Origin of the sequence: Agrobacterium radiobacter, assembly GCF_040801995.1 — a bacterium.
Lineage (GTDB): Bacteria > Pseudomonadota > Alphaproteobacteria > Rhizobiales > Rhizobiaceae > Agrobacterium > Agrobacterium radiobacter.
This window is the reverse complement of the sequence record NZ_JBEGHX010000002.1, coordinates 340,514-398,184: the sequence shown is the minus strand read 5'-3', so window position 1 is coordinate 398,184 and position 57,671 is coordinate 340,514. Positions and strand designations below refer to the sequence as shown.

At 59.8% G+C, this 57,671-nt stretch carries 48 protein-coding genes and 1 riboswitch (1 of these 49 cut by a window edge); of the genes, 20 read left to right on the top strand and 28 right to left on the bottom strand.

The features are described from left to right. Positions 1-88: the 3' portion of a GntR family transcriptional regulator gene (locus MRBLRC7O_RS15795; protein WP_003506391.1), read on the top strand. It extends 623 nt beyond the left edge of the window; only the last 88 of its 711 coding nucleotides appear in the window; its start codon lies off the left edge, out of view; it ends in the stop codon at positions 86-88. Positions 89-139: 51 nt separating this feature from the next. Here the strand turns inward: MRBLRC7O_RS15795 and MRBLRC7O_RS15790 are convergent, their stop codons facing one another. Further along, a complete protein-coding gene (locus MRBLRC7O_RS15790) occupies positions 140-1,396 on the bottom strand; it encodes a D-amino acid dehydrogenase (RefSeq protein ID WP_060726895.1) in 1,257 nt (418 codons plus the stop codon). Between the two features lie 7 nt (positions 1,397-1,403). Beyond that, complete coding sequence (gene alr / locus MRBLRC7O_RS15785; protein ID WP_035213029.1) at positions 1,404-2,570, bottom strand: alanine racemase; 1,167 nt, start codon at positions 2,568-2,570, stop codon at positions 1,404-1,406. A gap of 126 nt (positions 2,571-2,696) precedes the next feature. Between alr and MRBLRC7O_RS15780 the strand changes: the two genes are divergently transcribed. After that, positions 2,697-3,155, top strand: a complete 459-nt coding sequence (locus MRBLRC7O_RS15780) for an Lrp/AsnC family transcriptional regulator (protein WP_003500727.1) — start codon at positions 2,697-2,699, stop codon at positions 3,153-3,155. Positions 3,156-3,364: 209 nt separating this feature from the next. On the opposite strand, the gene thiD is transcribed toward MRBLRC7O_RS15780, so the two are convergent. Genes thiD through MRBLRC7O_RS15755 form a run of 5 tightly spaced genes read right to left on the bottom strand, consistent with a single transcriptional unit; the run spans position 3,365 to position 7,277 of the window. Continuing rightward, complete coding sequence (thiD, locus tag MRBLRC7O_RS15775; RefSeq protein WP_060726894.1) at positions 3,365-4,162, bottom strand: bifunctional hydroxymethylpyrimidine kinase/phosphomethylpyrimidine kinase; 798 nt, start codon at positions 4,160-4,162, stop codon at positions 3,365-3,367. Next, positions 4,159-4,821 (bottom strand): thiamine phosphate synthase, encoded by a 663-nt coding sequence (thiE, locus tag MRBLRC7O_RS15770; protein ID WP_003506409.1) that lies wholly within the window; start codon positions 4,819-4,821, stop codon positions 4,159-4,161. Before thiE ends, thiD begins: the two co-directional genes overlap by 4 nt. Beyond that, positions 4,808-5,548 (bottom strand): hydroxyethylthiazole kinase, encoded by a 741-nt coding sequence (locus tag MRBLRC7O_RS15765; protein WP_060726893.1) that lies wholly within the window; start codon positions 5,546-5,548, stop codon positions 4,808-4,810. Before MRBLRC7O_RS15765 ends, thiE begins: the two co-directional genes overlap by 14 nt. Beyond that, positions 5,545-6,495: an ABC transporter substrate-binding protein gene (locus MRBLRC7O_RS15760; RefSeq protein ID WP_060726892.1), complete on the bottom strand. Its 951-nt coding sequence runs from the start codon at positions 6,493-6,495 to the stop codon at positions 5,545-5,547. Before MRBLRC7O_RS15760 ends, MRBLRC7O_RS15765 begins: the two co-directional genes overlap by 4 nt. Beyond that, positions 6,492-7,277 (bottom strand): ABC transporter permease, encoded by a 786-nt coding sequence (locus MRBLRC7O_RS15755; RefSeq protein ID WP_077998646.1) that lies wholly within the window; start codon positions 7,275-7,277, stop codon positions 6,492-6,494. Before MRBLRC7O_RS15755 ends, MRBLRC7O_RS15760 begins: the two co-directional genes overlap by 4 nt. A 126-nt stretch (positions 7,278-7,403) precedes the next feature. Next, positions 7,404-7,506, bottom strand: a riboswitch (TPP riboswitch). Between the two features lie 195 nt (positions 7,507-7,701). Between MRBLRC7O_RS15755 and MRBLRC7O_RS15750 the strand changes: the two genes are divergently transcribed. Next, the gene (locus MRBLRC7O_RS15750; RefSeq protein ID WP_060726994.1) at positions 7,702-8,991 is read left to right on the top strand and encodes a TadE/TadG family type IV pilus assembly protein; all 1,290 of its coding nucleotides are present in this window, start codon (positions 7,702-7,704) and stop codon (positions 8,989-8,991) included. Positions 8,992-9,013: 22 nt separating this feature from the next. Here MRBLRC7O_RS15750 and MRBLRC7O_RS15745 read toward each other — a convergent pair whose 3' ends face one another. From MRBLRC7O_RS15745 to MRBLRC7O_RS15720, 6 genes are all read right to left on the bottom strand, one after another. After that, positions 9,014-11,008, bottom strand: coding sequence for an alpha-glucosidase (locus MRBLRC7O_RS15745; RefSeq protein ID WP_060726890.1), 1,995 nt, complete (start codon positions 11,006-11,008; stop codon positions 9,014-9,016). A gap of 11 nt (positions 11,009-11,019) precedes the next feature. Continuing rightward, positions 11,020-11,874, bottom strand: a complete 855-nt coding sequence (locus MRBLRC7O_RS15740) for a carbohydrate ABC transporter permease (RefSeq protein WP_060726889.1) — start codon at positions 11,872-11,874, stop codon at positions 11,020-11,022. 4 nt (positions 11,875-11,878) lie between these two features. After that, a complete protein-coding gene (locus MRBLRC7O_RS15735) occupies positions 11,879-12,790 on the bottom strand; it encodes a carbohydrate ABC transporter permease (protein WP_003506425.1) in 912 nt (303 codons plus the stop codon). Positions 12,791-12,964: 174 nt separating this feature from the next. Continuing rightward, entirely contained in the window at positions 12,965-14,215 is a 1,251-nt protein-coding gene (locus MRBLRC7O_RS15730) for an ABC transporter substrate-binding protein (RefSeq protein ID WP_111793268.1), read from the bottom strand. Positions 14,216-14,265: 50 nt separating this feature from the next. After that, positions 14,266-15,342: an ABC transporter ATP-binding protein gene (locus MRBLRC7O_RS15725; RefSeq protein ID WP_060726888.1), complete on the bottom strand. Its 1,077-nt coding sequence runs from the start codon at positions 15,340-15,342 to the stop codon at positions 14,266-14,268. Between the two features lie 335 nt (positions 15,343-15,677). After that, positions 15,678-16,382 carry a GntR family transcriptional regulator gene (locus MRBLRC7O_RS15720; RefSeq protein ID WP_003506435.1) on the bottom strand — a complete coding sequence of 235 codons (705 nt, stop codon included), beginning with the start codon at positions 16,380-16,382 and terminating at the stop codon, positions 15,678-15,680. 100 nt (positions 16,383-16,482) lie between these two features. Between MRBLRC7O_RS15720 and MRBLRC7O_RS15715 the strand changes: the two genes are divergently transcribed. The 5 genes from MRBLRC7O_RS15715 (at position 16,483) to MRBLRC7O_RS15695 (ending at position 23,986) form a co-directional block, all read left to right on the top strand. Continuing rightward, complete coding sequence (locus MRBLRC7O_RS15715; RefSeq protein WP_060726886.1) at positions 16,483-17,640, top strand: LLM class flavin-dependent oxidoreductase; 1,158 nt, start codon at positions 16,483-16,485, stop codon at positions 17,638-17,640. Next, positions 17,640-18,533 (top strand): aldo/keto reductase, encoded by an 894-nt coding sequence (locus tag MRBLRC7O_RS15710; RefSeq protein ID WP_003506437.1) that lies wholly within the window; start codon positions 17,640-17,642, stop codon positions 18,531-18,533. Before MRBLRC7O_RS15715 ends, MRBLRC7O_RS15710 begins: the two co-directional genes overlap by 1 nt. Next, positions 18,533-19,057 (top strand): NADH-dependent FMN reductase SmoA, encoded by a 525-nt coding sequence (gene smoA, locus MRBLRC7O_RS15705; protein ID WP_003506438.1) that lies wholly within the window; start codon positions 18,533-18,535, stop codon positions 19,055-19,057. Before MRBLRC7O_RS15710 ends, smoA begins: the two co-directional genes overlap by 1 nt. Before the next feature lie 223 nt (positions 19,058-19,280). Then, positions 19,281-23,405, top strand: a complete 4,125-nt coding sequence (locus MRBLRC7O_RS15700) for an autotransporter domain-containing protein (protein ID WP_060726885.1) — start codon at positions 19,281-19,283, stop codon at positions 23,403-23,405. Then, positions 23,405-23,986, top strand: a complete 582-nt coding sequence (locus MRBLRC7O_RS15695) for an invasion associated locus B family protein (RefSeq protein ID WP_060726884.1) — start codon at positions 23,405-23,407, stop codon at positions 23,984-23,986. The genes MRBLRC7O_RS15700 and MRBLRC7O_RS15695 overlap by 1 nt, the downstream gene beginning before the upstream one ends. Here the strand turns inward: MRBLRC7O_RS15695 and MRBLRC7O_RS15690 are convergent. The 4 genes from MRBLRC7O_RS15690 to MRBLRC7O_RS15675 form a co-directional block, all read right to left on the bottom strand. Next, positions 23,983-27,123, bottom strand: a complete 3,141-nt coding sequence (locus MRBLRC7O_RS15690; protein WP_060726883.1) for an efflux RND transporter permease subunit — start codon at positions 27,121-27,123, stop codon at positions 23,983-23,985. The genes MRBLRC7O_RS15695 and MRBLRC7O_RS15690 overlap by 4 nt on opposite strands. Beyond that, positions 27,120-28,397, bottom strand: a complete 1,278-nt coding sequence (locus MRBLRC7O_RS15685) for an efflux RND transporter periplasmic adaptor subunit (protein WP_060726882.1) — start codon at positions 28,395-28,397, stop codon at positions 27,120-27,122. Before MRBLRC7O_RS15685 ends, MRBLRC7O_RS15690 begins: the two co-directional genes overlap by 4 nt. Positions 28,398-28,687: 290 nt before the next feature. Next, complete coding sequence (locus MRBLRC7O_RS15680; protein WP_020011828.1) at positions 28,688-29,884, bottom strand: polysaccharide biosynthesis/export family protein; 1,197 nt, start codon at positions 29,882-29,884, stop codon at positions 28,688-28,690. A gap of 415 nt (positions 29,885-30,299) precedes the next feature. Next, positions 30,300-31,424 carry a glycosyltransferase family 4 protein gene (locus tag MRBLRC7O_RS15675; RefSeq protein ID WP_003506450.1) on the bottom strand — a complete coding sequence of 375 codons (1,125 nt, stop codon included), beginning with the start codon at positions 31,422-31,424 and terminating at the stop codon, positions 30,300-30,302. Positions 31,425-31,926: 502 nt separating this feature from the next. On the opposite strand from MRBLRC7O_RS15675, the gene MRBLRC7O_RS15670 reads away from it, so the two are divergent. The 5 genes from MRBLRC7O_RS15670 (at position 31,927) to MRBLRC7O_RS15650 (ending at position 37,405) form a co-directional block, all read left to right on the top strand. After that, positions 31,927-33,453 carry an ABC transporter substrate-binding protein gene (locus MRBLRC7O_RS15670; protein WP_003506452.1) on the top strand — a complete coding sequence of 509 codons (1,527 nt, stop codon included), beginning with the start codon at positions 31,927-31,929 and terminating at the stop codon, positions 33,451-33,453. A 331-nt stretch (positions 33,454-33,784) separates the two neighbouring features. Then, positions 33,785-34,726 carry an ABC transporter permease gene (locus tag MRBLRC7O_RS15665; protein WP_020808495.1) on the top strand — a complete coding sequence of 314 codons (942 nt, stop codon included), beginning with the start codon at positions 33,785-33,787 and terminating at the stop codon, positions 34,724-34,726. After that, a complete protein-coding gene (locus MRBLRC7O_RS15660) occupies positions 34,726-35,601 on the top strand; it encodes an ABC transporter permease (protein WP_020808496.1) in 876 nt (291 codons plus the stop codon). Before MRBLRC7O_RS15665 ends, MRBLRC7O_RS15660 begins: the two co-directional genes overlap by 1 nt. Position 35,602: 1 nt before the next feature. Beyond that, the gene (locus tag MRBLRC7O_RS15655; protein ID WP_020808497.1) at positions 35,603-36,826 is read left to right on the top strand and encodes an amidohydrolase/deacetylase family metallohydrolase; all 1,224 of its coding nucleotides are present in this window, start codon (positions 35,603-35,605) and stop codon (positions 36,824-36,826) included. An 84-nt stretch (positions 36,827-36,910) separates the two neighbouring features. Next, positions 36,911-37,405, top strand: a complete 495-nt coding sequence (locus MRBLRC7O_RS15650) for a RidA family protein (RefSeq protein WP_020808498.1) — start codon at positions 36,911-36,913, stop codon at positions 37,403-37,405. A 6-nt stretch (positions 37,406-37,411) separates the two neighbouring features. Here the strand turns inward: MRBLRC7O_RS15650 and MRBLRC7O_RS15645 are convergent, their stop codons facing one another. Beyond that, the gene (locus MRBLRC7O_RS15645) at positions 37,412-38,248 is read right to left on the bottom strand and encodes an IclR family transcriptional regulator (protein WP_020808499.1); all 837 of its coding nucleotides are present in this window, start codon (positions 38,246-38,248) and stop codon (positions 37,412-37,414) included. 89 nt (positions 38,249-38,337) lie between these two features. Here MRBLRC7O_RS15645 and MRBLRC7O_RS15640 point away from each other — a divergent pair, with 89 nt between their 5' ends. Beyond that, a complete protein-coding gene (locus tag MRBLRC7O_RS15640) occupies positions 38,338-39,534 on the top strand; it encodes an aminotransferase class V-fold PLP-dependent enzyme (protein WP_111797176.1) in 1,197 nt (398 codons plus the stop codon). 203 nt (positions 39,535-39,737) lie between these two features. Beyond that, positions 39,738-41,573: an ABC transporter ATP-binding protein gene (locus tag MRBLRC7O_RS15635; RefSeq protein WP_020808501.1), complete on the top strand. Its 1,836-nt coding sequence runs from the start codon at positions 39,738-39,740 to the stop codon at positions 41,571-41,573. A gap of 6 nt (positions 41,574-41,579) precedes the next feature. Here the strand turns inward: MRBLRC7O_RS15635 and MRBLRC7O_RS15630 are convergent, their stop codons facing one another. Together MRBLRC7O_RS15630 and MRBLRC7O_RS15625 are read right to left on the bottom strand one after the other, a co-directional pair. Beyond that, on the bottom strand, positions 41,580-42,209 hold the full coding sequence (locus MRBLRC7O_RS15630; protein WP_003506467.1) for a glutathione S-transferase family protein: 630 nt from the start codon (positions 42,207-42,209) through the stop codon (positions 41,580-41,582). A 1-nt stretch (position 42,210) separates the two neighbouring features. Further along, positions 42,211-42,576, bottom strand: a complete 366-nt coding sequence (locus MRBLRC7O_RS15625) for an ArsR/SmtB family transcription factor (protein WP_003500789.1) — start codon at positions 42,574-42,576, stop codon at positions 42,211-42,213. Positions 42,577-42,787: 211 nt separating this feature from the next. Between MRBLRC7O_RS15625 and MRBLRC7O_RS15620 the strand changes: the two genes are divergently transcribed. Genes MRBLRC7O_RS15620 through MRBLRC7O_RS15605 form a run of 4 tightly spaced genes read left to right on the top strand, consistent with a single transcriptional unit; the run spans position 42,788 to position 47,640 of the window. After that, positions 42,788-43,639, top strand: a complete 852-nt coding sequence (locus tag MRBLRC7O_RS15620; RefSeq protein WP_020808503.1) for an ABC transporter substrate-binding protein — start codon at positions 42,788-42,790, stop codon at positions 43,637-43,639. After that, a complete protein-coding gene (locus MRBLRC7O_RS15615) occupies positions 43,636-44,763 on the top strand; it encodes an LLM class flavin-dependent oxidoreductase (protein ID WP_020808504.1) in 1,128 nt (375 codons plus the stop codon). Before MRBLRC7O_RS15620 ends, MRBLRC7O_RS15615 begins: the two co-directional genes overlap by 4 nt. A 29-nt stretch (positions 44,764-44,792) precedes the next feature. Continuing rightward, complete coding sequence (locus tag MRBLRC7O_RS15610) at positions 44,793-46,625, top strand: TRAP transporter large permease (RefSeq protein WP_020808505.1); 1,833 nt, start codon at positions 44,793-44,795, stop codon at positions 46,623-46,625. A 16-nt stretch (positions 46,626-46,641) separates the two neighbouring features. Next, a complete protein-coding gene (locus MRBLRC7O_RS15605; RefSeq protein WP_003506474.1) occupies positions 46,642-47,640 on the top strand; it encodes a TRAP transporter substrate-binding protein in 999 nt (332 codons plus the stop codon). Between the two features lie 69 nt (positions 47,641-47,709). Here the strand turns inward: MRBLRC7O_RS15605 and aztD are convergent, their stop codons facing one another. Continuing rightward, positions 47,710-48,960 (bottom strand): zinc metallochaperone AztD, encoded by a 1,251-nt coding sequence (aztD, locus tag MRBLRC7O_RS15600; protein ID WP_020808506.1) that lies wholly within the window; start codon positions 48,958-48,960, stop codon positions 47,710-47,712. 295 nt (positions 48,961-49,255) lie between these two features. Further along, positions 49,256-50,767 carry an aldehyde dehydrogenase (NADP(+)) gene (locus MRBLRC7O_RS15595; RefSeq protein WP_060726881.1) on the bottom strand — a complete coding sequence of 504 codons (1,512 nt, stop codon included), beginning with the start codon at positions 50,765-50,767 and terminating at the stop codon, positions 49,256-49,258. Positions 50,768-51,011: 244 nt separating this feature from the next. On the opposite strand from MRBLRC7O_RS15595, the gene MRBLRC7O_RS15590 reads away from it, so the two are divergent. After that, a complete protein-coding gene (locus MRBLRC7O_RS15590) occupies positions 51,012-51,365 on the top strand; it encodes a hypothetical protein (protein ID WP_060726880.1) in 354 nt (117 codons plus the stop codon). A 28-nt stretch (positions 51,366-51,393) separates the two neighbouring features. Here MRBLRC7O_RS15590 and uxuA read toward each other — a convergent pair whose 3' ends face one another. The 6 genes from uxuA to MRBLRC7O_RS15560 form a co-directional block, all read right to left on the bottom strand. Continuing rightward, on the bottom strand, positions 51,394-52,602 hold the full coding sequence (gene uxuA, locus MRBLRC7O_RS15585) for a mannonate dehydratase (protein WP_367727484.1): 1,209 nt from the start codon (positions 52,600-52,602) through the stop codon (positions 51,394-51,396). Between the two features lie 16 nt (positions 52,603-52,618). Next, positions 52,619-53,665 carry an L-idonate 5-dehydrogenase gene (locus MRBLRC7O_RS15580; RefSeq protein WP_060726878.1) on the bottom strand — a complete coding sequence of 349 codons (1,047 nt, stop codon included), beginning with the start codon at positions 53,663-53,665 and terminating at the stop codon, positions 52,619-52,621. A 69-nt stretch (positions 53,666-53,734) separates the two neighbouring features. Further along, positions 53,735-55,141 carry a TRAP transporter large permease gene (locus tag MRBLRC7O_RS15575; protein WP_003506486.1) on the bottom strand — a complete coding sequence of 469 codons (1,407 nt, stop codon included), beginning with the start codon at positions 55,139-55,141 and terminating at the stop codon, positions 53,735-53,737. 4 nt (positions 55,142-55,145) lie between these two features. Then, on the bottom strand, positions 55,146-55,718 hold the full coding sequence (locus MRBLRC7O_RS15570; RefSeq protein ID WP_060724725.1) for a TRAP transporter small permease: 573 nt from the start codon (positions 55,716-55,718) through the stop codon (positions 55,146-55,148). A 61-nt stretch (positions 55,719-55,779) separates the two neighbouring features. Beyond that, positions 55,780-56,754, bottom strand: coding sequence for a sialic acid TRAP transporter substrate-binding protein SiaP (locus tag MRBLRC7O_RS15565; RefSeq protein ID WP_060724724.1), 975 nt, complete (start codon positions 56,752-56,754; stop codon positions 55,780-55,782). A gap of 63 nt (positions 56,755-56,817) precedes the next feature. After that, entirely contained in the window at positions 56,818-57,534 is a 717-nt protein-coding gene (locus tag MRBLRC7O_RS15560; RefSeq protein ID WP_060726877.1) for a FadR/GntR family transcriptional regulator, read from the bottom strand. Between the last annotated feature and the right edge of the window lie 137 nt (positions 57,535-57,671).

Below are 57,671 nucleotides of genomic sequence, written 5' to 3'. Positions count from 1 at the left end.
GATGTTGCAACATCTTGACCACATCGAGGCCGACCTTGACCTGCGCATGATGGAAGGTCTGGCGCTGAAGGATGCGCTGGCGCTCTGATTGACTGCCCATCCCGTCTCGCGGGACGGGGATGGGCGGACTAATCTCGTATCAGGCGGCGTAACGGCTGATCGCCAGATCGTGCGTATCTATCTCGGGCTTGTTCCCGCTGATGAGATCGGCAAGCACCCGCGCGGAGCCGCAGGACATTGTCCAGCCGAGCGTACCGTGGCCGGTATTGAGATAAAGATTGCTGTAGCGGGTGGCGCCGATGACAGGCGTACCGTCTGGCGTCATCGGGCGCAGGCCGCACCAGAACTTCGCCTGGGTCTGATCGCCAGCGCCGCCGAACAGGTCTTCCACCGAATGAGCCAGTGTTTCCTGCCGCGCTGCCGGCAAATCCTTGCTAAAGCCGGCGATTTCAGCCATGCCGCCGGCGCGGATGCGTGAGCCAAGCCGGGTGATAGCCACCTTGAAGGTCTCGTCCATGACCGTGGAGACGGGTGCGCGCTCCTCCTTCACGATCGGAACCGTGATTGAATACCCCTTCACCGGGTAAACCGGCAGAGTAAGGCCAAGCTGGCGCAGGAATTGCGGCGAATAGCTGCCGAGCGCGGCGACGAAAATATCGGCCTCCACCAGCCCCCGGGTGGTTTCCACCGCCTTGACGCGTCCTGCTTCAACGATGGGGCGCATGATGCCGGTATCGTAAAGGAAGGTAACGCCGGCTTCTTCGGCCATGCGGGCAAGTTCGGTGGTAAACATGAAGCAATCGCCGGTCTCGTCGCCCGGCAGGCGCAGGCCGCCCACGATCTTCTCCTTCGCCGGCGCGAGGCCGGGTTCGATGGCGGCGCAGCCGTCGCGGTCGAGAATTTCAAAGGGCACGCCGCCCGCCGTCAGCACGTCGACATCCTTGCCGATGGCGTCGAACTGCTTCTGGGTGCGGAATACTTCGAGCGTGCCCTGCATGCGCTGGTCATATTCGATGCCGGTCTCTTCGCGAAGCGCCATCAGGCAATCACGGCTATATTCGGCAACGCGCACCATGCGGCTCTTGTTGATGGCATAACGTGCCGAGGTGCAGTTGCGCAGCATCTGGCTCATCCAGCGCCAGGCGGCGGGATCGGCCGTCGGGCGGATGATCAGCGGCGCGTGTTTCATGAACAGCCATTTCATCGCCTTGACCGGAATGCCGGGGGCAGCCCAGGGCGAGGAATAGCCGGGGGAAACCTCTCCCGCATTGGCGAAGCTGGTTTCCAGCGCCGCGGCCGGTTGGCGGTCGATCACCGTCACCTTGTGTCCGGCTTTGGCCAGATACCAGGCGGATGTCACGCCGACGACGCCGGCTCCGAGGATAGTGACGTTCATGATCGTCTCACTTGTGATTGACTGATGTTGAAGCAATGGCCGGGGTTTCACCCGGCTGAATGTAACTGCGGCGATAACGGCGTCCGAGGCCTGTCAGGATCTCATAGGCGATCGTGCCCGCATCGTCGGCGATGTCTTCCAGCGTCTGGTCTGGCCCGATCATCTGCACGAGACTGCCTTGCGTCAATGCGTCTTCGGGCAGGGCGGATATGTCGAGAATAATGCTGTCCATCGAAACGCGGCCCGCAATCGGCAGGCGCACGCCGTTATACCACGCCGCGCCGCGATTGCTGAGCGAACGCGGCAGGCCATCAGCGTAACCGGCCGCGATTGTCGCAAGCCGCGTCGGACCGGCTGCCTCGAAAGATCCGCCGTAACCGACCAGCGAACCGGCTGGAACAGTGCGGGTCTGGATGACGGCGAGGTCAAGACGAACGACCGGCTTCATCGGGTTGGGGCGGGCAACAGAGGGCGCGCCTCCATAAAGCGCGATGCCGGGGCGCAGGAGATGATTGTGGTAATCATTGCCCAGAAAAATGCCGCCGGAGTTGGAAAAACAGACCGGTACATCAGGGAAAGCAATGGCAGCTTTGCGCATCACCGAAAGCTGAGCGGCATTGGAGGCATGGTTCGGTTCGTCGGCGCAGGCGAGGTGGCTCATGACGAAGGCGATGTCGATACCATCAAGCAATTGCGGCTGTGAGGCGAGGACTTCAAGCTCTTCGGGGGAAAGGCCCAGACGGCACATGCCGGTATCGATCTGCACGGCGGCGGCAAGTCTTTTGCCAAGCTTCTTGGCGTGAGCCGACCATTGAGCGATCTGCTCCAGTGAGTTCAGAACCGGGGTAATGGCCATGGCCGCGCAGGAGGTCTCATTGCCAGGCTGAAGACCATTGAGGACGAAAATCCGCACTTCTGCCGAAAGTCGGAGCCTGAGCGCCAGCGCTTCATCGATATGGGCGACGAAGAAATTGCGGCAACCGGCCTCGAACAGGGTCTGCGAGACGATATCCGCACCCAGGCCATAGGCATCGGCCTTGATGACGGCCGCCGTCTGCGATGCTGGCGCCATCGCCGCGAGGGTCAGATAATTGTCGCGCAATGCGCCGAGGTCGATGGTCAGATGACCGCTTGCACCACCGGCTGCCTGCTGGCGGCTGATCTGCATATCCATGTCGCTCACCCTCATTTTTATCCCATGAGGGTATTGCAACGATTATCGAATTTCTTGGCGATTGTTCGAAGGAAATGCGATAGAATTCGCAATCACGCAATTTTCTTTTGCTAATTGGAATCTTCTATGTCGTCACTCGATGCGACCGACCGCCATATCATCCGCCTGCTTCGGCTCAATGCCCGCATCAGTAATGCCAAGCTTGCCGCAGAGGTCGGACTTTCGGCATCCGCCTGCCTTCGCCGGGTCGATATTCTCGAGCGGGAAGGGATTATTCGCGGGTACACGGCACTGACCAGCGGTCTTGCCGGCGGCGAGGTGATTTCGGTCATCGTGCAGATCACGCTGGATCGGCAAACAGAGGATTTTCTCAACCGTTTCGAAAACGCGGTGCGGCGATATCCGGAAATCCGCGAATGTTATCTGATGACGGGCGGCTCGGATTATTTTCTGCGCTGCGAGGCGGAAAGCGCGGGGGATTTCGAGCGCATTCACAAGGAAATTCTGTCGAAACTGCCGGGGGTTTCGCGTATTCATTCGAGTTTTGCGATCCGGAATGTGCTGGCGACGCCGAAGGCGAGGTAGCGTGGAGTGTAGGGCTTACCCCCCTCTGTCCTGCCGGACATCTCCCCCTCAAGGGGGGAGATCGGATGGAGCCACCGCTTGTTCCCTCGCAATCGTCTACTATCAATAAAGTGGCGTCACTGAATGTCGTGGGTCAGCCACTTGTCGATCTCCCCCCTTGAGGGGGAGATGTCCGGCAGGACAGAGGGGGATAAGCCCCGCACTCTGCACTAACTCCACCACCGATAAAAATGATGCACCGGCCCCCGCCCATGTCCAACGGCAAGCCCCCGCCCGGCATCGAGCGCCCCGCTCAGATACTCCTTCGCAAGCCCCACCGCTTCCCGCAACTCACAACCCCTGGCAAGATAAGCCGTGATCGCCGCCGCCAGCGTGCACCCCGTCCCGTGGTCATTCTTCGTCTCCACCCGTGCCACGGAAAGCGCCTGCATGGCGCCGTCCGCAAACAGATAATCCGTACTCTGCGGCCCCTCACCATGGCCGCCCTTGATGAGCACGGCTTTTGCACCCGCTTTCAGGATCGCCTCAGCCTGACGGGTAATCTCCTTCTCCGTGGTGGCCATCGGCGTGCCGGTCAGCAACGCCGCTTCCGGCAGGTTCGGCGTGACGATGGCGGCGAGCGGCAAAAGCTCGCGCCGCAATGTCTCGATGGCATCTTCATGCAGCAAACGGTCGCCTGACGTCGCCACCATGACCGGATCCAGCACCACAGGCTGTGATTGCTGCCGAAGCCGTTCGGCGATGGCGGCGATGGTTTCGATCCGCGATACCATGCCGATTTTCACCGCATTGACGGCAAGATCGGAGAATACCGCCTCCATCTGTGCGACGATGGTGGCGACGGAAATATCCTCCACCGCGGTCACGCCTCTGGTGTTCTGGGCGGTGATGGCGGTGATGACGCTGGCCGCATAGGCGCCAAGCGCTGAAAAGGTCTTGATATCAGCCTGGATGCCCGCGCCGCCGCCGCTGTCGGAGCCGGCAATGGTCAATGCAATTGATGTCATGGTTGTCTCGCTTTCAGCGTGGCGTCAATTGCGGAGCGGAAGTCCTTGGCCGCACTGGCAATATCGGCCGCACGAAAAATGGCGGAAATGACCGCGACACCATCCGCACCCGCCTTGATGACGGACGGTACACGCGCAAGATCGATGCCGGCGATGGCGCCCACCGGCATATCAGGTCGCCATTCCCTCAAAAGGGCGCGTAGCGTCGCAAAACCGTCGATGCCAACGGGCTTGTCCGGATTGACCTTGGAAACGGTTTCGAACACGCCGCCAATGCAGGCATAGTCGACGGGCATGGAAGCTGCCCGTTCGGCATCGGCACGGTTCTTGACGGTAAGGCCGATGATCGCCTTTTCACCGAGAATGCGCCTTGCGGTCTTTGCATCCATGTCGTCGGCGCCGAGATGCACCCCGTCCGCGCCAGAAGCGAGCGCCACATCCACACGGTCGTTGATGACAAGCGGCACGCCGGTGCCGGCGATGGCCTCATGAATGGCGCGGGCGTTTTCGATCATTTCCCGCGTAGAGCCGTGCTTGTCGCGATATTGCAGAATGGTCGCGCCGTTGAGTGCGGCGGCGAGAGCAAGCTCCGGCAGCGGTGCGACATCGCTAAGGCTTGCGTCGACCAGCGCGTTGAGGCGGTAATCAACCTTGTTCATGCTCGATCCTCGCGTGATTGATGATGTCCTCACCGGAAATTTCGGAAAGCGCATCCAGAAACGCCGGTTCAAATGTGCCGGGGCCTCCGGCGCGTCTGGCGGCGAGTTCGGCGGAAACGCCTGTCACGGCAAGGGCGGAGGCCGCCGCCGTCAGCGCATCTTTTTCCACCGCCATGAAGGTGGCGATGACGCCGCCCGAGAGGCAACCCGTGCCAGTCACCTTCGCCATCCACGGATGGCCGTTGACGATCCTGACGCTGCGGGTCGTGTCGCTGAGGTGATCCACAGGCCCGGTCTCGATTCTCACCACATCAGGCACATCGCCGATCAGGCTCATTTCGGCGTGATTGCCGCGCACGATCGTCGGGGAAAGTGCGATGAGTTCGCGCGCGAACTCCAGTCGCGACGGTGAATAATCGCAATGCACGGGGTCGACGATCCACGGCTTGCCGGAGGCATTGGCGATCTCTATCGCCAGCCGGATGACCCCGCGCCGTTCGGCATCCAGTGTGCCGAGATTAACGGTCAGTGCATCCGCCTTGGCCACGAAGCTCTCGATTTCCTCGAGCGAGGTGGTCATGGAAGGAATTCCGCCGACGACGGTGATGCCATCTGCGGTGAATTTCTGCACCACGGTGTTCATCAGGCAATGCACGCGCGGGCGCGTCTGCCGCACGCGCTCCAGAATTTCGGCGGCCTTTGCCGCTGTTGGATAAGTCGTCGTCATGGCTGCTGCAGCTCCACGGCGATGTCGTCCGCCGCCGGCGCCTGCTTGATCAGCTGCATCTCCTGCATGAAGGCGCCAAAACGGGCATAGCGGGTGCGGTCGAGTGCGGCCGGGCGCTTGGCGAAACGCGGCAGCGTGTCGAAGAAGGCCTGCTTATTCAGCGCGTCGTCAAGGTTTGGATAGGCCTTGATGAAAAGCTGCCAGGCTTCCTGTGGGTGGTTGGTGATGAAGATCGCGGCCTGTTCCACGGCGGAGAGGAAACGCGGCAGGCGGCTGTCTTTTACGAGATCGCGATGGGTGACGAAGATCAGCTCGTCATAGGCCGGAACGCCATGTTCCTCGGGAAAGAAGGAGCGGCCCTCATGTCCCTCGAGCTTCATCTGCGTCAGCTCGAAATTGCGGAAACCGCCAAGCGTGGCATCCACCTTGCCGGCGATCAGCGACGGCGAGAGCGAAAAATTGACGTTGATGAGTTCGACATCATCCTTCGTCAGCCCGTCCTTTTCCAGCATGCGCTTCAGCATGGCATCTTCGAAGCCGGATACGGAAAAGCCGACCTTTTTGCCCTTCAGATCCTTCATGCTCTTGATCGGCCCATCGGCGAGAACGGTGACGGTATTGAGGGGCGTTTCGACCAGCGTGCCGAAACGCACGAGTGGCAGGCCGGCGTCGTGGTCGAGATAGAGGTTCGGCTGGTAATGCACGCCGATATCGGCCTGTTTTGCCGAGACGAGACGCGGCACGGCGGAGGGGTCTGCGGGCGGAACCAGTTCCACCTCCAGCCCGGCATCGGCAAACAGGCCGCGTTCTTTTGCAATCACCATCGGCGCGTGATCCGGATTCACGAACCATTCGAGCAAAACGGTGAGCTTGTCGGCCGCCTGGGATTGCATGGGCGCAAGCACGCTTGCAGCCGCGACGACGAAGGAAAGAAGAGTTCGTTTCATGGTGCCGAAAGTCTCCGCAAATATCTGAAAGGAGTGGTGTGTTCTGTTTCTTTGGCCCAGGGGGCGAGATGTGCTGTCGAGAGATCGACGATAAGCCGCAGCAGCACCGCCATGACCGCGAGAACGGCCATGGCGGCGAACATGGTGTCGGTCTGCATCCGGGCATTGGACTGGATCATCACAAATCCGAGCCCTGCGGATGCGCCCACCCATTCGCCGATGACGGCGCCCAGCGGGGCTAGCGGCGCCGCCACTCTCAAGCCCGAGATCAGCGACGGGAGCGCCAGCGGCACACGCAACCGGGTGAGGACCTGCCAGTGGCTCGCCTTTGTCAGCGAAGCGGCGTCGAGGATGGCGCGCTCCGTGCGGTTGAGGCCGTCAGTGAAGGAGGACGCGACCGGAAAGAAGATGATGATCGCCGTCATGACTACTTTCGAGGCCATGCCGAAACCGAACCAGAGGACGAGAATGGGGGCGAGCACGAACACCGGAAAGGCCTGCAACACCAGAACCATGGGCCAGACGAGGCGGCCGAGGCGCGGAATGGCGGCAATGGTGAAGGCGACGAGAATGCCGGCGGTGATTCCCGCCGCAAGCCCGAGCGCCATTTCGCTGAGCGTCACCAGAGCCTGTCCGAACAGGAAGCCGGGCTGGCGCAGAAAAGCGCCGGCAACATCGGCGGGCGATGGCAGGATATAGCGGGGTGGCGAAAACAGCCACGTTCCCGCCTGCCAGAAAACCAGCAGAAGACCGACACCGTTCAGCGCATGGATGGCACGCATGGGCCGGACCTCAGACGCAGACGCACCATGTGCGAAGGGCGGAACGTTTCAGCATCATCATTCGTCTCCAGATGTGACAATCACGGAGATCAGGGCAAAGCGGAGAAGAGAAAGGGTAGCGCCCCTTGGGCGCGACAGTTCCGTTCCTACGCCGGCATGACCCGGATCAGGTTCAAGGGTCCGGCTCAACGCCATCTCAGCACCGTCTGGTGCTCCCCTCGGAAGAGTTTGTTTTGTAAGTCAAGTTTCATAAATGTCAACGTCCCGCCGCCGATCCGTCGTCAGGCGCGATCGCGGGTACCCGTATCCATCTGCGTATTAGTTATTGAGGAAATTAGATTTATCGAAAATTAGTTATCTCTTGAAACTGCCTTTCAATATTGTACGACTAACTTGACCCCGGGAAAGATGATTGGGGGCGAATTTGAAGAGCTTCTGGCAGGATAAATCGGGAAATTTCGGCATTCTCAGCGCCTTGTTGATGGTGCCGCTGATTGGCGCCGCCGGCGTGGCCCTTGATGTGACGCACGGCATGGCCGTCAAATCAGACCTGCAGATGGCGGCGGATGCCGCGGCCCTCGCGGTGGTTGCCGATACGTCGGCGAGCGTTCACAAGGCAAAGGAAATGTCGAGTGACGGCGTCATTACGCTTGGCGGCGATGAGGCTTCCGCATTCTTCGAAAGCAATGAGAGGGCCAATCCCGACTACAAGCTCCTGTCTCTCGACGTGTCGGTGATCAAGCGCGGTAACGCCATCGAATCGTCGGTCAGCTTCAAGGCATCCATCGGCACGACGCTTTCACGGGTCCTCGGAGAGGATCTCATCACTGTTTCGGGCAAGGCGACCGCCAAATACGAGACGGAAACATTCAGCGACTTCTATGTGCTTCTGGACAACACTCCTTCGATGGGCGTTGGCGCCACGCCGGCCGATGTCGCCACCATGGTTGCGAATACGAGCGACAAATGCGCTTTCGCCTGTCACATCGTGACAAACGGGGTGGTGGACAAGAACAGCTATTATTACAAGGCCAAAAGCCTCGGAGTGACGACGCGCATCAATGTGGTCGCAAAGGCCACGGCGAGCCTTATGGACACGGCGAAGTCCAACCGCAAAAGCAGCAATCAATATCGCATGGCGGTCTACACTTTCGGAGAGAAAGCCGAAGATACGAAGCTGCTCGAGGTCGTTCCCTTGACGTCGGATCTGGCGACCGCGAAGAAGAAAGCCGGTGAAGTCGACCTGATGTCGATCCCAAAGCAGGGATTTAACAACGACCAGCAGACGGATTTCGACCGGGCACTCACTCAGATCGGCGACAAGATCGGCAATTCTGGCACCGGGGCGAGTTCGGCCAGCCCCGAGAAGATTATCTTCTTCGTTTCAGACGGTGTCGGCGATAGCTACAAGCCATCCAGCTGCACCAAAAAGACGACCAGCGGCCGCTGTCAGGAGCCGATCGATATCAAATATTGCACGAAGCTGAAGGAAAAGGGCTTCCGGATCGCCGTGCTCTACACCACCTATCTGCCGCTGCCGACCAATGACTGGTACAATAGCTGGATCGCGCCCTTTCAGCCGGAAATCGGCGCACGCATGCAGCAATGTGCTTCTCCGGGACTGTTCTTCGAAGTCAGCCCGTCGCAGGGCATCAGCGACGCGATGACCGCCCTCTTTAAAAAGGCCATCACATCACCCCGCCTGACGGGGTGATGGAGAACGAACCCGCTATCGTTCAGCCGATGGTGCGAAGTTTTTCAAACAGCTGCCGCTGGCTGCTATCGGCACGGTAGAATATCGCCGGCTCGCCGAGCGGCGCTTCGACGGTAATGTCTCGCCCGCCGCGATAATGCATGTCGCTCCAAAGATGCACCCATTCGCCGTCGCCCGGAAGATAGAGCGAACGTTGCGTTTCTCCGGCTTTCCAGACCGGTGCGACAAGCATGTCCGCCCCGTAGAGGTAGCAGTCCTGAATGGCGTAGGTCTGCCGGTCATCCTCATAATGCAGGAAGAGGGGGCGTTGCACCGGCAGGCCCGACTCTGCAGCCTCGGCGGAGAGCGACTTCAGATAGGGGGCGAGCGCGACATAGATGGATGTCATACGGGCGAAATGGGCAAGAACCGTTTCATCCTGATCGATCTGCAGATTGTCGCGCGGCCTGTTGCCCTCATGGGTGCGCATGACCGGCGTGAAGGCGGCCATTTCCGTCCAGCGCATGATGAGTTCAGCGGTCCTGACATTGCCGAACAGGCTGGTATAACCGCCGATGTCGGAGTGGTGATAGGCATTGCCCATGAGGCCGGAGGAAAGCGCGCCGCAGATGACGGTGACCAGGCCGTCGTGACGGGAGAAGTCGACAGACTGGTCGCCGCCCCAGATCAGCGGGCAATGGGCTTGCACGCCCGTGAAGCCGGCCCGCATGAAGAACAGCGCTTCGCCGGTCTTTCCCCGGTTCTCGACGGCTTTCGCATTGACCTCGGCCCAGAGTGTTGGCCAGGCATTGTGCATCAGCTTGGCATCGACACTATTGGAAAGCGTGATATCGATCGGCAGGTATTCGCCGAAATCGGCCATCCAGCCGGAAAGGCCGAAATCCAGCATATTCTTGCCGATGATCTCCTCGGCGAACCATTCGGCGGCGGCCGGATTGGTGAAATCGACCACACCGCAATCGAACTCGCCGAAATCCACCAGCGCCGTTTTTCCCTCGGCGTTGGTGGCGAAATAACCAGCCTTTTCGGCGACCGGGAAAAGCGGGCCGTCGACGCAGAGATAGGGGTTCACGTAACCCAGGAAGCGGATGCCCTGATCGGCAAGCTCGGCGATCTTCTGGCGCAGATGCGGATAGCGCGTATCATTCGCCTGCCAGTCCCAGAACAGGCGGGCGCCAAAGGATGTCTGGCGAAGACCCACCCAGTCCTCGCACCAGAGGCCGGACACCTTCGTTCCGGCTGCGCGGATTTTCTCCAGCCGGGCAAAGGAGTTGGCGCCGTCCTTTAACCCGATGATCGCACCATTATAGACCCATTCCGGCAATTCCGGCTGACGTCCGAACCGCAGTGAAAGCGCGGAAACGATATCGGTGAAACTGTCGCCGGCGAAAAACTCGATCCTTTCAGGGATGGCCCAGATTTCGATTTCGTGGAAATCGTCATTGCGGAAATCGAAGACCGAATAGGCGCTCGTTTCCACATGCAGCGCATATTTGCGCGACGAGAGCCAGGTCGGCTGCGGATAGTTGGTGTTGTAATAATCACCGCCCGCCTTGCCGCTGACGTCAGACTTGAAGGTGATTTCGGTTGTCTTGTCGCGGCCGACCCCCGGCTCGGAGGTCCAGAGCGGGAAACGACGGCGGCGCATGTCGAAATAGGACATCTGCTCGCCGCCACCCCAGACATGCTCGTCCGTTTCCGCAACGATGCGCAGCCAGAGGCGGTTGACGGTTTCATCCAGCGCCGTCAGCAGGACGGCGTTACCGTCGAGCGTCAGGCGAAGGCGCGGTGCCTGTCCCGGTGAGGATGAGAGCGTGACGCTGTCGCCGTTGACCTCCGCATGGCGTAGGGCGGTTCGCTCGATGACATAGTCTTCGATATCGAAATTGCCGCGATACATATCCATCCGCTCCTTGCCGAAACCGGCGAAGAAGGCCGGACTATCAGACGAATGGGAAAGGATGGTGCGGTTGCCGATCGCGAGTGTGAAGCCGTCTTTGGTCGTTTCGAAATGCATGACTTAACCTTTTAGCCCTTAAGGCCACCGGCGGTGAGGCCCGAGACAACCCGTTCTTGGAAAATGACGATCAGGATCGCGACCGGCACGATGCCGACCACCAGCGCCGCCGAAATGACCGGCCAAGGGAAGGCGAACTCGCCCTGATACAGCTGGATGCCGACGGGAAGCGTGCGGAGCGCCGGATTGGAATTGAAGGACAGCGCCAGCAGGAACTCATCCCAGGCATTGACGAAGGCGAGGATACCGGCGGTGAAAACGCCCGGTGCGCAGAGCGGCACGACGACCTTGAAGAGTGCGCCGATGCGGGTGCAGCCGTCGATCATGGCGGCGTTTTCGAGATCGCGCGGAATGCTTTCGAAGAAAGAGACGAGCATCAGCGTGCAGACCGGAAGAGAAAGGACCGTGTAAGGCAGAATCAGTGCCGTCCAGCTGTTGAGCAGGTTCAGCGCGCGCATGATTTCGAACAGCGGCACCAAGAGCGTCACCAGCGGGAAGGTGGAAACGGCGATGATGAGTGAGAGGATCAGCGCCCGGTATTTGAGGTTCAGCCGCGCCAGCGCATAAGCCGCCAGCACCGAAATCAGAATGGTGAGCGCCGTGGAGAGTAGGGCCACCATGAAGCTGTTGAACAGGAAGAGGTGCAGCGGCTGGTCGGAAAAGGCCTGCATGTAGTTAGCAAGCGTCGGGGTATGCGGAAACCACGTGATCGGCTTGACCGTCAGTTCCGCTTCGGTCTTCAGCGAGGTGAAGAGGATCCAGATTGCCGGGAAGAGGCCGTTGACCAGCAGGATGGAGGCCGCGATGAAGCGCAGCGGCTTGCCGGAAAAGACGGAGGACAGACCGGAATTTGCAACGGTGCTCATGGGATCAGTCCTTCGTCCTAATGATGCGGAGATAAACGGCGGTAACGCACATGGAGAGCGCAAACATCATGACCGCCAGCGCCGAACCGTAACCGAGATCAAGGAAGGAAACGGTGTTCTGGTGGATATACATGGCAAGCGTTGTGGTGGACGTGCCGGGGCCGCCGCCGGTCATCATGTAAGGAATATCAAAGGTCTGCAGCGCCGTGATCGTACGGAAGATGAGGGCGACGACGATCGAGGGCTTGAGAAGCGGCAGGGTGATTTCGAAGAACTGGCGGACCTTGCCGGCGCCATCCACATCAGCCGCTTCATAGAGCGAGCGTGGAATGGTCTGAAGGCCGGCGAGGATCATCAGCGCCATGAACGACGAAGTTTTCCAGATGATCGTCAGGCAGATGGCCGCAAAGGCCCAGTTCGGCGAGTTGAACCAGATGATGCCTTCAAAGCCCAGCCGGTTCAGAACGTCATTGACCACGCCATATTCGTAATGGAAGAACCATGCGAAGATGAGGCCGGCAAAAGAGAGCGGCAGCGCCCAGGGAATGAGCAGCGACAGGCGCATCGGCCACTGCATGGAGAAGGGGAGGTTGGCGAGCAGCGCCAGCCCTAGGCCCATGAACAGCGCGCCAGGCACGGTGATCAGCGTTATCAGAACCGTATTCCAGGTCGTTTCCCAGAAGATCGGATCGTCAAACATCGCCGTGTAGTTTTCAAAGCCGATGAATTCCGCCGGCAGGCCTGATGTCAGCGACAGGCTGAAAAACGAGGTGTAGACGAGCCGCGCCACCGGATAAACGATGATAAGCGAAAGCAGGATCGCTGCCGGCGCCAGCAGAAGCACGGCCAGCGACCGGTCGCCGAGATCGAGCCACCGCGTCCAGCGCGGCTGCGGTTTCTCGTCCACCCGAACCATGGTTCTATCAGGCATTGTCACGTCTGCCACTCCCGCAACTGGATTCACGTCATCGTCTCCCGATCGGACCGGTTTATATCCGGCCCGTTTATCGCGCCGTTCAGGCGGCTTTATTCCTGTCAGTCGAAACGGCCGGAAAGGGCATGGTTTGCATGCCGCCTTCCGGCCCAAAGCTTAGCGCAGAACGCGCCGCAGACGGCTTTCCATCTGCTTTGCGCCGTCTTCCGGTGTCATCACGCCGGCAAGCACGCCATTGACCGTGGTGCGGATTGTCTCGCTGACCTCGTTGTAACGCGGTGTCACGGGGCGGGCCTTCGCGGTCTCAACGACTGGCAGGGCGTCCGCGAACCAGGGGATCGTCTTGGTCACGTCCGCATCCTTGTAGAGTGCGGCATAGGTGGGCAGAAGGGCGGCGTTGATGGCCATGAACTTCGACACATCCTGACCCGAGAGATACTCCACCAGCTTCTTGGCTTCGTCCTGCTGCTTGGAATAGGCGGAAACGCCGAATTCCCAGCCGCCGAGGCAGGTCGTCTGCTCGCCGTCTTTGACGGCGGGCAGGCGGGCGACGCCGACCTTGTCGTTCACCTGCGATTCCTTGCCCTGGAAATGGGTCCAGGCGTAGGACCAGTTGACGGCGAAGAGAACCTTGCCGGCCTGGAATTCCTTGCGGGTATCGTCGGTTGCCACTTCCGAAATGTTCTTCTTGGAAATGCCTTCGTCGACGAAGCTCTTCCACAGCTTCAGCGAATCCACGGCGGCCTTGTTGTCGAAATTCAGTTTGCCGTTTTCAACCAGGGACTTGCCCTCGCTCCAGTAGGGCAGGAGGAAGGTGCAGACCGCGCCTTCGATCGCCTTACCCTGGAAGGACAGGCCCTGAAGTTCGGGGTTCTTTTCGCCTTCCATCACCTTCTTGGAAGCTTCCTTCAGCTCGTCCCAGGTGGTCGGCGGCTTGATGCCGTATTTGTCGAGCAGGTCTTTGCGGTAATAAAGGAACATGGAATCGGCGAAGGCGGGCAGCGCCACGATCTTGCCATCCACGGTGTTGGCTTCCGCATAGGTCGGCAGGTAGGCGGACAGGGCCTTGCCGGCAAAATCGCTGGTCCAACCGGCCGTGGCGAACTGTGCCGGGCGGATGACGTCGAGCATTAGCACGTCGAGGCTTGAATCCTTGGCCGACATGACGGTGTTGAGATATTGCGCCTGCATTTCCGAGGTGTTGCCGCCGGTCTCGATGACCACCTTCACACCCGGCGTCTTGGCCTCATATTGATCAAGCGCCTTGCGCCACACATCCGGCTGATGCTGGCTGGAAACGAAGATTTTCAGTTCGGCGTCGGCAAAGGCCTGTCCCGAAAAGGCGAGCATGGTCGCGCAGAGCGCTGCACCCATAAGGGCTTTGCCCCGGATAGCTTTGAATGTCATGTGTTCCTCCCGTTATTAAACCCTTGGCCGCGGCATTTTTCGCCGGGCGATCAGTGGATAGAGCGTTCCGTTGCCGCGTCGAAAAGATGGACCTTGGATGGATCGACGCCGATCCGCAGTTCCTCGTTCGGCGTCGGCCGAAGCTGCGGTGGCATGCGTGCGGTCAGCGCCGCATCGCCAAGGCTGAAATGGACGAGCGTGTCCGAACCCAGCGGTTCCACAACCTGCACCTTGACCGCAAGCTGCGTGTCGAAGCCCTCGACGGGGCCGAAATGTTCCGGGCGAATGCCGACGATGACTTCACGCCCGTCGAGGCCCGTTTCGCGGGATGGCCGGATGGCGGCCATCGGCAGGGAATTGCCGTCGGAGAATGCCAACCGGTCGCCGCTCACCCTTGCGCGGGCGAAGTTCATCGCCGGAGCGCCAACGAAACCGCCGACGAAGACGCTTTTAGGCCGGTTATACACCTCGTCAGGTGTACCGACCTGCTCGATATCGCCGCCGCGCAGGATGACGATGCGGTCCGCCAGCGTCATGGCCTCCACCTGGTCGTGGGTAACGTAGATGATAGTCGTGCCAAGCTGCTGGTGCAGACGCTTGATTTCCGTGCGCACCTGTCCGCGCAGTTTGGCGTCGAGGTTGGAAAGCGGCTCATCGAACAGGAAGACCTGCGGACGGCGCACGATGGCGCGGCCCATGGCCACACGCTGACGCTGGCCGCCGGAGAGCTGGCCGGGCCGCCGGTCGAGAAGGTGCTCGATGCCGAGCATCCTCGCCGCCTCGTCGACGCTGGCATTGGCCTGCGATGCGCTGACACCGCGCACCTTCAGGCTGAAACCCATGTTTTCGCGCACCGTCTTGTGCGGATAAAGCGCATAGTCCTGAAACACCATGGCGATGTCGCGCTCACGCGGCGGTAGCCGGTTGACGACACGGTCGCCGATCCTCACCTCGCCGTCGGTAATGCTTTCCAGCCCCGCAACCATGCGCAGCGTCGTGGATTTGCCGCAGCCGGAAGGGCCGACGAACACGACGAATTCGCCATCGTTGATTTCAAGGTCGATGCCCTTGACGATGCGAAGCGCACCGTAACTCTTGTCCAGCTTGCGCAGGCTGACCGAAGCCATATTTTCCTCCTCACGACCGGCGCGTCCAGAATTTGAATGGACGCAATAGCCGGTATCAACCTTCAAATTCCACGCATCGCATCTTCGAAAATCGATCCCGATTATTTGGCGATATCGTGGGATGGCGAAACGCCTGTCTCCCTGAGGTCGTGATATTACCTTTCATAAAAAGGAAATCAATAGTGTATCAATTTTATTTCTGACAGAAATCAAAAACTATTAACCCATTGATTAAAAGAAATATAACTGCAAAATCAGCCCAACGGCAGGCTGCTGCTTGCTTGCCTCCCGTCAAATTCTTTCATCCATGTGGATCACGCGAAATTTGCGCAATCTCAACGTATGCGTGAAACGTATCGTGCGACGGTATGGTCGAACCAGGTCCATGACACTTCGGCCACGGCGCCATCCTGCGCCTGGCTGAGGCGCAGAACCCTCGGCACCGAAACGCCGGCTTTCTGGCCGAAAACCTCGGGCGCCCATTCGGGCACGTCGCCGAGATCGATGCGATCCTCCGCCTTCGATATCCAGAGGTTGAGGCGGGTGCGGTAATAGAGGTAGAGGGATTCCGACATGTTCTCGATGGCGATTGCGTCGACGTAAGAACCATCAAGCCAGATCTCCTCGATGGCTGCGGGTTTGCCGGCGATGCGCCGCAGGCGGCGGATCCTGTGCCCTTCCGCCGATGTGCCGAAAGCGGGCAGGTCAGCGGGCTTGGCAAGGCGCGCCACATCCAGAACCTCCGCCGTCGGCAGGCCGCCGCCTTCGATCAGTTCGAGCCGGAAGAAGGCGTAGACGCTTTGCGGATCGCTGACGGCGCGGATGTAATTGCCGGAACCCTGCACGCGCTCCAGAAGGCCGCGTTCCTGCAACTCGGCAAGCGCCTTACGCAGTGTGCCGACGGCGATGCCGAGATCGGCCGCCATATCGCGCTCCGGCGCCAGCTTCTCGCCATCGATCAACCGGCCCGCCGCCACTTCGCGCACCAGCATTTCGGCGATCTGCATATACATGGGCAGGCTGCCGCCAGTGTGTTTCATATGCCGTTTCCTCCCCCGAAACAAAAATTGATACATCATTGATTTACATATTTCTTGATGTTATGCAAGAAAAACGAGAGCGGCCTTGAGGAGGAATTGCATGACCGTCGTACCCGTTACATCCGCTGATCTCGATGCTGCCGAGGTCTCCTGGTTTTCCGCTTTGTGTTCCGATGACTACGCCTATCTCGGCGTGCCTGACGGCAGCCTGCGCTCCAGCTTCGAGCATTGCTCCGATATCGTCAAAAAAGCCGAAGAACTCGGCTTTCGCAACATTCTCTGCCCTTCGTCCTATCAGGTCGGGCAGGATACGCTGAGCTTCGTCGCCGGCTGTGCGCCGATCAGCGACCGCATCAATTTCCTTGCGGCGATCCGCTGCGGCGAGATGCAGCCGATCATGCTGGCGCGCACGGTTGCCACGCTCGATCACATGCTGAAGGGCCGCCTGACGCTCAACGTCATCAGCTCCGATTTCCCCGGCGAAGTGGCCGACAGCGCCTTCCGTTACAAGCGCAGCCACGAGGTCGTTGAGATTCTGCGTCAGGCCTGGACCCGCGACACCATCGATCATAACGGCGAGATCTACCAGTTCAAGGGTGTGTCGACCGAACCGGCAAGACCCTACCAGCAAAATGGCGGCCCGCTTCTCTATTTCGGTGGTTACTCTCCCGATGCGCTGGAACTCTGCGGCGCACAATGTGACGTCTATCTGATGTGGCCCGAGACGAAGGATCAACTGGCAGACCGCATGCGCGCCGCCAATGAGCGCGCCGCCGCCCATGGGCGCACGCTGGATTATGGCCTGCGTGTCCATATGGTCGTGCGCGATACCGAGCAGGAAGCCCGCGAATATGCCGAACATCTGGTCTCGAAGCTGGATGATGAGTATGGCCAGCTGATCCGCAACCGCGCTCATGACAGCGGTTCGCTCGGCGTGTCGCATCAGGCACGAGCCCGCGAACTCGCCGACAAGTTCGGTTATGTCGAACCCAATCTGTGGACCGGCATCGGCCGGGCGCGCTCCGGCTGCGGCGCGGCGCTGGTCGGTTCGACGGATCAGGTTCTTTCGGCGCTGGAGGACTACCAGAAGATGGGTATCCGTGCCTTCATCCTTTCCGGTTATCCGCATCTTGACGAGGCGGAACATTTCGGCACCAAGGTTCTGCCGCAGATGAAAACCTGCTCCCTGCCGCATGCCTACGGCCGGGTGCCTTCTGAAACGCCGACCACGCCGCTCGGCAACGGGGAACGCCACTGATGGAACGCATTGCTCTTTCCGACAAACTCGAACTCAGCCGCATCGTCTATGGCATGTGGCGCATCGGTGACGACGCCGATACATCGCCCGCCCATGTGCAGGCGAAGATCGAGGCCTGCCTCGCGCAGGGCATCACCACCATGGATCAGGCCGATATTTACGGCGGATACACGGCGGAAGCCATTCTCGGCGCCGGCCTGAAGGCTGCACCGGGTCTGCGTGACAAGATCGAAATCGTTACCAAATGCGGCATTGTTGCGCCGGCCGGCCGCCACTCCGCCGCCCGCGTCAAGCACTACGATACGACGGCTGGCCACATCAATGCTTCGGTTGAGGCATCTCTTCGCGACATGGGAACAGATCACGTCGATCTGCTGCTCATTCACCGTCCGGACCCGCTGATCGACGCGGAAGAAACCGGCAAGGCGCTCGATGCGCTGGTGGCGTCCGGCAAGGTGAAGGCCGTCGGCGTCTCCAACTTCCGCCCGTGGGACTTTTCCCTGCTGCAATCGGCCATGAGCAACCGGCTGGTGACCAACCAGATCGAGATGAGCCTTCTCGCCACGGATTGCTTTACCAATGGCGATCTCGCTTTCCTGCAGGAAAAGCGCGTTTCTCCGATGGCATGGTCGCCGCTTGGCGGCGGTTCGCTGTTTTCGGGTGCTCATGGTGGCACCATGGCTGCCCTGCAGCGCATCGGCAAGGAACAGGGCGTTGATGCGACGGCTGTCGCGATCGCCTGGCTGCTGCGTCATCCGGCGAAGATCGTGCCGGTGCTCGGCACCAATAATATCGAGCGTATCAGAACCGCGGCCGATGCGCTCCGCGTGACGATGGACCGCCAGACCTGGTTCGAACTCTACACCCTTGCGATTGGAAAAGAGGTGCCGTGATGACAGTGGCAGAGGCGATCAAGATGCCCAATGAGCATGTATTCGTTCCCGGCGGCGAAAACAGCCGCAGCTTTCGCAATGCGCTCGGCGCTTTCACGACAGGCGTGACTGTCGTGACCGCCACCACGCCGGAAGGCCCGATCGGCATGACAGTCAACAGCTTTGCGTCCGTGTCGCTTGATCCGCCGCTGGTGCTCTGGTCACCGGCCAAAAGCTCATCCCGTTATCAGGCCTTCAGCGGTGCGACCCATTTTGCCATCCACGTTCTGAGCGCGGATCAGGACGTGCTGAGCGCCCGCTTTACCCGCAACGGCCGTGCCTTCGACGATCTGGATTGGGAATTGAACGACGAAGGCGTGCCGGTCATCCCTGGAACGCTTGCCCGTTTCGAGTGCCGGCAGGCGGCGGCCCATGATGCGGGCGACCACACCATCATCGTCGGTGAGGTGCTGCGCGCCGCGCATCGTGATGGCGATCCGCTGTGTTTTTCGGGCGGCACCTTCGGTCGCTTCGCCCGGCAATAACGGAACCTTCGGTCATTCCGGAAACTTCGGTATCAGTGATGCCGTTATTATGGAAACACTCCACTTTTCTAAGGAGCGCGCTGGTCGCGCTCCTTTTTTGCGAAGTAAAATAGCATTCTTCGCTTTTTATACTGACGCTGATCTCTTAAACCGGGTTAAGTGGCTGCAAGAGATGATTCGCCCGACCTAACAGGCGAAATGATGCGCCGATGAGGAAAAATTGATGACCGGTGGTTTCTGGCGGGAAGAGGCGTCGAAGGCCGGTTCAGGTTTTAGGCCCGTCCGGCAGTTCTTCTTGCGGGCATCAACGAGCCTCCTTGCGCTGGCGTTGTCCTCTGCCATCGCGCCTGCTGCATTTGCAGAATCCATCGCCTGGGTTGGCTCTTCCTCGGATGACTGGTTCTCGCCAAGTAGCTGGTTTGGGTACACGCGTGTGCCGGGAGCGAACGACCTCGCCGCCATCGACGCTCAAGGCCCGACAATAGCCGCCGGGCGTGTCGCAGAAATCGATGAACTCGTCATTGGCATTACTCTGGATGGGTCGCTGTCAGTGGAGGGCGGCCTTAAGACTTCCAATACAAAACTCGGCAACAAGGATTTGGTCGCGGGCACGTTAAATTTTTCCGGCGGCGATTGGTCGAACAAACATGACATATTTATTGGCGGCGTAGGCATTGGGGAAGTCTCCCTCACCGGCAGCAGGGCGGTCTCCGGTGGGAATGTCTACCTGGGTGGCGGTTCGGGCCATGGTTGGCTCACTCTCGACAATCTATCGAGTTTCGATAATACCGGCACCACTTTTGTCGGTGTCGCGGCGGATGATGGCTTTGATCAGTTGCAGATTCTTGGCGCAAGCACGTTCAGGACCGGCGGATTTGTGATCGCAGATGGTATGGATTCTGTAGGCACCGTCTCCGTCGAGGGGAGCGGAAGCAGCCTTACCGTGTCGCAGGATATGGTGATTGGCCATGGCGGCAACGGGCTTCTGACGATCTCCAGCGGTGGTGTTGTCAAAAGTCTTGCGACCACCATCATCGGCAATCTCGCGACATCGAGCGGAGGTTCGCTGACCGTCAACGGCCGTGGTTCCATTCTGGAAACCTCCGGCCCCTTGATTGTTGGCAATGAAAGCTCGGCAAGTATGTTTGTCGGGACGGCGGCAGAGGTTATCAGTGGCGCTGTCGTGATCGGCCGGCATTCGGTCGGTCGGGCCACCGTCACGGGCAGCGATTCCCGGTGGATCACGGGCAATCTGAGTATTGGCGGTGATGAGAACGATCCTGGCGGTGCCATCGGTGATGGTGCAGTTGATGTAATGGCGGGCGCTGCGATCAACAGTGCTTCGGTTCAACTTGGCGCTGTCTCGGGTGCCAGGGGGTCTGCCACTGTTGAAGGCGCGGATTCTGCCTGGACGATCGGAGACGATGGTCTTTCTGTCGGCCTTTCAGGCTCTGGTTCCCTGAGCGTCAAAGCCGGCGGTCATGTCGATTCCGCCAACACGGTTGTCGGGGCAAAAGAGGGGAGTGATGGCTCTATCACGGTTTCCGGGTCTGGAAGCACCTTCAACAACGCCGGTGATCTCGATGTGGGTTGGGAAGGCGACGCTTCGCTGCATGTCGATACCGGCGGCACGGTAACAAGCGACAGCGCAATTGTCGGCACAAAATCGATGATTGCCGCGGTGAACATCAGTGGCGGCGGCTCGACCCTGACGCTCGCAAAGACGCTGATCGTCGGATATGAGAACGCTACCACGGGAGAGGTTTCCGTCACGACCGGCGGCGAAATCCGGGCGAAGGAGCTTTCGATCGGCGAGCTTGGCGGCTCTTCCGGCAAGCTGAGCGTTATCGGAGCGGGTTCGATCGTTACCGTCTCCGTTGACAGCAATCTCGTCAATTCCGGTTCAACCTATGTCGGGTGGCGCGGCGGTGGGAATTTAACGGTGACCGATGCCGGTTCTCTCGGCACAAATCGCCTGTTTGTTGGCACGCAGGCTGGATCAAACGGCTTCCTGCATGTTGGTGGTATTGGCTCGCAGGTTGAGGTCCACGATGCTCTCGTGATCGGTGGAGGCGGCAACGGTTCAGTCGAGGTGACTGGCGGCGGCGCTCTTGCGGCCCACACGATTGTCATCGCGGCAGCGGCAGGTTCCACTGGCGTTTTGAACATAGGCGCCCGCGCGGGATTGACGGCGCGAGTGGCAGGTGAGGTTGACGCTGCGGGAATCGTTTTCGGCGCTGGCGACGGCAGTATCGTTTTCAACCATTCGGAAGCTGATTATGACCTCTCCGCGAATATTTCTGGGACCGGACGTGTTGTCGCGGAGAATGGCGTCACCACGCTCGCAGGCCATAACAGCTACTCTGGCGGCACCACCATATCTGCCGGTACTTTGAAAGGCACGGCGACGAGTTTTGGTTCTGGCCAGATCGCCAACAATGGGCAACTCGTCGTGGATGGGGCCGGCACGCTTTCAAATAGTCTCACCGGTTCCGGTACTGTCGAAAAGACGGGTAGCGGAAATCTCGTTCTTGCCGGCAACAACAGCTATTCCGGTATAACAACGATTTCGGCCGGCACGCTGACTGGAGCGGCAAAAAGCTTCGGCTCGGGCGAGATCGTCAACGATGCGCAGCTCGTGGTGGATGGGGCTGGTACGTTTTCAAATGTCGTCAGCGGCACCGGCACCTTTGAAAAGACTGGCGACGGCAATCTGGTTGTGACCGGCAACAGCACATATTCAGGCGCAACCGAGGTTTCATCGGGCAAGCTCAGCGTCAACGGCTCGCTGGCGAGCGCCGTTTCCGTCCGCAGCGGCGCGACGCTTGGTGGTTCCGGCACCATCGGCGGGCTGACTGTCGCTTCCGGGGGCACGCTGTCGCCCGGCAATTCGATCGGCACCCTGACCTCGACCGGCGATGTGCGATTCTTCAGTGGCTCGACCTATACGGTTGAAATCGACGCGTCCGGCAATTCCGACAGGATTGCCGTCGCCGGTGCTGTCACTATCGATAACAACGTCAAACTCGTTGTCACGCCGCTTGCAAGTCATTCAGCCTATAGTCTCGGCACGCAATATCCGATCCTGACGGCAATGGGCGGTATTGCCGGCACCTTTTCCGGCGTGGACGAGAAATTCGCTTATTTGGTTGTGAGCGTCACAAAGAGCACGGATAACGGCACTGCATATCTCTCCTTTAACCGTGCATCGCCGGATTCCGGGCTGCTTGCCTCTGAGACATCCTCGGAGAATGCCCAAAACGCCGCGAATGCCGTTGAGGCGGCACGGGAAGACCCGGCGCTTTATCAGGCGGCATTGTTTCTGGGGCAAAATGAACCCCAATCCGCCTTTTCACAGCTTGCCGGCGAGCTGCATCCGTCACTGGCCATGGCATTGATAAATCGCAGCCAGCTGACGCGGGCTGTCATTCTCGAGAGGTTGCGCAGCGCCTTCGACGGCGTGGATGCGCGTGCGATCACGCCCGCCGGCAATGCGACGGGCGGGAGCGGAATGCAGCGTGTGGACGAGGGTTCTCTTACGTTCTGGTCCAATGGATTCGGATCGCGCGGCCGTATCGACGGCGATAGAAATGGCGCAACGGTTGATATCAAAGGTAAGGGCGTCCTTATCGGTCTGGATGGAGATTTGGATGACGGCGTGCGGGCTGGTGTGGCCGCGGGTTACGGTCACGACAGCATAAGCCAGAAGTCGGCATCGGCGGATGTGGATAGCTATTATGTGGCAGCTTATGCGGGTCTGACGAACGGTCCGGTATCGCTGCGTCTTGGCGCGACCCATGCCTTTCAGGATATCGACACGCGCCGCGCGCTTTCCTTTTCAACATTGCAGGAAAATCTCACGGCCAGCTATGGTGCATCCACAACGCAGGCCTTTGCCGAGGCCGCCTGGCGTTTCGACCTCGATCGCACCGTCATCGAGCCCTATGCCAATGTCAGCTATGTGAACCTGGAGACGGAGGCCTTTGGCGAGAGGGGCGGTGTTGCCGCAGTATCGTCCGGTTCGGCCAGTCATGATCAGCTATACACGACGCTTGGTGCGCGTTTGCGTCAGGATATTTCGTTGGACGACATGTCCGGGCAGGCGACGTTCGATATCGGGTGGCGGCACGCCTATGGTGACCCATCAGTGGTGAGCACATTGTTTTATACCGGCGGCGATGGATTTTCCGTCGCAGGAACAGCGATGACGCAGGATGCTGCGCTGCTTAACCTGGGGCTCAGCTACGATCTCGCTCCTTCCGCCACTTTGACATTCCGTTATGGCGCGGTCTTTGGGGCAGGAGTGCTGGATCAATCCGCTTCGGCCGAACTGGGAGTCCGTTTCTGATGTCGTTCAGACCACACAAGTCGCGGAATGCGGCGCTTGCTGTTGCCGTCTTCGCCGGGGCCATGGCGGGTGACGCCGGTGCGCAGGAAGCCGCGAAACCGGCCGTGCCGCTGCATGAAGTTCATGGAAGCTGGCAACTTGCCTGTGCCGCACCAGTGAAAAAAGATCTCGCCGATCCGAACACCACGGAGACGGCGCCGGCCAAACCGCTCTGCGCCATCGCGCAGGTGCAGCTTGAGGAAAAAACCCGCAAACTTGTCGTCTCGGTCGAATTCCGGCTTGATGATTCCAAAACGCCGGGACAGCTCTCAGGCATCATCGTCATGCCGTTCGGCCTGGCTGTCACCAAACTCTTTTCGATAAAATCCGGCAATGTGCGGCTGCAGGAAGTGCAGGTGAGCACCTGCCTTCCGGTCGGCTGTGTCGTGTCTTTCACGCCCTTCGTCGAACTTGTCTCAGCTCTGGAAACAGGCAAGACGCTGACGATCGAAGCCCCGGACCTGCATGGAAGAACCGTCTCATTCCAGCTGCAGTCGGCTGGTTTTTCCGAGGCGTTGAAGCGCCTCGGAAGCCTGTATTAAGCCGCGACGGAATCGGGCTCTGCGGCGCCTTCCGGCTTTTGCTGTTCAGCATGTTTCTCGGCTGATTTTTTGCGGGAAAACAGCCCGGTGAGAAAGTGGCCAAACCTGTCCATTTCCACGAAGATGACGGGCGTGATGAACAGCGTCAGCAATTGCGAGACGATGAGGCCGCCGACCACGGCGATACCGAGCGGCTGGCGCAGTTCCGAACTCGCGCCCGAGCCGAGTGCAATGGGCAGTGCGCCCAGCAATGCGCAGAAAGTCGTCATCATGATCGGCCGGAACCGGCGTACGCAGGCTTCGTGAATGGCGGTAGCCGGCGGTTCGGCCTTTTCGCGCATCAGTTCCACCGCCACGTCGATCATCATGATCGCGTTTTTCTTGACGATGCCGATCAGCATCAGCAGGCCGATCAGCGCGATGATCGAGAAATCCATGCCCATCACCTTCAGCGCCACCAGCGCGCCGAAGGCCGCCGCCGGCAGGCCGGAGAGGATGGTCAACGGGTGGATGAAGCTTTCGTAGAGCACGCCGAGAACCACATAGATGGTCAGCACCGCCGCCAGAATGAGGATGCCGGTATTGCCCTGGCTCTGCTGGAAGATTGCCGCCGTGCCGCCATAGCTGGTGAAGACATCCTGCGGCAGGCCTATCATGCTCTTGATCTGATCGATCCGGCTTGTGGCATCGGAAAGCGCCACGCCGTCAGGCAGGTTGAAGGAAATCGTCGTGGAGACGAGCTGGCCCGTCTGGTTGATGGTCACAGGCGCCTGTGTGCGGGTGAGGGTGGCGAAGTTTGAAAGCGGAACCAGAACGCCCGATTTTGCGGAGAGAATGTTGATATCGCTGAGGAAATCATCGTTCCACGGTTTGGAGCTGTCGAATTCCACGATAACGTCGTAGCTGTCGCCGGTGGACTGGATCTGCGCCGCCGTATAACCGCCAAAAGACATTTCCAGCGTCTTGCGCAGCTGGTCATTGGTGATGCCGAAGGCGGCCGCCTTTTCCGGATCGACGGAAATCGTTGCGGCGATCGCTCCATTCTGGGCATCCGAGGTAACTGACGTGAAGGTGTGATCGCGGCGCATCGCCTCCATCAGCTTGTTCGACCATTCATTGGTCGTGTCGGCATTCAGGCCCTGAACGACGAGCTGGTATTGGCTGGCGGAGCTGCGCCCGCCGAAACGCAGGCTCTGCTGCGGATTGATATAGGTGCGGATGCCCGCCACTTTCGATGTGGCCTGCCCAAGTTCCGTGAGCACCTGGCTCAGCGGCGCACGCTCTTCCTTCGGCTTCAGTTCCACGAACATCGAGCCGTTGTTCAGCGGGTTACGGGAATTGCCGCCGACAATGGAGGTGACGTGCACCACGGCCGGATTCTTGCGGATCTGATCGGCGACCTGAGCCTGCAGGTCACGCATCGCCGTGTAGGAAATATCCTCACGCGCCTGTGTCGAGACCGAAAGACGGCCAATATCTTCCTGGGGGAAGAAGCTGGAGGGCAGGGTTTCGAAGAGATAAAGCGATGCCGCGACCGAGGCGAGAAATGATGCCAGCACGATGCGGCGATGGGAAAGGCACCAGCCGACGGCGCGACCATAGGCGCGTAGCGTACGTTCGAAACCCGCATCGAACCAGCGGATGATCGCCGGTGGTCTGGAGGAATGGCCGGAGAGGCGTGAAGCGAGCATCGGCGTCACCGTCAGCGACACCAGTGCCGAGGCCATGATCGCCAGCGTGACGACCATGCCGAACTCGTTAAAGAGCCTGCCGATGACGCCGCCCATCAACAAGATGGGAATGAAGACGGCAACCAGCGAGATGGACATGGACAGAATGGTGCTGCTGACCTCTGCCGCGCCCTGAAGGGCGGCTTCCCGCATGGGCAGGCCTTTTTCATGCAGGCGCAGCATGTTTTCCAGCATGACGATGGCATCGTCCACCACCAGCCCCACGGACAGGGTTAGTCCGAGCAGTGAAATATTGTCGATGCTGTAACCCAGGACATACATCATGCCGAAGGCGGTGATGAGCGACAGAGGCACGGCAAGCCCCGGAATGATGGTTGCCGTCAGGTGTCCGGTGAAGAGATAAATAACCGCCACCACCAGCCCGATGGTGAGGAACAGCGTGAACTGCACGTCCGAGATTGCGTCCTTGATCGCGGTCGAGGCATCATTCATGACGTTGATATTGACTGAAGGCGGTAATTGCTGGTGAAGCGCCGGAAGCTTGGCCTTGATGGCGTCAACAACCTCGACTGTATTGGCATCCGGTTGACGCTGCACGGCGAGAATGATGGCCTGTTCGCCATCGAACCAGCTGCCGGCATTGGTGTTGTCGATGCTGTCGGTGACATTGGCGATATCACCGAGGTGAATCCTTGCGCCGTTGGTCGTTGAAACGACCAGCGAGCGGAACGCCTCGGCATTGGTGCGTTGCGTGTCCGCCTCGATCGTCAGGCGTTGATTTTCGTTTTGCAGGGCGCCGACAGGCACCTGATTGTTGGCTTGAGCGATGGCCGTGGTGACGGTGTCGACACCGAGGCCTCTTGCCTGAAGCTGCGTCGGATCAAGGCCGATGCGCACGGCGTAGGTCTGAGAGCCATAAATACTGACCTGCGCGACGCCCGAAATGGTGGAAAGAAGTGGCGAGATGATGTTTTCGGCGATTTCGTCCACTTTGCTGGTGGGCATTTCCTTGCTGTTGACAGCGAGCAGCAGCACCGGCGCATCGGCCGGGTTGGTTTTGCGATAGCTCGGCGTCGTCGTCATGTTGCTCGGCAACTGCCGCTGCGCGCGCGAGATTGCCGCCTGCACATCGGCGGCCGCAGCATCGATATCGCGGTTGAGATCAAACTGCAGCACGATCGAGCTGTTGCCGAGCGTGTTGGTGGCGCTGATTTCGCTGACGCCGGGAATGGTTTCGAACTGCTTCACCAGCGGTGTGGTGACGGAGGTAGCCATTGTTTGCGGCGAAGCGCCGGAAAGCGATGACGAGACATTGATCGTCGGAAAATCCACTTTCGGCAGGGCGGCAACGGGCAGCAGGCGGAAGCCGGCGAGCCCTGCCAATATCAGGCCTATGGCAAGAAGCGTGGTGGCGACGGGCCGGTTGATGCAGAAATTCGGGATCATTGGCCGCCAACCTTTTCCTGCGGAATATTGGCAGCCAGATTGCCCGCCGCGCCGCCCTTGTCGGAAAATTGCTCGACGACGAGCTGGCCATCGGCAAGTTCCGATTGGCCCTCGACGATTATATGCTCACCGCCGTTCAGGCCGCTCGCGATGGCCGTGAGATCGCCATTCGAACGGGCGACTTCCACCGGCGTCATATGGGCATGATGGTCGCTATCGACGGTATAGACGAAATTGCCCTTCGGACCGGGCCGCACGGCGACCGTCGGCACGACGATCATCTCCTCATCCGAAACAAAATGAGCCGTGACGTTGACGGACTGGCCGGGCCATAAAAGACCGCGATCATTCTTGAATTCCGCCTTGGCCAGCACGGTGCCGGAGGTCTGGTCCACCGTATTGTCGTAGAACCGCAGCACACCGCTCATCGGCTCGCCACCCGTCGCCGCCGGATCGACATCAACAGCGGTGTCTTTTCTCACGCCTTCACGCAGTTGCGGCAGATAGCGTTGCGAAAGCCGGAAACTGACCGAGATCGGATCGTATTTGGTGATTGTCACGATATTGACGCCTGCGCTGAGATAGGCGCCGGGGCTGACAGTGATGTCTCCGAGCCGTCCGTCGAAAGGCGCGCGGATTTCCATATGCTCGAGCGTCACCTGGTCGGAGGCAAGCGTTGCCTTGTCGGCATCGATCTTGGCGCTGGCGCTGTCGCGCGCCGCCCTGGCCTGATCCAGCACCTGTTGCGATTCCGCGCTTTGCTTGACCAGATTGGCGGCGCGCTGGAAGGCCGCCTCCGTCTGCTCAAGCGTTGCCTGATCGGCGGCGATATTGGCTTTATCCTTGTCGACGGCGGCGCGGGCGATGCGGTCGTCCATCTTGAGGATCAGATCACCCGCCTTGATGTGCTGGCCGTCCTTCGCCTCGATTTCGGTGACGAGGCCGGCCTGAAGCGGTGCGATATTGGTGATGTCGGCCGCAACCGCCCAGCCCGTCGCCGTTGCATCCATCGGCAGCGTCGCCTTGCCGACGGCGATGGTGCTGACGGTGGGTGGCGCGCCATTGCGTCGCCCTCCACCCTGTCTTTGTCCTTGCTGTCGGGCTGGCTGGCCGCTCTGGGCCGATTGCGCCGCCGTTTCGGTGTTCGCCTGCGGCGAAACGCTGGCGAATTGTTTAAGGTAAGGAACTTGGTCGAGCGGCAAGCGATCCCTAAAATACCAGGTACCGGCGGCTGCAATGGCAAGAACGCTGAGGGCGGTCCAGAAACGTTTCATCTGACGATTCCGCGTAATGAGAGCGATACATGTTTCCCGAACATGTGCGGTAAGCCTTGGGAGCAGCTTTCCCCCACAAGACACCCAATGCGCTGCGAAATCACCTTAAACTTTTGTAATGGCGGCGACAATGACTGTCGCTATATGCGTTGTCTTTCAGGGGGCAGACGGTTTCGGTCCGTGGCGAAAGCCCATGCTTGATCACGTTCACCTTCGCCGCCGGTCCCGGCCAAAGAAAAAGCCGCCTCGTTTCCGGGGCGGCTTTGGTACAAGTGGCGAGAAACCGACGATCAGAAGGCCCGGATGGCGTTGCGCGTGGCAAGCACGTCCTCGGCAACATTGCCCGTCGTCGCCGGAACGGAGCCGACGAGATCCAGGAACTTGTAGAGTTCGGTGGCCTGCGAATTGGTGACGTAGATGATGTCGCGATCCTGCATCGGGAACTTGGTGGCGGCGAAGAAGGTCGACGGATCGCGCAGATTGGCGCGGAAGATGACCGGAACGTCCTGTCCGGGGAACTTGGACGTGTTGATGCCGAGCTTCACGAGAAGATCGCGCTTGACGATACGATAGACATAGACCTGGGCGGGGTCGGCACGGGAATCGAGCAGCCCGCCCGCTTTGCCGAGTGCATCCGAAAGCTTGAGATCGGCATCCTCGAACTCGAAACGTCCATTCAGGCCCGAAGCGCCGAACGCGAGATAGGTGCGGCGCTCACGCTCCACCATGATCGTGTCGCCCGGAACCACATAGATGTTTTCGGACGGCGTGCTGACGAGGTGGTTGTAATTGACGCGCGCGGTCTTGCCGCGGCGGATCAGCGTGACATAGGATTCGATATTCGGGGCGCTAAGGCCCTTTGCATAGGAGATAACGTCGAGAACGCGATCTCCTGCTTCCGAAAGCTGAACCTTGGTCGGCTCCTTGACGTCACCCAGCACGGAGGCCTGCGCGGAGCGGCTGGAAATCTTGGTGATGAGAACCTGCGGCTCGATGGCGCGGTTGGCGAGCCGTTCCTCGATTTCGCTCTGGACATCCTCCACATTGCGGCCGGTGGCGCGAATCTTGCCCGCATAGGGAACGCTGATATTGCCTTCCCGGTCCACCGTCTGGTTCGGCAGGCTGATGAAGTTGCCGGGACGGCTGCCCGCGTCGTTCGGGATAAACAGGCCGCCGGCCTGGCTTTCAAAGATCGCGACCTGCACCACGTCGCCGACACCCATCGGCAGGGCCGGAACGCCGCCCTTGCCGCCGCCGAAACTGCCGAGCAGCGTCGTGGTTGTGGTATCGCCGACATAATTGAGAACGGCGCTGTTGATATCGAGCAGCGCATAGTCGACACCTGCGGTTTTCTGCTTGTCCTTGGAGGCGAATTTCACGGAAGCGTTAGATTCGATCGACGCTGCATCGGGCCCTGAGGCCGCTGTAACCGTGCACCCCGCCAGTGCTGCGGAGGCAAGCAGAATCGAAACATTCAATAAACGCATTTGGTCCTCGAAATGAATGCCGTCCGAAAAGCAGAAATAATCCGGACATCGTATAAGTTTTTAAAAATAAGCACTTCATAAATGACACCGGTAAAGAAAATCAAAACCGGTATTACATCCGTTTAGCGGAATCGCATCCCGAGATGTTTACGCCTGCCAATCAGGCATATGCCCAGTTTCAGGCGATGCTTCAAGTTGATCATCGCTCAACTGCGCCGAAAAATTTCGGGCGAGGCACGATGTTTTAATCCCCTGATGGTGTCAGTATTGTTGTGCTTCAATATTCAGTCGGCTGCCATAATCTCTTTGATTACCGCATTGCGCTAGTGCAGTTTTGTCACGCTTGCGCGGTTTCTTTTGCGGTTGATTCAATTGAGTTCTAATCAATTGTTTTATAAATGTTTTTATTAGCTCGTCATGCCCGCTCAGCCAGCGCGAAATTCACGGTATCCGCAAATTCCCGCAGGAAACGCTCACGTGAGAAGCGAGCGGCATTGTTGATGCAGGCGTTCTTGTCGAAGCGATCGGAATTGTCGACGAATTCCTGTACGGCGGCGCAGATCGCTTCCGGTGTCTGCTCACCGAAATAAAGGCCAGTCGGATGGTTGGAGGCGCCGAGAGGAACGACGGTTTCCAGAACGCCACCTTTGCCATAGGCGATGACCGGTGTGCCGAGCGCCTGGGATTCGACGGGCACGATGCCGAAATCGTCTTCTGCCGCAAAGACAAAGGCCTTGGCCTCGGCCATATATTTGTGAAGCTCCTCATTGCCGACGAAACCGAGGATTTCGACATTCGGCGCGGCGATTTCGCGGATGCGTTTCATGTCCGGTCCGTCGCCGATGACGACCAGCCGTTTGTCCGGCATCTTTGCAAAGGCTTCCACGATAAGGTGCACCTTCTTGTAAGGCACCAGCCGCGACGCCGTGACGAAATAGTCACCCTTGAGGTCGGACGGGGAAAGATGGGACGTGTCCACCGGCGGATAGATCACGGTGGAATCGCGGCCATAACACTTGCGCACCCGGTTGCGGATGAATTTGGAATTGACCGTCATCAGGTCGACGCCGTTGGCGGTGCGGATGTCCCACATGCGGATATAGTGAAGAACGGCGCGCGCGATCCATGAGGCGAAGCCGCGCGTCAATCTGGTTTCCTTGAGATATTGGTGCTGCAGGTCCCAGGCGTAGCGGATGGGGCTATGGATATAGGAGACGTGAAACTGGCCCGGCCCGGTGATGACGCCCTTGGCGACCGCGTAGCTCGAGGAAATCACCAGATCATAGCCGCTCAGATCGAACTGTTCGATGGCGAGCGGCATCAGCGGCAGATAGGAGCGGTATTTTTTTCGGGCGAAGGGCAGTTTCTGGATGAAGGAGGTGTTGACGGGACGCCCGCCGAGAAACCCCCGGTCCCGCTCGCTCATGAAATCGACGAGGCAATAGAGGTCCGCGTGAGGATAAATTTCAAGAAGGTTGTGAAGCACTTTTTCGGCGCCACCTCTGTCGGTGAGCCAGTCATGCACGATTGCCGTCTTCATAATTTCCCCAATAATTTCAACGTAATAAAAATGAATGTTCCGCCTTGGAGTAAAGTTCGGCGGTGTAGAATATCAGGTCTGTCTGCAGCCTTTAAAAATACGGCTGGCGGTGATGAATTGCGTAACGACTAATAAGAATGTGCTGGTATGTATGTGGTGATCTGATGTTGGTCTGATCTTTAATAGCACTTTGTTCGCAAATGCGAAATATCCAACCTTCTTAATTCCCTTTCTTCCTTTACAGCCGAACGCCTGCCGTCATTCCCGCCGTCCCGGCTGGAAGAGTTGGATTTTTTGGTGCGCTGTATTTGGGTAAAATCCCCATTTTTCCATCACCTTACAACCTGTTGCCGCCTCCCGCGCAAACCTGCCTCGCGTTTCGCCGATCACGGAAACTCATCGCCATGCCTCATTCTCATTGACACGGCGACGTATCAAGATATTCTGTTATAAAGATGCATATAACATAATAATGGAACACATAAGAGCTGGGAGCTTGACCATGAGACGTAAACTTGCATTTCTCGCCACTGTCGCTTTGCTGTTGGCACCTAACGTAATGATGGCCGCGGAGAAGGGCGGCGTCATCAATGTCGCGACGATCGGTGAGCCGCCGACACTTGATCCCATGGCGTCTACCGCCGATCTCGTCGGCATCGTCACGCAGCATATTTTCGAAACGCTCTATACCTTCGACAAGGGCTGGAAGGTGACGCCGCTTCTGGCGGAAAGCCTGCCCGAGATCAGTGCTGATGGTAAAACCTACACGATCAAGCTGCGGCAGGGCATCAAGTTCCATGACGGCAGCGACATGACGTCCGAAGATGTCGTCGCCTCGCTTGGCCGCTGGATGAAGATCGCCTCGCGCGGCAAGCAGGCAGCCGGCTTCATCGAAAATATCTCCGCGCCTGACGCAGGGACGGTGGCGATCACCCTCAAGCAGCCCTATGCGCCGCTGACCTCGCTGCTCGCCTTCAACAATTCGGCGGCGATCATCCTGCCCGCTGAAAAGCAGGCGGAGCCAATGGCCGAATTCATCGGCACCGGTCCCTATATGCTGAAGGAACGCAAGGCCGACCAGTATATCCAGCTCGTCCGTTTCGACGGCTATAAGTCCCGCGACGGCGAAAGCGACGGTTATGGCGGCGCACGCCATCAATATCTGGATGAAATCCGCTTCGTTCCGGTGCCCGATCCGAACACCCGCGTCGAAGCCGCTGTTTCCGGCCAGTATGACTATGTTGATTCCATTCCGGTCGAATCTTTCGACAAGGTGAAGTCCTCGTCGGCGTCGCAGCCGCTGATGCTGAAGCCTTTCGGTTTCCCGGTCTTCGTGTTCAACACCAAGGAGGGGCTTTCTTCCAAGCTTGAGGTCCGCAAGGCGGTAACCGAGGCGCTGAACATGGAAGACATGCTGGCAGCCGCTTTCGGCAGCAAGGATTTTTATGCGCTTGACGGCGCCTATTATCCCGGCAATTTCTCCTGGCACACGGAAGAGGGCGTCGAGGGCAATTACAATGTCGGCAATCCGGAAGCCGCAGCTGAAAAGCTCAAAGCGGCCGGTTATAATGGCGAGCCGCTGCGCATCCTCACCAGCCGCCAATATGAGTTCCACTACAAGATGGCGCAGGTCGCTGCGGAATATCTGAAGCTTGCCGGCTTCAAGGTGGATATGCAGGTGGTGGACTGGGCGACGCTGACGCAGCGCCGCGCCGACCCGAAGCTCTGGGACATCTACATCAGCCACAGCCCCTTCCTGCCTGAACCGGCGCTGATGGGCGCGCTTTCGACCAGTTCGCCGGGCTGGTGGGACACGCCGACGCGCAAGGCTGCGGTTGACGCCTTCACCTCCGAAGCCGATCCGGACAAACGCATCGCGCTCTGGGCCAATGTGCAGAAGACGATCTATGCCGAGCTGCCGCTCCTCAAGATCGGCGACTTCAATGCCGTGGCGGCCAAGTCCAACAAGCTGGAAGGCGTCGATCCGGCTCCGTGGCCCTATTTCTGGAATGCCTCGGTTACGAAGTAAGGCCGGGTTGGCAATCGAGTGCCGGGTACTGCATCCGGCACTCTGTCGCCACGGACCTCCTGTCCTTGCCGCGTCTCACCCCTCATTCCTGTGCTTGTCACAGGAATCCAGCCGACGCGCGTCTGCGCGGCGAGAGGAGTCCTTCCAGCCCAAGGACTTGGGCTGGCTAGATTCCTGTGACGAGCACAGGAATGAGGGTGGAGTATAAAGCGGACGTGGGAAGAGACGTTCGATTTTACGACCGTGAGTGCCGGAATTGCCGGCGCTCGTCGACAACTCTATTCAACCGTCGCCTGATAGCGGCCCATCACGCGCTTTGGAGCATACATACGTGATACGGTATATTTTCCAGAGACTTGCCGGAATGATCGTGGTGATGTTCCTCGTCGTCACCATCGTTTTCGTCATCCTGCGCGTCACGCCCGGAGATCCGGCTGCGGTGATGCTGGGGCCGGATGCCTCGGCGCAGGACATAACGGAGCTGCGCACCCGGCTCGGTCTCGATCAGTCGCTTGGCGTGCAATATGTCTATTATATCGGGCAATTGCTGAAGGGCGATCTCGGCCAGTCGATCTTTCTCAACATGCCGGTCGGCGCAGCACTTCTGGATCGGGCGGAACCGACCTTCTTCCTGACGATCTTTTCGCTGCTGATTGCCAGCGCCATCGCGCTTCCTATCGGCATCTATGCCGCTTATCGGCGTGGTTCCTTCGTGGATCAGGCCGCAACCACGGTCGCGATGCTGGCGGCGAGTATTCCAAGCTTCTGGCTCGGCCTCATCCTCATGCAGGTCTTCGCCGTCCGGCTCGATATGTTCCCGGTATCGGGTTATGGCGGTCCGGGCGCGAGCTTCCTTGAGCGCATGTATCACCTGACCCTGCCGGCAATCGCGCTCGGCCTCGTTTCATCGGCGCTCATCCTGCGCTTCACCCGTGCCTCGATGCTGGATGTTCTCGGTGACGATTACGTCCGCACTGCCAGAGCCAAGGGCGTAAAGGAACGTCGGGTGGTGATGAAACATGCGCTGAAGAACGCGCTCATCCCCATTCTCACCGTGCTCGGGCTGACGGCCGCCGTGCTGATTTCCGGCGCTGTCGTCACGGAAACCGTCTTCGGCCTGCCGGGTGTCGGCAATCTCGTCGTCTCGGCAGTGCTCCGGCGCGATTATCCGGTCATTCAGGGCGCGCTTCTCGTCATCGCCGGGCTTTACGTGCTCATCAATTTTGCAATCGACATGCTCTACCTGCTGGTCGATCCGAGGGTTCGTTACTGATGGCCGATATTGTTTCCACCGCCCCGCCGGCGCGCAACCCGAGCATCCTGTTCATTCGGCGTCTGCTGAAGCGCAAGACGGTTGCCGCCGGTCTCATCGTTTTGCTCATCTTCGTGCTGCTTGCGGTTTTCGCGCCGATGATCGCGCCCTATTCGCCGTCGAAACTGTCGATTGTGAACCGTCTGAAGCCGCCGAGCGAACTCTACTGGTTCGGCACCGATGAGTTTGGCCGTGACGTCTTCTCCCGCACCATCTACGCCGGAAGGCTGTCGCTTCTGGTGGGGGCCGCCGTGGTGGCGCTCTCGGCGCTGATTGGCATCACGCTCGGCCTGCTCGCCGGTTTCTTCCAGAAGCTCGATACGCCGATTGCGCGGCTGATCGATGCCATGATGGCGTTTCCGGATATTCTACTGGCGATCGCGCTGGTGGCCGCACTCGGGCCGTCGCTGACGACTGTCATCATCGCGCTTGCCGTCGTTTATTCGCCGCGCCTTGCCCGCATCGTGCGCGCCTCGACGCTGGTGATCCGTGAACTGCCCTATGTGGAAGCGGCCAAAGCGCTCGGCATCTCCACCTTCCACATCATGACGCGGCATGTGCTGCGCAATCTGGTCTCGCCGATCCTTGTGCAATGCACCTTCCTCTTCGCCAGCGCCATGCTGGCCGAGGCTGGTCTTTCATTCCTGGGGCTCGGTGTCAGCCCCGAAATTCCAACCTGGGGAACCATGATCTCCGCCGGCCGCCAATATATCGGCCAGGCGGACTGGATGACCTACTTCCCCGGCTTTGCCATCATTTTTTCCGTGCTCTCGCTGCAAATGGTCGGCGACGGGCTGCGGGACATGCTCGACCCAAGACTGCGAAGGGATTTGTAATATGACGTCCGGTGAACAGGCGAAAACGCCTCTTCAAGCTCCCATCCTTCTCTCCAATGTGAAACCCGTCGGCTTCGGAAAGGGCGCGCCTGAAGCCTCGACCGATATTCTGATCGGCGGCGACGGCAAGATCGCGGCGGTAGGGCCTGCCCTTCAGGCGCCTTCGGATGCGCAGCGCATCGACGCAAAGGGCGCATTCATCTCGCCCGGCTGGGTGGATTTGCACGTGCATATCTGGCATGGCGGCACCGATATCTCCATCCGTCCCTCCGAATGCGGGGCCGAGCGCGGTGTGACGACGCTGGTGGATGCCGGTTCGGCGGGGGAGGCGAATTTCCACGGTTTCCGCGAATATATCATCGAGCCCTCGAAGGAACGCATCAAGGCCTTCCTCAATCTGGGTTCCATCGGTCTCGTCGCCTGCAACCGCGTGCCGGAACTGCGCGACATCAAGGATATCGACCTTGATCGAATCCTCGAATGTTACGCCGAAAACAGCGAGCATATTGTCGGTATCAAGGTACGTGCGAGCCACGTCATCACCGGCTCCTGGGGTGTGACGCCGGTCAAGCTCGGCAAGAAGATCGCCAAGATCCTGAAAGTGCCGATGATGGTGCATGTGGGCGAACCGCCGGCACTCTACGACGAGGTGCTGGAAATTCTCGGCCCCGGCGATGTCGTGACCCATTGCTTCAACGGCAAGTCGGGCTCCAGCATCATGGAAGATGAGGACCTGTTCAACCTTGCCGAACGCTGCGCCGGTGAAGGCATCCGGCTGGATATCGGCCATGGCGGCGCATCCTTCTCCTTCAAGGTGGCGGAAGCGGCGATTGCGCGTGGCCTTTTGCCCTTCTCGATCTCCACGGATCTGCATGGTCATTCGATGAATTTCCCAGTCTGGGATCTCGCGACGACCATGTCGAAGCTGCTGTCGGTCGATATGCCCTTCGAAAAGGTGGTCGAAGCCGTCACCCGCAACCCGGCCTCCATCATTCGCCTCGATATGGAAAACCGCCTCGATGTCGGCCAGCGCGCTGATTTCACTGTCTTCGATCTTGTCGATGCCGATCTCGAAGCGACCGATTCCAATGGTGACGTGTCGCGTCTGAAGCGCCTGTTCGAGCCGCGTTATGCGGTCATCGGCGCGGAAGCGATCACCGCCAGCCGCTATATCCCGAGGGCGCGCAAGCTTGTGCGCCACAGCCATGGTTATTCCTGGCGCTGACCCCGACTGGAACGGCGGAGGGCATTGCCTTTCGCCTTCCGCAGACACGACGGGATACCCGTCCCGGCATTATGAGGAATTCGCGTGAAACAGTCTTCGCTTGATGCAGAAGAGCATCTTTCGCCCTATGACCGGCTTGCCGCGCTCGGCATCTCCCTGCCGCCGCCGCCGCCGCCGATTGCCAATTTCGTCACCCATGTGGTGGAAGGCAACATGCTGTACCTCTCGGGGCAGGGGCCGCGGGAGGAAAACGGCCATCTTTACGCCGGCAAGGTGGGCGCGGAAATTGGGCTGGAAGAGGCCTATAACCATGCGCGCCTCACCGGCATCAATCTGCTTGCCGTCATGCATGAGGCGTTGGGGGATCTGGCGCGGGTGAAGAAGGTGGTGAAGCTGCTCGGCATGGTCAATGCCGTCAGCGATTTCCGCGATCATCCGAGCGTCATCAACGGCTGCTCCGATCTCTTCATCAACGTGTTCGGCGATGCCGGGCAACATGCTCGTTCCGCCGTAGGTTTCGGCTCATTGCCGGGCAATATCACCGTCGAGATCGAAGCGATCGTCGCGCTCAAGGGTTGAGGCTATTTAATGGTTGCGCCAGCCCATCAGCTTTTCGATCCGTTCCGCCGAGACCCTGACCTGTTCGGTGTAGTGGTTCTCGTCCGCCAGCACCTTCTGTTCCGGCAGCACGATGGAGATCGTCGCGACGCATTCACCCCTGTTATCGCAGATCGGCGAGGCTATGCAGGCGACGGCGTAATCGGATTCGGCGACCTGTATCGACAGCCGGTCATGAAAGGCGGCCGCCGCCGATTGCGACAGGGTCTCCGGGTTGATCTCCGCGCGGCCAGTCGGCGAAGAACGGGCGCAGCGCCGAAAAAGTTCGAGACGTTCCGCCTCCGGCAGATGGCCGACCAGCAGGCGGCCGGACGCCGTCCAGTTCAGCGGAACACGGGTGCCGACGCGGGACGCGACCTGGAAATGGCTCGGCCCATCGGCCATGGCCAGAACAAGCATATGGTCGCCGTCGCGACCGCAAAGCTGGACGGTTTCGCCAGCGTGGCGGCAGAGATCATGCATTTCATGCGTGGCGACACCCATGAAATCCAGCGAGCGGGCATAGGCAAGGCCGTAGTGATAAAGCCGCGCGCCGAGCCAGATGTTGCCGTCGGCATTGCGGGCCAGCATGTTCTTTTCGACGAGGTCGTCGACGATCACATAGACGGTGGAAAGCGGCGCCTTGATCGCCTTGGCGATGGCGTAAGCACCGGCGGGCGATCCGGTTTCGTAAAGATAATCAATAACCTGAAGAGCGCGGTCGATACCGCTGACGCGCGAGCGTTTGGCCGTCTTCGCGTCCGGGGTTTCTTCCGTGGGAGACACGGCGGTTGAAGGCATTTCGTCCAGCTTATGGGCGTCCAATTTCCGGCTCCTCATGAATTTTGAGAAGCTATTACATTATTATGGCATATATGTCGATGCCCAACGCATCACAAAGACAGGAGAAAGACATGACCGAGGATATCAGAAGCAGGATCGGCCTTCGCCCGGTCATCAACGTCTCAGGCACCATGACCTCGCTCGGCGCGTCGATTGTCGTTCCCGAGGCCGTTCAGGCCATGGCGACCATCCTGCCGCAATTCGTCGAAATCAATGATCTGCAACGCAAGGCGAGCGCGATCATTGCAAGGCTGACGGGCGGCGAGGCCGGTTTCGTCACGGCGTCCTGCTCTTCCGGGATAAGCCTTGCGGTTGCGGGGGCCATCACCGGCAACAATCTCCTGGCCATCGAAAAGCTGCCTGATACCGCACCGGAAAAGAACGAGGTGCTGGTGCAGATGGGGCATGTGGTGAGCTACGGCGCGCCGGTGGATCAGGCAATCCGGCTCGCCGGTGGCAAGGTGGTCCTGGTCGGGCAAGCGACATCCACCCACCGGTTCCACATGGAAAACGCCATCACCGAAAAGACGGCGGCGGCGGTTTATGTCATCTCGCACCATGTTGTTGATTACGGCCTGCTGCATCTTTCCGAATTTGTCGAGATTGCCCACGCCAAGGGCGTGCCGGTTATCGTTGATGCGGCTTCCGAATATGATCTGAAGCTGTTTCTGGCAACGGGCGCGGATGTCGTGCTCTATTCCGGCCATAAGTTCCTCGGCGGCCCCACCTCCGGCATCGTGGCAGGAAGTAAGGAGTTGGTGCGCAACGCCTTCCTGCAGAATATGGGCATCGGCCGCGGCATGAAGGTCGGCAAAGAAAGCATCTACGGCGTCATGGCGGCGCTGGAAGCCTGGGAAAAGCGCGACCATGCCGGCATCCGTGAGCGTGAGACCGGCTATCTCAATCTCTGGAAGGAAACGCTGGATGGTCGTCCGGGTGTGACGGCGCTGATCGAGCCGGATCCGACCAATAACCCGCTCGACAGGCTGCGCGTTATCATCAATGCCGAGGAAGCGCATATCACCGCCTGGGACCTGACAACGGCACTAGCGAGAGGCAATCCGCCGATCATTACCCGCGACCACGAGGTGGAGCATCGCTATTTCTATCTCGACCCATGCAACCTTCATCCCGGACAGGAAACCATCGTGGCTTCGCGTCTGGCGGAGGAACTGGACAAGGCGCGCGCCTCCAACGAGGTGATTGCTACTCCGTTCGACGACCGCAGCCGCCACCGTTTCGACGGCATGCTGCGCTGGCCGGATTAAGTGAAGCGAGCGGGTGCCACTTGTTTCTTCTCCCTGAGGGGGAGAAGGTCGCGGCAGTGGGATGAGGGGGCAAGGGTCGTGAGATACGGCAACGTTGCCCCCTCATCCGACCCTTCGGGCCACCTTCTCCCCCTTGGGGAGAAGAAACTCGCGGCAACTGCCCGCCCAAGCATTGCAACCAGAATAAATAGAAGGGAACGATCATGACCATGCCGCAGGCAGCACCCTTTGGTGCCAATGAGCCGGTGCTTTCCGTCCGCAATCTCACCACGTCTTTTCACGTGGATGGCGGCTGGAAACCCGTGGTTCGTGATATTTCCTTCGATGTCGGGCCGGGCGAGACGGTCGCGATCGTCGGTGAAAGTGGCTCGGGCAAAAGCGTCACCTCGCTCTCCATCATGCGGTTACTGGATCGTGAAAGCAGCAGGGTTCAGGGCGAAATCCTGCTTGGCGGACGCAACCTGCTGTCGCTTTCCGAAGATGCCATGCGGCAGGTGCGGGGCAACGAGGTGGCGATGATCTTCCAGGAGCCGATGACCAGCCTCAATCCGCTATTCACCATCGGTGACCAGATTTCCGAAGCCTTGTTGTGCCATCAGCCGATGTCCAGGGCGGATGCGCGGACTGAGACGATCCGCCTTCTCGAAAAGGTCCGCATTCCCTCAGCCGCATCGCGTTTCGATGAATATCCGCATCGCTTTTCCGGCGGCATGCGCCAGCGCGTGATGATCGCCATGGCGCTTGCGTCCCGGCCGAAACTCCTGATCGCCGACGAGCCGACGACTGCGCTCGATGTGACCATTCAGGGCCAGATACTGGACCTCATCAAGACGCTTCAGGAAGAGGAAGGCACGTCGGTTCTGTTCATCACCCATGATATGGGTGTGGTGGCTGAGATCGCCGACCGCACCGTCGTCATGTATCGCGGCGAGCAGGTGGAAGTCGGCGCGACGGCCGATATCTTCCATCGCGGCAAACATCCCTATACCCGCGCGCTTTTGTCCGCCGTTCCGGTTCTGGGTTCCATGACGGGTGAGGAAAGACCGCTCCGGTTTCCCATCGTCAACACCACCACAGGCGAAACGCAGCAGCCGGCGCGCCCGGGCGATACCGTCGACGCTAGCGCCCAGCCAGTGCTCAAGGTGGAGGGGCTGACCAAACACTTCGATATTCACTCCGGTTTGTTAGGCCGGCTCAGCGGTCGCGTGCATGCGGTGGAAAACGTGTCCTTTGATCTGCGGGCCGGCGAAACATTGTCATTGGTCGGCGAAAGTGGTTGCGGCAAATCGACGACGGGACGAGCCATCATGCGGTTGATCGAGCCGACTGCCGGTTCGGTGGTGGTCAATGGCGAGAATATTCTCGCTCTCGACAAATCAGGCATGCGCGAGATGCGCAAGACGGTGCAGATGATCTTTCAGGACCCATATGCCTCGCTCAATCCGCGCATGACCGTGGGTGCGGCGATTGCCGAACCCTTTCTGGAACACCGCATGGGAAGCGCCCGTGAGGCGAAGGATGTGGTGGCCGATATGCTCAAAAAGGTTGGTCTCTCGCCCGATATGGCGGTGCGTTACCCCCACGAATTCTCGGGCGGTCAGCGGCAACGTATCTGCATCGCCCGCGCGCTAGCGCTCCAGCCGAAGGTGATTGTCGCCGATGAGAGCGTTTCGGCGCTTGATGTTTCGATCAAGGCGCAGGTCATCAACCTGATGCTGGATTTGCAGCAGAGCCTCGATCTTGCCTTCCTGTTCATCAGCCATGACATGGCGGTGGTGGAACGCGTCAGTCACCGTGTCGCGGTGATGTATCTCGGCGAAATCGTCGAGATCGGCCCGCGCGCGGCGGTGTTCGATAATCCGCAGCATGACTATACCCGCAAGCTGATGGCTGCCGTGCCGGTGCCGGACCCGGACCGCAGAAATACCCGGCGAAATGCCGCGAATGACGAGCTGAAAAGCCCGATCCGCGCGGTCGATTACGTGGTGAAACCGCGTGAGTATCGCGAGGTCTCGCCCGGCCACCTTGTCGCCTGCTGAAGCAGGTTAAAGACCCGGTACGTCGGAAGTCGCGAAAGGCACGCGGTAACCGCGCTGGAAGGTTTCGCGTTGTCCGAGCTGGCGATACCAGCGCTGTACCGCCGGATAGTCGTCGAGGTCGATTTTGTGACGCGCGAAACGTGAGACCCATGGCCATATGGCGATATCGGCTAGGGAGAAATCTCCGGCGATGAATTCCCGGCCTGTCAACCGGTCGTTTAATGTCCTGTATAGCCGCTTCACATCCGAGGCGAAACGCGTCTCGGCAAAGGGTGCCCGTCCGGTATTGTAGGTCAGGAAATAATGGGCATAACCGAGTGTGGGGCCAAAATTGGCGGCCTGCCACATCAGCCATTCGGTGACGGTCAGTCGCGCAGCAGTGGAGGCGGGTAGAAGCCGCCCGGCCTTTTCGGCGAGATAGATCAGGATCGCGTTCGATTCCGTCAGGATGGTGCCATTGTCGCGATCAATGATCGCCGGGATTTTCGAGCCGGGATTGATGCGGCTATAATCGGCTGAGAATTGCTCGCCTTTTTCGATGTCGATGGCGTGGCTGACATAGGGCAGGCCGAGTTCTTCCAGCGCAATCGAGATTTTCAGGCCGTTGGGAGTGATCCAGGTGTAAAGGTCGATCATACTAATCGAACATCGCCTCATCTAATGGCAAAGCCCGCCTGCCTTTCTTGCCGGTCACGTCGGATAGGTCAGTATAAAGACCGCGTAATGTCAGAACCAGCTGGACGATGCGCGGATCGGTGACGCGATAGATCACCTGTTTGCCTTCCCGCGAGCCTTCGATGACACCGGCGTCACGCAATTCGGCAAGCTGCTGGGAAAGCGTTGGCTGCTGGATGCCGAGTTCGTATTCCAGTGCGGAAACGGAGGCTTCCGTTTCCATGAGATAACAGACGATGGCCAGGCGATTGGCATTGGCGACAAGCTTCAAAAGCTCACTCGCCTCCACCACGCTGCGGCAGATGAGATTGGAAACCGGTTTCGTCACGACTACAGGCCCATTTTTCAAACTATAAAAAAGTAAATTGTATTGCGATAAATTTCAATGGCTTGATGAAGCTCACTTTGGTCAGATCAAGCATTTTTTAAAATCTACAGGATTAGTAGATTTCTCTTTCGCTTTCCGGCGGAGGATCGCCAAAACGTTCCTCGAAAACACTCTATAAAAAAGTAGATTGATTGCGAAATGAGGTGTCGACATGAAAATCGGGGTCCATCCCAACAATCTGCATTTGCGGCTCGCCCGGCTCTGGCCCGGCGCCTTTGAAGAATTCGATCCGGAATTCGTGCCTTATCGCGAAGGGCGCGATACGGCGGCGCTTCTGGAAAAGGGCGACATCCATTTCGGCGGTACGGGCTCGACGCCGCCCATCGAGGCGGATGCGCGCGGGCTCTCCGCAGCCTATATCGCTGCCTCGGCCCCGAGACCCGCAAATGGCGCGATCCTCGTGCGGCGCGACAGCCCGATCCGTTCCGCCGCCGATCTCTCGGGAAAGCGCATATCGCTGATCGATGGCTCTTTTCATACCTATCTTCTGGCGCGCAGTCTGGAAGGGGCCGGGCTTGGTCTTGCGGATGTGACGCGCATCGAAAGCGGCGACAGCGACAGCCTGCACGATCTAGTCGAAGGCCGCGTCGATGCCTGGGTGACGATGTCGCCACGGCTCGAAAAAGCTCTTGCGCATGACGGGATCAGTCTTCTGGTCCGCTGCGGCTCCACCATTCCCAACCGTTCGCTGTTCTGGACGCTTGCGCGCCACGACATAACACCGGAGACAAGGCAGGCGCTTGCGGCGGAACTCGACCGTGTCGGTCGGGCCGTGATGGCGGATATCGACGGGGCCGCGGCTCTTCTCGCCGCCGAGCCGGGCAGCGAGGGTGACGCGCAGTCATGGGCAAAGGTGCTGCGCTCGCGCGATCTTTCGGTAGTGCCCGCCGCCGAAAATATCCTTGCCGAACAGCAGGAGGAGGCCGATACGCTTTACAGGCACGGTCATTTCTCTTTACCGGTTCTGACGGGTCAATCAGCCAGCGCGGGAGGCGACAGATGAATATTTTCTGGTACATGTGCGCGCCCGATGGCGCTTATCCCTGGCAGCCGGAAGGGTCCCGCAAGGTCGATCTCGGTTATTACAAGCAGCTGGCGCTTGCTTACGACCAGCTTGGTTACACCGGCGCCCTTTTTGCCACCGGCGCGCATGACGTCTGGGTGCTGGCGGGTGCGCTGCTCTCCCATACCGAGCGGCTGAAACTGCTGGTCGCCATTCATCCGGGCCTGATCGCGCCGACGCTGCTTGGCAAGATGGCGGCGACGCTCCAGGAGTTTTCGCGCGGACGCCTGCTGATCAATGTCGTTTCGGGCGATGCGAAGATGCTCGGCGCCTATGGCATGACCATGCCGCATGACGAGCGTTACGAGATGGCGGATGAATATCTGCAGATATGGCACCGGCTTTTCGCCGGTGAGACGGTCGATTTCAAGGGCCAATATTTCCAGACGGAGGGCGCAAAGCTCGCTCTGCCAGTGGGGCAGGGCATAGAGCCGCCGCCGCTCTGGTTCGGCGGTTCGTCGGATAAGGCGATCGACGTTGCCGCCAAACATGTCGAGACCTATCTCTCATGGGGTGAAACGCCGGACCAGATTGGTGCTAAGGTCGATCTGGTCAAGGCGCGCGCGGAAAAGCTCGGCCGCGAGCTGGAATACGGCATCCGCCTTTATGTCATCGTGCGTGATACGGATGAAGAGGCCTGGGCCGCCGCCGCCGATCTCTATGGCCGTATGGATGCGAACGCGATTGCTGCAAACCAGCGTTTCGTCGGCAAGACGGATTCCGTCGGCCAGCAGCGCATGACGGCAATGCATGGCGGGCAGAAGCCTGAGAACCTGCGCGATCTTGAAATCGCGCCCAACCTCTGGGCCGGCATCGGTCTTGTTCGGCCCGGGCCGGGAACGGCGATTGTCGGTTCGCCGGATACTGTCATCCGCACGTTGGAGGCCTATAAGAAGGCGGGCGTGAATACCTTTATCCTTTCCGGCATGCCATTGCTGGAAGAAGCTTTTCGCTTCGGCGAAAAGGTCCTGCCGCGTATTGACGTGTCGCGTGAAGTCTCGTCGGCGAAACAATTCACCTGGTCGACTTTGTTCGACCGCGACCTCTCGGCAAAGGCCTCCTGAGCATGGCTTTGGGAGTGGAGAAGAAAGACATGACGGCAAGTCCGGCAACGATATCAGCACAAAGGCGCATCGGCCCGCAACGCGTGGCCGAGCGTGTGCTCGCCGTTCTGGACAAGGCGCTCGGTGCGGTCGCCGCCACCATCCTTGCCACGCTTCTCGTGGTGGTGCTGGTCAATGTCACCCTGCGTTATCTGTTTCACACCGGCTTCATCGGTGCGGAAGACCTCGGCATCTGGCTGCATGTTGCGATGATCGCGGTCGGCGCGCCGCTCAGTCTCAAAAGTGCGCTTGCCATGCGCCTCGATGTTTTCGTGCGGTTTTTGCCTGAGCGTTTTCATGCCGCAACCGAAGTTCTGGCGGATGCCTTCTCCTTCGTCGCAGCGCTCATCCTCGCTTTCGGCGGGGTTGAGATCGCGGCGATGCTGGGCGGCACCTCGCCGACACTCGGTCTGCCGGAATGGGTGCGTTTCGGCTTTCTGGGCGCAGGTGGCGCGCTGATCCTTCTCTATCTGGCGCTACAGCGTGTCAGTGAAGGCAAGGCGCTTGCCGTTCTCGCGTCGCTCGCCATCGCAGTCGTGGCCTATGTCGGCCTGCCGGAAGTTTTTGTCGATACGACCCTGCCACCAAGCCTGTTTCTGGCGCTGACGGCGGCGCTGGGGCTGGTGCTGGCGGCACCGCTCGCCCATGCTTTCCTCGCCGCGGCTTACGTGGCGATCGCCTTCGGCAGCACCTTGCCGGAGCCGGCCATCGTGTCCTCGACCGTAACAGGCATGTCGAAATTCCTGCTGCTCGCCATCCCCTTCTTCCTGCTCGCCGGAAGCCTGCTGACGGAATCGGGTGTGGCCAACCAGCTGGTTCGTTTCGCCGCTTCCATGGTCGGCCACCGGCGGGCTGGGCTGGCGCAGACGACGCTTCTGACCAGCGTGCTGTTTTCCGGCGCATCCGGTTCTTCTGTCGCCAATGCCGCCTTCGGTGCCTCCACCTTCCAGCCGGAACTGGTGAAGCACGGTTATCCGCCGGCGCAGGCCGGCGCGATCATCGCCGCCACCTCGGTGCTGGACAACGTCATTCCGCCCAGCATCGCGTTTCTTATCCTCGCAACGGCCACCAACCTTTCGGTCGGCTCGCTGCTGGTTGGCGGCTTCTTTGCCGGCGGGCTGATGGCGGTTTGCCTAGCGGTAGCGATCCATTTCAGCGTGCGCAGCGTCGATACTTTGCCGCGCGCCACGGGAACGGAGCGATGGCGCTCGGCCATCGCCGCCATACCGGCCTTCGGTCTTGGCGTCATCGTGGTGGTCGGCATCCGCATCGGCATCGTCACCACCACGGAGGCCGCAGCACTTGCGGCGCTTTACACGCTGCTTCTCGGCTTCGGTTACCGGCTGGGTGCGGGCCGCATTTTCGCGACTTTCCGCCAATCCGCCGGTGAGGCAGCGGCCATCGGTCTTCTGATCGGCACGGCCGGACCTTTCGCCTTCCTGCTCGCGGTCGATAATGTCTCCGGCCTTGTCACTGACTTCGTGACGTTACTTGGCGGCAGCAAGATCGCGGTGCTTCTGCTCTCCAATCTCATCCTGCTCGTGGTTGGTCTGGTGCTGGATATCGGCGCGGCCATTCTGCTGTTCGGTCCGATCCTGCTGCCCGCCGCCGTGGCTGCCGGCATCGATCCGATCCATTTCGGTGTCATCCTGGTGGTCAATCTCATGATCCACGGCCTGACGCCGCCACTCGGCATGCTCATCTTTGTGGTCAGTGGTGTCACCCGCATTCCGGCGACAGCACTGTTCCGGGCCGTCGTTCCCTATCTCGCCTCTCTTCTCGTTTCCCTTGCCATTCTGTGCGTCTGGGCCATTTTCTTCTAAATCCGGGGTTTTATTCATGACTATTATCGATCGCCGCAATCTCCTCAAACTCTCCGCCTTTGGCGCGGCAACGCTCGCCGCACCGGCCTTCATTCGCACCGCACATGCAAGAACCCGCAGCCTGACCGTCGCGTCGCTTTTTGCCGACGACAAGCCGGAAACGAAGATCTGGGTGAAGATCAGCGAGCTGGTGGAGGCGAAACTGCCCGGCCGTTTCCGCTTCAACATCGTCAAGAGCGGCGCGCTGGGCGGCGAAAAGGAAGTGGCGGAGAATATCCGTCTCGGATCGGTTCAGGCGAGCCTCTCCACGGTTTCCTCGCTTTCCGGCTGGGTGCCGGAACTACAGATCCTCGATCTGCCCTTCCTGTTCCGCGATGCTGACCATGTGCGTAAGGTGGTGACGGGCGAAACGGGCAACGGGCTGAAGACGAAACTCGCCGCGCAACAATTCGTCGCCGCCGATTTCATCAATTACGGCGCACGCCATCTGCTGACCAAGGAGCCGGTGACCCGGCCGGAGCAGCTGGAAGGCAAGAAGATCCGCGTCATCCAGAGCCCGCTGCACACCAAGCTCTGGAGCGCCTTTGGCACCACGCCGGTCGGCATTCCAATCACCGAAACCTATAATGCGTTGGCGACCGGCGTGGCTGACGCCATGGACCTCACCAAATCCGCCTATGCCGGCTTCAAGCTTTACGAGGTCGTGCCTTATATGACCGAGACCGGCCATATCTGGGCCTCGGGCGTCGTCTATTATGGCGCGACCTTCTGGAACCAGCTGGATGATGAGGAAAAGAAGGTACTTTCGGAAGCCTCCAGCGAAGGCGCGCAATATTTCAACCAGCTGATCGTTGAAGACGAGACGAAGTCCGTCGAGCTTGCACTCTCCAAGGGCGGCAAGGTGCTACAGCCGGAAGCGCTGGATGAATGGCGCAAGGGTGCTCAGGGCGTCTGGCAGGATTTCGCCGGCATCGTCGGCGGTATCGAGAAGATACAGGCTGTGCAGTCTGCCTGAGGATACGTCTCTTCAAAATTAGAAAACCCCGTGCGTCTGTCGGGCGCACGGGGTTTCTTTGCTTTGGTATCAATGCGAAGCGCCGGAGCCGCCGACGGCGACGATGGAATAAGGCTGGCCTTCCACTGTGACCGTGCGGGTTTCCTTCAGGCTTTCCCCATCTACCACGCGGATGAGTGAATGGCGCGGATCGGAGATCGCGACCTGCCCATCGGCAACGGCCAGACGCGGGCGCGGATCACGCCAATGGCCGTCCTTGCTGTAGGGCTCGGTGACCTTTGCCTTGCGGGTAATCGCGCCTTCCAGCACATCAAGCACATGCAGGTCACCGTCTTCCGTCAGAATATAGGCGTTGCGCGGATTGGCGGGATCGAGGATGAAATCCACGCGCCGGGTCGGCAGCTCCACCAGACGGAAGGCGTCCTTGCTATCAGGATCGATCAGGACGACCTTGTCCTCACCGTAATTGCCGAGGAAGAACTGCATGGATTTGCCGCCAAGCAGTGTGCCGGTATAGGCTTTCGGGAAATCCTCGGGATAGGTCAGCATTTCAAGCTTCGGACCATCGGCGCCGCCCGGGCGGGCAACGAGAATGCCTTCCTTGCAGCCGAAGGCGACAAGCCGTGCGGACGTCGCCTCGCCATGCAGATCGGTGCATGCCGCCTGCTCGCCAACCTGCTTGCCCTCCCTGTCGAGAACGCGCAGTCCGATGCGCGGCGGCAGTGTATCGGGTTTCGTTTCGATCTCGGTATTCGGCACGGAAACCAGAACGAAGCGCCCCAGCGTCACCGCCACGCCATGATGCGGCGCTGTCGTGTCGACGGTGCGGACCTTGGCCTTGCCATCCAGCAGGGCCGCCTCGTCGATGATGTCTGCCTTGCCGCCACGGTCATAAAAAAGGATCGCATGGTCGTCATGCGGCACGACGTGAAAAGGGCGCTTGCCTTCGAAGGTGACGGGTAAAAGCGCGGTATCCTCCACATCCAGATCGCGATGCTCTCCGTGATCGGAGAAAACGATGCCGGTCTTGATCACATGCACCATGTCGGCATCCGACTGTGTCGCAAAAACCGTCTTGCCGGAGGCGCTGGCGGTCAGCGCCGCATAGCCCTTCAGATCGTAGCGCCCGAGCTCCTTGCCGGTTTCGAAATCTATTGCGCGCACCACCGGCTGGCTGTGATCGGCAACGAATAGCCGCCATTCCTTGATGCTGTCACTGCTTTCTTCTGCCAGCGCCATGCCTGGAACGAGCGGCGTGGCAAGCGCAAGGCATGTGGCGAGTGCGTTCATACCGAAATGGTGATGAAGGGAAAATCTCATGGTGTTCCTTCCAGACGTTGTCATCCTCATACGGGTTCGAACCGATAGCGGGTCTTTGAGAATGAGTGTAATGTTATTACGTTACGATAGACGTATTAGCATTATGCGCAGGGTCCATGTCAACCGACGTGGACGTCGTACTGCTGAAAATCTGGAAAGTGTGTATCGGTGAAGCGTTGAAGCTTCCGTGTCAGGCCGCAAACGCGACGTCGTCCTCGGGCTTGACCCGAGGATGACGGAAGCGGAGGTTCCGGCGCTGAAGGCAGGCGCATTGCCGCGCCTGCCTTTTCAGTGATTAGCGAATGTCTTCCGGCAGAACATCCAAAGGAATGTTCTGATAAGAGACCGGGCGCATGAAGCGGCGGATCGACATGGTGCCGACCGAAGTTGCGCCGAAGTTCGTGGAGGCCGGGTAGGGGCCGCCGTGAACCATGGCTTCGGAGACTTCAACGCCGGTCGGGAAGCCGTTGGCGAGAACGCGGCCCGCCTTGCGTTCCAGGATCGGCAGCAGCTTGCGGCCGAGTTCGGCATCGCCGGCATCGAGATGCAGGGTTGCCGTCAGCTGGCCTTCGAAGCTCTTGGCGACTTCGATCATTTCTTCTGCGCTTTCGACCGTGACGATCAGGCCGAGCGGTCCGAAGACTTCTTCTGAGAGTGCATGGTTGGCAACCCAGTCCTTGCCGGCAACACGGTAGAGATAAGGTGTTGCATTGCGCAGGTTGCAGGAGGTGGTCAGCACGTCGCGCACGCCGTTGCCGGCAGCGATGCGGTCGCGGCCATCACGATAGGCCGAAGCGATGCCATCGGTCAGCATGACCTGCGGGCCGACTTCGGAAAGAGCAGTACGCGCGGTTTCCGCGACCGTGTCTGCCTGCGAGGCAAGAACGACGGCAATGCCCGGATTGGTGCAGAACTGGCCGGCACCCATGGTGAGCGAACCCGCCCAGCCCTTGGCAATGGCTTCACCGCGAGCAGAAACGGCTTCCGGCAGCAGGAACATCGGGTTGACCGAACCGAGTTCGCCGAAGAAGGGGATCGGCTCGGGGCGCTGGGCGCAGAGGTCGAAGAGCGCGCGGCCGCCGGCGAGCGAACCGGTGAAACCGACCGCCTTGATGCGCGGATGCTGCACGAGCGCGGAACCGACATCGCGGCGGCCGCCCTGGATCAGCGAGAAGACGCCGGGATGCAGATTATGCTTCTTGACGGCGGCGAGAACGGCTTCGGCAACGATTTCGCCGGTGCCGGGATGGGCGGAGTGACCCTTGACAACCACTGGGCAGCCGGCCGCCAGAGCCGCTGCGGTGTCACCGCCGGCCGTGGAGAAAGCGAGCGGGAAGTTGGAGGCGCCGAAGACCGCAACGGGGCCGATCGGACGCTGCATCAGACGGATATCCGGGCGCGGCAGCGGCTGGCGATCCGGCAGCGCTTCGTCATGGCGACGGTCGAGATAGTCGCCCTTGCGGATATGCGAAGCGAAGAGACGGAGCTGGCCAACGGTGCGGCCGCGTTCGCCCTGCAGGCGTCCTGCGGGCAGGCCGGTTTCGGACGAGCCGATTTCGGTGATGGCGTCGGCGCGGGCTTCGATCTCATCGGCGATGGTGTCGAGGAATGCGGCGCGCTCTTCGCGGGTGGTGTAACCGTAGCTCCAGAAGGCTTCTTCGGCAGCTTCACAGGCCGCATTCACCAGATCGACGGTGCCGACCGAAAAATCGAAAGCTTCGCCATGTGCAGGCTCGCTGCGGAATTTTGCTTCCGTTGCGACCCATTCTCCTGCAACCAGATGTTTGCCGTGCGGCTTGAAACTCATTGTGCTCTTCCCTGAAAATCTGATCCTGTGTGGAAAATCCACCCGACACCGTAACGCCAGACCGAAAAGCGACAGCGCAAACGCCATCAGCCGCGATCCTCGCCCGGTTGCCTTCTGCCTTAGCCCGTGTGGGGCTTGAGCGAAAGCCGGTTTTTCAACTATCTGACCGAAAAGTGTGATTAATTGGGCGAGGCGCGAAAAAGACCCGCTTCCGTTTACGCGCACAGCGCTTTATTGTGACGCCATGATGACAAATAGACTTCCGAAATATGTCGCCTGGTCGGTTCTTCTGCTGATCGTGATCGTTACAATCTGCCCGATCGGATTTCGGCCGCACACGCTGACAACTGTTGGTATAGACCGCGCTGCCGCCTTCGCCTTCTGCTCTGCCGCCTTCGTGCTGGCCTATCCGCGTTATTGGCTGGCAATCATTATGGCGGGCATTGTCGCGGCTTTCGGGATCGAGGCGCTGCAATTCCTGTCCCCGACACGCCATCCGCAGATGACGGACGGCGCCGTGAAAGCCGCTGGAGTGGTTGCCGGAGGACTTGCAACCTTCTCCTATCTCTTTTTCCGGGCTCGGTTGACCGCAGGCTGACGGAACCGTCCGCGGTCAATTCTCCTGTTCAGCCTTTGCCGTTCGCAAGACCGAAGCGGCTGTGCGACAGCGTGCGCTCGATGCCGCGCAGTTCCGCAAGCCCCTTTAGCCGGCCAATGGCGGGATAACCGGGTTGCGCGCCGCGCGTCAGATCGTCGAGAATTTCCTGGCCGTGATCGGGGCGCATTGGAATGGTGTGGTCTTCACGGCCCTCCGCCCGGCGGCGCGCCTCTTCGGTGACGAGTGCGGCGATGACGGCGACCATGTCGGTTCCGCCTTCCAGATGTTCGTCTTCGAAGAAGGAGCAGGGCACGGTGTCGGTGTCGCGCGTCACGTTGCGCAGATGCACGAAATGGATGCGGTCAGCAAAACGGCTGGCGATGAAGGGCAGGTCGTTATCCGCCCGCGCGCCGAGAGAGCCGGTGCAGAGCGTCACGCCATTGGCGCGGCTATCGACCTTTGAGAGCATATGGGCATAGTCGGCCTCGGTGGAGAGGATACGCGGCAGGCCGAGCAGCGGCCACGGCGGATCATCGCCATGGGCGCAGATGTTGATGCCGACTTCTTCGGCAACCGGCGTCACCTCGGAGAGAAAGTCGACCAGATTTTGCTGCAACCTTTCGCGGTTGATGCCGTGATAGGAGCGCAGCTTTTCCAGAAGCTGGGCGAGCGTATAACCATCCGCCGAGCCCGGCAGACCCGCGCCGATATTGCGCCCGAGCGCTGCGATTTTTGTATCCGGCATCTCAGTGAAGCGTTTTGTCGCTTCTTCTACCAGCCAGTCCGGATAATCGGCCTTTGCGTCGGGGCGCTTCAGGATGTGAATATCGAAGGCGGCGAAATCGGTAAGATCGAAGCGCATCGCCTTCGCGCCGTGTTTGGTTTCCCAGCGCAGGTCGGTGCGGGTCCAGTCCAGCACGGGCATGAAATTGTAGCAGACGGCGCGGATGCCGGAGGCGGAAAGGCGGCGCAGCGTCTCCTGCCAGTTGGATATATGGGTTTTCCAATCGCCGGTCTGGGTCTTGATATCCTCGGAAACCGGCACGCTTTCCACCACGTCCCAATAAAGACCGCCGGCCTTGATGGCCTCATGCCGTTTGGCGATCTCGTCGACCGGCCAGACGTCACCGGTGGCGATGTGATGCAGCGCGCTGACAATGCCTTCCGCCCCCGCCTGAGCCGCATCCTGAACCGTGACCTTGTCGACCGGGCCGAACCAGCGCCATGTATGTCTCATCTTAAGTCCTCAAACATTATTCTGCGGAAAATGTCAGTTGCACCTTGCAGGCCGCGGATCGGTCTCCGGCCTGTTCGAATGCGGCTTTCGCCTCGCCAAGGGGGAAACTGTGGGAAATGATTGGCCGCACATCGATCTTGCGGGTGGAGATGAGCCCCGCGGCGATGGCGAATTCATCGTGGAAGCGTTGCGAGCCGCGCCATAGGATTTCCTTGCCCACCAGCGCATTGAGCGGAATGGTAATATCGCCGGTCACGCCCACCTGCACGATGGTGCCGCGCGGACGCACGCAGGCGAAGGCGCTGCGGAGCGCGGGGCCAGCGGCGGAGCAATCGAAAATAACGTCGAAATAACCCTTGTTGTCCTGATAGGGTAAAAGCGCCTCGGCATCCTTCGCGACATTGATCGTGCGATCCGCACCCATGGCTGGCGCACGTTCCAGCGCCGCATCGGTCAGATCGGTCGCAACGATGATGCTTGCACCCCCATGGCGGGCCGCGGCGATGGTCAAGAGCCCGATCGGCCCGGCCCCCGTCACCAGCACCTTCGCGCCAGCGAGATCGCCGGCCTGCGCTGCGGCATGCAGGCAGACGGCGAGCGGTTCGGTGCAGGCAGCTTCGGCGGGCGAGGTGGCGTCTGAAAATGTTGTACATTGTTTTGCCGGAACCACGAGCCGGTCGCGGAACATGCCGTGTTCGTGCGGCAGGCGCATGGCGCTGCCCATGAAGCGCATCTCAAGGCAGTGGATCGGCTGGCCCTTCTGGCAGAAATGGCAATGGCCGCAGGGTTGCGAGGGATTGACGGCGACGAGCTGGCCGATGGCGAGCCCGTTGACGCCTTCCCCCAGCGCCCGTACATGGCCGGATGCCTCATGCCCGCAGATGATCGGTTCACGCACCCGGACCGGGCCGAAGCCGCCATCCTGGTAATAATGGAGATCGGAGCCACAGATGCCGCCCGCCGCCATAGTGAGCAGCACTTCGCCGGGACCCGGCTCGACGAGGTCCTGCGTTTCGACGCGAATGTCCTTCTGGCCGTATAGACGTGCCACGCGTGTCTGCATGACGATGCCCTCATGTCTGTGTATGGAATGAATGAACCCGCGCGGCGAACCGCGCGGGCAGGGGTTTCGTCAGCGGATCAGGCCCATTTCGGTCGGCAGCCACAACGTGATTGCGGGAATGAAGGTGATCAGCAGCAATGCGACGAACAGCGGCACCAGCCACGGCAGGATGGCGATGGTGGTGCGTTCGACGGAGAGTTTTGCCACGCGCGAGAGCACGAACAGCACCATGCCAAGTGGTGGATGCAGCAGACCGATCATCAGGTTGAGCGTGATGATAAGGCCGAAATGCACCGGATCGATGTTAAATTGCAGCACCAGCGGCAACAGGATCGGCACGAGGATGGTGATGGCCGCGATCGTATCGAGGAAGCAGCCGACGAACAGCATCAGCAGATTGACCAGCACGAGGAATATCCACTTGCTGTCGGTGATCGTCAGGATCGCCGCAGACAGAAGCTGCGCCGCCTGGCTGACGGTCAGAAGCCATGCGAAGACCGAGGCTGCCGCGACAATGAAGAGCACCGAGGCAGTTGTCTCGATGGTGTCGAAGGTCGATTTCGCCAGCGTCTTGAAGGTCATCGTGCGGTAACGGACGAGCCCGAGGAACAGCGACCAGAGCACGGCCGCGACGGCTGCTTCCGTCGGTGTGAACCAGCCCATGGTCATGCCGCCGATCAGGATCACCGGCGTCATTAGCGCCATCACGGCGGAGAAGTCGAAATACCAGTCGCAGGCGAGCAGGATGACCAGCACGATCAGGATCGACAGGTTCAGCGACAGGCCAAATGCCGTGAGGATATAGATGCCGAGCGGCACCATCATCACCACGAAGACTTCTATTGATGCACCAAAGATGGTTCTGAGGCTGAAGGGCGTATCGGAGCCCCAGCCCTTGATATAGGCGAAGACCGCAACGGTGATCATCATCAGCAGCGTCATGACGACACCCGGAATGATGCCGGCCATGAACAGCGCGCCGATGGAGACATTCGCCATCATGCCGTAAATGACGAAGGGCAGTGATGGCGGGAAGATCGGTCCGAGCGTCGCGGAAGCGGCGGTGACGCCGACGGCTGCTTCCACCGGATAACCGTGGTCCTTCATGGCCTTGATTTCGATGGTGCCGATACCGGCGGCGTCGGCAAGCGCCGTGCCGGACATGCCGGAAAAGATCACCGAGCCGATGATGTTGACCTGTGCCAGGCCGCCTTTCATCCAGCCGACGAGCGCGACCGCGAAGGAGTAGATACGTCCCGTCACCCCTGCTGTGTTCATGAGATTACCGGCAAGGATGAAGAAGGGAACGGCCAGAAGCGGGAAGCTCTCGACACCTGCAATCAGGCGCTGCGCCGCGATGATATCAGGCGCGACATTGTAGAACACGATGTAGAGCAGCGAGGCCGAGGCCATGGAAATGGCGACCGGCAGGCCGATCAGCATCAGCAGAAGAAATGAGCCGATAAGAAGCAGCATCTGATCAATCCCCCGCGCTCTGGAATTCTTCGGGCCGCTCCAGAACGGAATAGCCACGCCGCATATTGTCGATGAAGACCTGCACCGACCGGAAGAACATCAGCACGAAAGCGGCCAGAACCGTGTAGAAGACGATGTTGCGCGGAAGCGCCACGGTTACCATCTCCTCATCTGCGACGATTTCCAGATAGCGCCACATCAGCCAGGATGTGTAAGCGAAGAAGACGATACGCAGCACATCGACAAGGATCGACATGACGCGGGCCACCTGCGGCGGCACATAGTGATAAAGCACATCCACCTGGATGTGACGCGACATGCGAACGCACATGACCGAGCCCAGAAACACCACGCCGATCAGGCAGTTGACGGCGATTTCCTCCGTCCAGGCGTAGCTGTTGTTGAGCACGTAGCGGGTGAAGAACTGAAGGAACACGCAGCCCGTCATCAGCCAGAAAAGGCCGAGCGTGACCCAGTCCTCGAATGAATAGACCTTGAGATCGACCTCGGGCGGCGCCTCGTCGAATGTATGGGCGAGTTCCTCAGGCGTGACCTGAGTATGGATTTCCTGCGACATTGAGATATCCCGTCTGGAGAGAAAGGGCGGTGCGGCAAAAGGAGCCGCACCGGATCTTGCTTCACTTGACGGCGCGAATGGCTTCCCAGTCGGCCTTGTCGTAACCGAAGTCCTCGAACTTCACTTTTTCGATGACGTTCTTCTCGAAGTCGGCCTTGTCGACTTCGGCGACGGTCAGGCCGCGCTTCTTGAAGTCTTCGACGAGGCTTTTTTCGCGTTCATCGATTGTCTTGGTGGTCCGCTCGGCGGCCTGCTGCATGACCTCGGTGAAGATTTTCTTGTCTTCATCGGAAAGCTGCGACCAGAGGTTCTTCGAAATCACCGTGTTGAGGTGGTCGACGATGTGACCGGTCAAGACGATATTCTTCTGCACCTCAAAGAACTTCTTCGCCTCGATGGTGGTCAGCGGGTTTTCCTGTGCGTCGACGGTGCCGTTCTGGAGCGCCAGATAGACTTCCGCAAAGGCAATCGGCGTCGTGTTGGCACCGCAGGCACGCGGCATGGCGAGATAGGCTGGAACATCGGGAACACGCATCTTCAGCCCGGCCATGTCGGCGCAGGCGGTAATCGGCTTGTTCGATGTCGTGTGGCGCGTGCCGTAATAGCTGACGGCGGCGATGTGGTTGCCGGTTTTATCTTCGTAACCCTTGGCGAGGCGCTTGAAGATGTCGCTCTTGGTATAGGCGATCAAATGGCTCGGATCGCGGAAGATATAGGGGAAATAGGTGACGCCGATCGGCTTGAAGTCACGCGCCGCGAAGCTCGAGCCGGAAATGATGATATCAACGGTGCCGATCTTCAGGCCCTGATTGATATCGGCTTCCTTGCCAAGCTGAGAAGCCGGAAAGACATCGATCTTGTAGCGGCCATCAGTGCGCTTGGCGATTTCTTCTGCGGCCCAGACCGAATCCGTGTGGAACGGTTCGGAGGTTTCGTAAACATGGGCCCATTTCAGCGTGGTCTGCGCCTGCGCCGCCAGAGCGGAAAGCAGGATGGCGGCGGTTGCGCCCATCAAAGTCGACAATCTGATTTTCATTCTTAACTCCTCCCGAATTAAAGCCAGATGTGCTGTTTTTTCCGTCGCCGGTTGCGGCAACGGTCACTCTTCCCCGATCGCTTCCTCCCCGAAGCTTTCGGAAAATCTCTTCTGCGACAGCGTCAGATGCTGCCGCATCGCCTCACGGGCCCCTTCCGGGTCGTTGGCGGCAATGGCGTCACGGATTACCCGATGCTCCTGCACGGCGAGGTTCCAGGTGTGCGGGCCCTCGAAATAGCTGGCGAGCTTTTCGAAAAAGGGTGACAGGCTGCGCTCGTCATAGATCAGGCCGGTAAAGCGATTGAGCGCCGAATTGCCGATGATGTCGGCAATGGCGGTGTGGAAAGCCCGGTCGAGATTGAGCGCCTGTGGCGAATTGTCGAGCGCACCGGCCATGCGTTCGATGATATCGTCAAGCTTGGCGATGCATTCCGGCTTGGCAAGCCGTGCGGCTTCCTCGGCAATCGCGCTCTCGATGATGCAGCGCGCCTGCAGGATTTCAAACGGACCATGCGCATCCGGCACCGCCGGCTTTTCCTTAGCCTGCCTGCCGGCTGCGCTGACATAGACGCCCGAACCCATGCGGATATGGATGTGGCCCTCCACTTCCAGAACGATGAGGGCTTCACGGACAGTCGGGCGGGAAACGCCGAAGCGTTCCGCAAGGTCCCGCTCCGCCGGCAGGCGCTGACCTTCGGTCAGCTCCCCGCTTTCGATGAGCAAACGAATTTGTTCCGCGACCAGCCGGTAAAGGCGGCGCGGCTCCAGAGCCACAAACATGATGTCCCTCCCAGCGCGAAAGTCTCCCCCGATCGCGCAAGCGGTAAGATGGTCTTACCAATTTTATTAGGACGCATTTATGTGGTGCTGTCAATTGGCCGGTGTGGAAAAGTGCGGGGCGAAAGACTTGCGGCCGA

Excerpts from the sequence above, each read along its gene's own strand:
- MRBLRC7O_RS15610 (WP_020808505.1), top strand. The coding sequence starts at position 44,793 with ATGACGGCAAGTCCGGCAACGATATCAGCACAAAGGCGCATCGGCCCG.
- MRBLRC7O_RS15690 (WP_060726883.1), bottom strand. The coding sequence starts at position 27,123 with ATGATCCCGAATTTCTGCATCAACCGGCCCGTCGCCACCACGCTTCTT.
- MRBLRC7O_RS15605 (WP_003506474.1), top strand. The coding sequence starts at position 46,642 with ATGACTATTATCGATCGCCGCAATCTCCTCAAACTCTCCGCCTTTGGC.
- alr (WP_035213029.1), bottom strand. The coding sequence starts at position 2,570 with ATGGATATGCAGATCAGCCGCCAGCAGGCAGCCGGTGGTGCAAGCGGT.
- MRBLRC7O_RS15640 (WP_111797176.1), top strand. The coding sequence starts at position 38,338 with ATGACCGAGGATATCAGAAGCAGGATCGGCCTTCGCCCGGTCATCAAC.
- thiD (WP_060726894.1), bottom strand. The coding sequence starts at position 4,162 with ATGACATCAATTGCATTGACCATTGCCGGCTCCGACAGCGGCGGCGGC.
- MRBLRC7O_RS15655 (WP_020808497.1), top strand. The coding sequence starts at position 35,603 with ATGACGTCCGGTGAACAGGCGAAAACGCCTCTTCAAGCTCCCATCCTT.
- MRBLRC7O_RS15635 (WP_020808501.1), top strand. The coding sequence starts at position 39,738 with ATGACCATGCCGCAGGCAGCACCCTTTGGTGCCAATGAGCCGGTGCTT.
- MRBLRC7O_RS15630 (WP_003506467.1), bottom strand. The coding sequence starts at position 42,209 with ATGATCGACCTTTACACCTGGATCACTCCCAACGGCCTGAAAATCTCG.
- MRBLRC7O_RS15720 (WP_003506435.1), bottom strand. The coding sequence starts at position 16,382 with ATGAAACACACTGGCGGCAGCCTGCCCATGTATATGCAGATCGCCGAA.
- MRBLRC7O_RS15570 (WP_060724725.1), bottom strand. The coding sequence starts at position 55,718 with ATGTCGCAGGAAATCCATACTCAGGTCACGCCTGAGGAACTCGCCCAT.
- MRBLRC7O_RS15755 (WP_077998646.1), bottom strand. The coding sequence starts at position 7,277 with ATGCGTGCCATCCATGCGCTGAACGGTGTCGGTCTTCTGCTGGTTTTC.
- MRBLRC7O_RS15620 (WP_020808503.1), top strand. The coding sequence starts at position 42,788 with ATGAAAATCGGGGTCCATCCCAACAATCTGCATTTGCGGCTCGCCCGG.
- MRBLRC7O_RS15660 (WP_020808496.1), top strand. The coding sequence starts at position 34,726 with ATGGCCGATATTGTTTCCACCGCCCCGCCGGCGCGCAACCCGAGCATC.
- MRBLRC7O_RS15680 (WP_020011828.1), bottom strand. The coding sequence starts at position 29,884 with ATGCGTTTATTGAATGTTTCGATTCTGCTTGCCTCCGCAGCACTGGCG.
- MRBLRC7O_RS15790 (WP_060726895.1), bottom strand. The coding sequence starts at position 1,396 with ATGAACGTCACTATCCTCGGAGCCGGCGTCGTCGGCGTGACATCCGCC.
- smoA (WP_003506438.1), top strand. The coding sequence starts at position 18,533 with ATGACAGTGGCAGAGGCGATCAAGATGCCCAATGAGCATGTATTCGTT.
- MRBLRC7O_RS15615 (WP_020808504.1), top strand. The coding sequence starts at position 43,636 with ATGAATATTTTCTGGTACATGTGCGCGCCCGATGGCGCTTATCCCTGG.
- MRBLRC7O_RS15725 (WP_060726888.1), bottom strand. The coding sequence starts at position 15,342 with ATGGCTTCGGTCAGCCTGCGCAAGCTGGACAAGAGTTACGGTGCGCTT.
- MRBLRC7O_RS15740 (WP_060726889.1), bottom strand. The coding sequence starts at position 11,874 with ATGAGCACCGTTGCAAATTCCGGTCTGTCCTCCGTCTTTTCCGGCAAG.
- MRBLRC7O_RS15575 (WP_003506486.1), bottom strand. The coding sequence starts at position 55,141 with ATGCTGCTTCTTATCGGCTCATTTCTTCTGCTGATGCTGATCGGCCTG.
- MRBLRC7O_RS15565 (WP_060724724.1), bottom strand. The coding sequence starts at position 56,754 with ATGAAAATCAGATTGTCGACTTTGATGGGCGCAACCGCCGCCATCCTG.
- MRBLRC7O_RS15735 (WP_003506425.1), bottom strand. The coding sequence starts at position 12,790 with ATGGTTCGGGTGGACGAGAAACCGCAGCCGCGCTGGACGCGGTGGCTC.
- MRBLRC7O_RS15675 (WP_003506450.1), bottom strand. The coding sequence starts at position 31,424 with ATGAAGACGGCAATCGTGCATGACTGGCTCACCGACAGAGGTGGCGCC.
- MRBLRC7O_RS15595 (WP_060726881.1), bottom strand. The coding sequence starts at position 50,767 with ATGAGTTTCAAGCCGCACGGCAAACATCTGGTTGCAGGAGAATGGGTC.
- MRBLRC7O_RS15695 (WP_060726884.1), top strand. The coding sequence starts at position 23,405 with ATGTCGTTCAGACCACACAAGTCGCGGAATGCGGCGCTTGCTGTTGCC.
- MRBLRC7O_RS15760 (WP_060726892.1), bottom strand. The coding sequence starts at position 6,495 with ATGAAACGAACTCTTCTTTCCTTCGTCGTCGCGGCTGCAAGCGTGCTT.
- MRBLRC7O_RS15715 (WP_060726886.1), top strand. The coding sequence starts at position 16,483 with ATGACCGTCGTACCCGTTACATCCGCTGATCTCGATGCTGCCGAGGTC.
- MRBLRC7O_RS15780 (WP_003500727.1), top strand. The coding sequence starts at position 2,697 with ATGTCGTCACTCGATGCGACCGACCGCCATATCATCCGCCTGCTTCGG.
- MRBLRC7O_RS15745 (WP_060726890.1), bottom strand. The coding sequence starts at position 11,008 with ATGCATTTCGAAACGACCAAAGACGGCTTCACACTCGCGATCGGCAAC.
- MRBLRC7O_RS15700 (WP_060726885.1), top strand. The coding sequence starts at position 19,281 with ATGACCGGTGGTTTCTGGCGGGAAGAGGCGTCGAAGGCCGGTTCAGGT.
- MRBLRC7O_RS15670 (WP_003506452.1), top strand. The coding sequence starts at position 31,927 with ATGAGACGTAAACTTGCATTTCTCGCCACTGTCGCTTTGCTGTTGGCA.
- MRBLRC7O_RS15710 (WP_003506437.1), top strand. The coding sequence starts at position 17,640 with ATGGAACGCATTGCTCTTTCCGACAAACTCGAACTCAGCCGCATCGTC.
- MRBLRC7O_RS15730 (WP_111793268.1), bottom strand. The coding sequence starts at position 14,215 with ATGACATTCAAAGCTATCCGGGGCAAAGCCCTTATGGGTGCAGCGCTC.
- MRBLRC7O_RS15765 (WP_060726893.1), bottom strand. The coding sequence starts at position 5,548 with ATGACGACGACTTATCCAACAGCGGCAAAGGCCGCCGAAATTCTGGAG.
- uxuA (WP_367727484.1), bottom strand. The coding sequence starts at position 52,602 with ATGAGACATACATGGCGCTGGTTCGGCCCGGTCGACAAGGTCACGGTT.
- MRBLRC7O_RS15560 (WP_060726877.1), bottom strand. The coding sequence starts at position 57,534 with ATGTTTGTGGCTCTGGAGCCGCGCCGCCTTTACCGGCTGGTCGCGGAA.
- thiE (WP_003506409.1), bottom strand. The coding sequence starts at position 4,821 with ATGAACAAGGTTGATTACCGCCTCAACGCGCTGGTCGACGCAAGCCTT.
- MRBLRC7O_RS15580 (WP_060726878.1), bottom strand. The coding sequence starts at position 53,665 with ATGCAGACACGCGTGGCACGTCTATACGGCCAGAAGGACATTCGCGTC.
- aztD (WP_020808506.1), bottom strand. The coding sequence starts at position 48,960 with ATGAGATTTTCCCTTCATCACCATTTCGGTATGAACGCACTCGCCACA.
- MRBLRC7O_RS15685 (WP_060726882.1), bottom strand. The coding sequence starts at position 28,397 with ATGAAACGTTTCTGGACCGCCCTCAGCGTTCTTGCCATTGCAGCCGCC.
- MRBLRC7O_RS15590 (WP_060726880.1), top strand. The coding sequence starts at position 51,012 with ATGATGACAAATAGACTTCCGAAATATGTCGCCTGGTCGGTTCTTCTG.